Raw genomic sequence first — 55,245 nt, forward strand, 5'->3', positions numbered from 1 at the left:
CGATCACCAGGGGGCTGACGACGCCTGACAGATTGCCGAAGACGTTGAGAAAGCCGCCCACCGTGCCGATGAGATGGCGCGGTATCACATCGCTGCATACCACCCAGCCCAAATTGGAAAAGGCATTGGCGAAAAACGCCAACGAGAGGATGGCGATGGCGATGACGGGTTGGTCTTCAAAGAAGTTGACCAGGCAGATGCTGGTGGTCACCGCAAGTCCGAGCATGACGGGCAGCTTGCGCGCCAGGGTGCGGGAATGGCCACGCTTGAGCAGGAAATCGCTGAGCACTCCGCCGCAGAGCACGCCACACATGGCCATGAGGTAGGGAAACATGGCGCCTATGCCGGCCTTGGCGATGGTCAGGCCCAGGCCTTTCTCCAGGTAGACGATGAACCAGGTCAGAAAGAAGTACAGCGTCGAGGACGCGGCGAACTGGGCGATGAAAAGGCCCCACAGTGTCCGCTGCCGCAGGAGGTAGCCGATGTCACGCCAACTCACCTTGGTCTTGCGGTTGCCCGGCACCTGGGCGTCGCCGCCACCGGCGCGGATGTGCTCCAGTTCAGCCGCGTTGACCCGGGTGCTCTCGCGCGGATCGCGGTAGGCCATCAGCCAGTAGATCCCGAAGACGATGCCCACTGCCCCTGAAATATAGAACGACGCCTCCCAGCCCCAGGTCAGCACGATCCAGGAGAGCACCGGCGTCAGCACGGCCAGGCCGATGTACTGGGCGCTGGAGTAGGTGGCCGTGGCCCGTGCGCGTTCGTGATCGGGAAACCAGGTGGCGATGATCTTGGTGTTCGACGGAAAGGACGGCGCTTCGGCCACCCCAACCAGCGCGCGGCACACCAGCAGCATGGCAAAGGAGGCGGCAGCGCTGGCGAACAGATGATGGGAGGCAAAGCCCATCAGCAGGGTGAACAGACTCCAGAGGATGATGGCGTAGCCGTAGAGCAGTCGTGGCCCGACGCGATCGAGCAGGTAGCCCACCGGAATCTGGCTCATGGCATAGAACCAGGTAAAGGTGGAAAACAGCAGGCCGAGTTGAGTGGCGGTCAGACCGAATTCGTCCTGGATGGCCGAGCCGGCCACCGCCAAGTTGGCCCGATCCATGTAGTTGATGGCAGTGACCACAAACAACATGGCCAAGATCCACAGACGCGCGCGAGTCGGTTTCATGAATCGCCCTTTCTTGTGCATTGTCGGGTTAGACGAGAGGGTGCGAGGCGGCGGTGGGGCTAGAGCGTGGCCAGCCAGCCACCGTCCACGTACACCATCTGCCCGTTGACATAGCGCGAGGCGGGCGCGGCCAGGAACACCGCGGTTCCCACCAACTCTTCCGGTTTGCCCCATCGATGGGTCGGATTGCTGGCCTTGACCCAGCGATCGAATTCCAGATTCTCGACCAGCGCGGCATTCATGTCGGTCAGGATGTAGCCGGGGCCGATGCCGTTGCACTGGATATCGAATTCGGCCCATTCAGCGGCCATCGCCTTGGTCAGCATTTTCACGCCGCCCTTGGCGGCGGTATAGGGCGCCACGGTTGCCCGAGCCGCTTCGCTGGTGAGCGAACCGATGTTGATGATTTTGCCGCCGCGCCCGCGTGCGATCATGCGCCGCGCGGCGGCGCGGCCAACCAGAAAAGCGCTATTGAGGTTGACGTCTAGTACCCGCTGCCAGTCGGCCAGGGACACCTCAAGCAGCGGTTCCCGATGCTGGATACCGGCATTGTTGATCACGACGTCTATCTCGACGCCTTGCTCGTCCCAGGCAGCGAATGCGGCTTCGACCGCGTTTTCGTCGGCGACGTCGAAGCAGGCGCCCAGGGCATCGTGACCGCTCGCACTCAGGCGGCCCAAGGCCGCTTGCAGGCGTTGCGGCTGAGTGCCGTTGAGAATGACGCGCGCGCCCGCTTCGGCCAGGCCTTGGGCGTAGGCAAAACCCAACCCGCGGCTCGAGCCGGTGACGAGGGCGGTGGATCCGCTGAGATCGAACAGGGAAGCCATAGGAATACCTCTCGGGTGTCTATTGTTTTTCTATTGACCCTCACTATCTCAGCTTATCATATAAGTATCAAGATGCCTCGCCTGCCTTGGGTGCCCATATTTTTCTCGAATATCGATCCGATAAGCCCTAGAGGGCTGGTTATCCAAAATACTTATATGATAAGTTTTTGGAAGGCTAGCTGATGGGACAGCCTTTTTTCAGCCTATAATATAAGTCCAAATTACCGCTTCGAGCCCAGTCATCCATGACGACCGAGAACACTGTCGACGCCATCTATGAGCGCATGAAGCGCACGATTCAGGAGGGCACCTGGCCACCGGGCGGCAAGTTGCCGTCGGAAAGCGAGCTGATTCAGGCCTTCGGCGTGAGCCGGGTTACCGTACGCAGTGCGGTGCAACGCCTGCGCGGGCTGGGCATCGTGGTCAGCCACCAGGGCAAGGGGACCTTCGTCATCGAGGATCTCGCTCGCCACGGCTTGCCTAGCGACAATCGGCCGATCATGCATCTGTCGCGCGACGAATTCGACGACATGAGGGTGTTTCGCGAAACCGTCGAGTTCCGCTGCATGGCGCTGGCGGTGACCCATGCTACCGAAGCGGATCTGCTGCGCCTGGAAGAGGCGCTCAATCGGATGCTGGTGAGCAAGGACGACTATGCGCGTTACTCCCAGGCCGATTTCGAGTTCCACTACGCCATCGCGCTGGCGTCGCACAACAAGATCTTCATCCGCGCGATGGATGCGATCCGTCCGCTGTATCTCTACTACCTCGAAGAGCTCAATCGCGTTTTGGGCATCACCCTGGAAAGCGTCAATGCCCACATCCAGGTCTATCTCGCCCTAAAGCATCGCGATGCCGAGGCCGCGGCGCGCACCCTCAACGACGCCATGAGCAGCAATCTTGACGCCCTGCAAGCGCAGGACGCTCCACGACGCCCTTAGGAGGTCCCTTGGAAGCCCTAACGATCACCAACGTAAAGACCATTCTGACCGCCCCGGGCGGCATCGACCTGGTAGTGGTCAAGATCGAGACGAATCAGCCGGGTCTCTATGGCCTGGGTTGCGCGACCTTTACCCAGCGCATCTTTGCCGTCGAGGCCGCTGTCGAGCAGTACCTCAAGCCCTTTCTGATTGGTAAGGACGCGCGGCGTATCGAAGACATCTGGCAATCCGCGGCGGTGAGCGGCTACTGGCGCAACGGTCCGGTCATGAACAATGCCCTCTCCGGGATCGACATGGCGCTCTGGGACATCAAGGGCAAGGTGGCGGGTCTACCGGTGTACGAATTATTCGGTGGCCGTTGCCGCGATGGCATTCCACTGTACCGCCACTGCGACGGCGAGGATGAAATCGCCGTCGAAGACAATGTACGCGCGGCAATGGAGCAAGGTTATCAGCACGTGCGCTGCCAGATGGGCATGTACGGCGGTTCCGGTACCGAAGACCTCAAGCTGATCGCCGGCAAGCTGGCCAAGGCCCGCAACATTCAGCCCAAGCGCTCGCCACGTGAAAAGACGCCTGGCATCTACTTCGATCCCGACGCCTATGTGCGCGCCGTGCCAAAATTGTTCGATCACCTGCGCAGCAGCCTGGGCTTTGGCGTGGAGTTCATCCATGACGTCCATGAACGCATCGCCCCCATCGCCGCCGTACAACTGGCGAAGAATCTGGAGGCTCACCAGCTGTTCTTCCTGGAGGATCCGGTGGCGCCGGAGCAGCTGGAATGGCTGAAGTTGATTCGCGGCCAGAGTTCGACGCCGCTAGCCATGGGCGAACTCTTCACCAACGTCAACGAATTCAAGCCGCTGATCGAAAACAACCTGATCGACTTCATTCGCTGCCACGTCAGTAGCGTCGGCGGTCTCACACCCGCCCGCAAGATTGCCATCTTCGCCGACTTCCATGGCGTGCGTACCGCCTGGCATGGTCCGGGCGACATCTCGCCGGTCGGCATCGCCGCCAACCTGCATCTGGATCTGGCCTCGACCAATTTCGGCATTCAGGAATGGACGCCGCTCAACGAAGCGCTCTACGAAGTCTTTCCCGGTAGCCCGGTCTTCGAGCACGGCTATGTCTATCTCAATGAACGTCCCGGTATCGGTGTGGACCTGGACGAAGAAAAGGCCAAGCGCTACCCGGTCGAGGGCGGTATTCCCAGTTGGACCAATGCCCGCCTGCCTGATGGTACCGCTGCGCGGCCTTGAACGCTGCGCTCAGGGCGCCGCCGTCAGCCGGTCGCGCAGATAGTCCGAGAACAGCTGGACGATGCGCGCCGACTGGCGGTGCTGGGGATAGACCGCATAGACGGCTGCGCTGGGCAGGGCGAAGTCTTCCAGCACCTGCACCAGCGCCCCTGAGGCCAGCGCCGCGCCGATGATGAAGGTCGGCAGCACCGCAATCCCCTGACCGGCGATGGCCGCATCTCGTACCACCTCTCCATTGTTGGCCCTGAGCTGACCCTGCATGGACAGCGCCAGCGGCTTGCCCCCACGCTGGAAACGCCATTCCACCTGCCGGCCATGACCATAGAGCAGGCAGCTGTGTCCGGCCAGATCCTCCGGCTCCATCAGCGGCGGCGCCTGGCGCAGATAGTCCGGGCTGGCACAGGTCACCAGCTGCATCTCGGTCAGCCGCTTGGCGATCAGGCTGGAATCGGCCAGGGTGCCGATGCGGATCGACATGTCGTAGCCCTCGGCGAGCAGATCCACCGCCCGGTCATTGAGATCCAGTTCGAGGCGGATCTGCGGATAGGCCGAGAAGAAGTCCGGCAGCAGGGGGCTCAGGTGCAGGGTGCCGAAGGTCATGGGCGCGCTGACCCTCAGCACGCCCTGGGGCACGGTCCGCCGGCTGGACAACAGCTCCTCGGTGTCGTTGACGTCCTCGAGGATCTTCACCGCCCGCTCATAGAGCAGCATGCCCAGTTCGGTCGCCTGCAGGCGTCGTGTGGTGCGATTGAGCAGCCGCACCCCCAGACTTTCCTCCAGTGCCATGGTCCGCCGACTGACGAACTGCTTGGACAGCCCCAGCTTGTCGGCGGCGGCGGTGAAGCTGCCCTCGTTCAGGGTAGTGACGAACAGGCGCAGGTCTTCGAAGTTCATGGCGGCATCCAGGCAGCGGGCGGGCTTTCGCGAGCGATCGAGTGGCCGTCATTGTGCCAAATCCGTAAGCCCATGACCGTGGCATCGCGGCCCTGCCATCAAAGCGATCGCCCAAAAGAAAACCCCCTCACCACCTTGCGGTGAGGAGGGGGCCTTGGCGGTAGCCGTGACTCAGACGTTGAAGCGGAAGTGCATGACGTCACCGTCCTTGACGATGTACTCCTTGCCTTCCAGGCGCCACTTGCCGGCTTCCTTGGCGCCGTTCTCGCCCTTGAAGGCGATGAAGTCGTCATAGGCCACCACTTCGGCGCGGATGAAGCCCTTCTCGAAATCGGTGTGGATGGCCGCGGCCGACTGGGGCGCGGTGGCGCCGACGCGGACGGTCCAGGCGCGGACTTCCTTCACCCCTGCGGTGAAGTAGGTCTGCAGGTTGAGTAGTTCGTAGCCGGCGCGGATCACCCGGTTCAGGCCTGGCTCTTCCATGCCCATGGATTCGAGGAACATCTGCTTTTCCTCGTCGTCGTCCAGTTCGGCGATCTCCGCCTCGATCTTGTTGCAGACCGGTACCACCACGGCGCCTTCTTCCTCGGCGATGGCGCGGACCACGTCCAGGTGCGGGTTGTTCTCGAAGCCGTCTTCAGCGACGTTGGCGATGTACATCACCGGCTTGCTGGTCAGCAGGTGGAAGCTGCGCACCAGGCGCTTCTGCTCGTCATCCAGGCCCTTCAGCAGGCTGCGGGCGGGCTTGCCGGCCTCGAAGTGGGGGATCAGCTTTTCCAGCAGGGCCTTTTGCGCCAGGGCTTCCTTGTCGCCGCCCTTGGCGTTGCGGGTGACGCGCTGCAGCTGCTTCTCGCAGCTGTCGAGGTCAGCGAAGATCAATTCCAGGTCGATCACCTCGATGTCCCGCTTGGGGTCGACCGAGTTTGACACGTGGATGACGTTCTCGTCTTCGAAGCAGCGCACCACGTGGGCGATGGCATCGGTCTCGCGGATGTTGGCGAGAAACTTGTTGCCCAGGCCTTCACCCTTGGAGGCGCCCGCCACCAGACCGGCGATGTCGACGAATTCCATGGTGGTGGGGATCACCCGCTCGGGCTTGACGATTTCCGCCAGGGCGTTCAGCCGCGCATCGGGCATGGGCACGATGCCGCTGTTGGGCTCGATGGTGCAGAAAGGGAAGTTTTCCGCCGCGATACCAGATTGGGTCAGGGCATTGAACAGGGTGGACTTGCCGACGTTGGGCAGGCCGACGATGCCGCAATTGAATCCCATGGTGTGTGTCCTCGCGGAAGAAAAGGAAGAGGGTAGGGTAGGTCAGGCCTTGCGGCTGTGCAGGCGTTGCATGGCGCGGGTCAGGTCACCGGCCAGCAGCTCCGGAACGACATCCAGGGCAGCGTCGATGCTGTTGTCGAGCAGCTCCTGCTCGCTGCGCGGCGCGCGGCCCAGCACGAAATTGGAGACCAGGCTGGCGTGGCCCGGATGGCCGATGCCCAGGCGCAGGCGCTGGAAACCGTTCTGATTGCCAAGCTGGGCGATGATGTCGCGCAGCCCGTTGTGGCCGCCATGGCCGCCGCCGGTCTTGAGGCGCGCGGTGCCGGGTGGCAGGTCGAGTTCGTCATGGGCCACCAGGATGGCCGCCAGCGGAATACGGAAAAAGCCGGCGAGCGCCGCCACGGCCTGGCCGCTACGGTTCATGTAGGTAGTGGGGATGAGCAGACGAACGTCGTTGCCCGCGTGGCGAAAGCGCCCCACGAGGCCGTGATACTTGCGCTCGACAGCCAGGCTCGCGCCTTGGGCGGCTGCCAGTCGCTCAACGAAAAGGGCCCCTGCATTGTGCCGGGTCTGGTCGTATTCAGGGCCTGGATTACCCAGGCCGACGATCAGTTGGACGGCAGTCATGTCAGGAGCCCTTCTCTTTCAGGCGTGCGAGAACTTACTCGGCAGCGCCTTCTTCGGCACCGTCAGCAGCTTCTTCACGGATGCGCGGCAGGTGGATGCTGGCAACCGGCAGATCGCTGCCGTGGGCCAGGGATACCAGCTCGACGCCAGCCGGGACATTCAGATCGCTCAGGTGAATGATCTGGTCCAGCTCGACCTTGGCCATGTCGACTTCGATGAATTCCGGCAGGTCTTTCGGCAGGCAGGAAACTTCGACTTCGTTGATGGTGTGCAGGATCTCGCCACCCTGTTGCTTCACGCCCACGGAGGATTCCTGGTTCATGAAGTGCAGCGGGACGTGAGCGGTCAGCTTCTGGTCAGCGATGACGCGCAGGAAGTCGGCGTGCATGACGTAGCCCTTGGAGGGGTGACGCTGCAGAGCCTTGACCAGTACGCTTTCGTTGCTGCCACCAACCTTCAGGGTGATGACGCTGGCGAAGGCAGCTTCGCTTTCCAGCATCTTGGCCAGGTCTTTGCCGACCAGGGTGATGGAAGTCGGGGCCTTGTCGCCACCGTAGATCACGGCAGGAACGTTACCGGCGTTACGACGCAGGCGGCGGCTCGCACCTTTCCCCAGGTCGGAACGCACTTCGGCATTCAGAGTGAAATCAACCATTGTGAATCTCCAGGATAAGGAATCGGCAGACCGAGACTTGCGACCAGTTCTACGGCCCTACCGACTAAAAAGCCCCGGTAGGCCATCACGGCCTTCCGGGGCGCTTCCAGAGCGGCTGTTCCTTAACGGAACATCGCGCTGATGGATTCTTCGTTACTGATCCGGCGTACCGCCTCGGCCACCACCGGCGCGATGTCCAGCTGGCGGATACGGCTGCAGGCCTGAGCCGCGGCGGACAACGGGATGGTGTTGGTCACCACCAGTTCGTCCAGCACGGAGTTGTCGATGTTCTCGATGGCGCGACCCGACAGCACCGGATGGGTGCAGTAGGCCAGGACCTTGGCGGCACCGTGTTCCTTCAGGGCCTTGGCCGCGTGGCACAGGGTGCCGGCGGTATCGACCATGTCGTCGACCAGCACGCAGGTGCGGTCCTGGATGTCACCGATGATGTGCATCACTTCCGACTGGTTGGCCTTGGGGCGACGCTTGTCGATGATCGCCAGGTCCACACCCAGGCTCTTGGCCACGGCACGCGCACGCACCACGCCGCCGATGTCCGGGGAGACGATCATCAGGTTTTCGAAACGCTGGTCTTCGATGTCATCCACCAGGGCGGGGGAGCCGTAGATGTTGTCCACGGGAATATCGAAGAAGCCTTGGATCTGGTCGGCGTGCAGGTCGACGGTGAGCACTCGATTGATGCCCACCACGGTCAGCATGTCGGCCACGACCTTGGCGCTGATGGCGACCCGCGCGGAACGCGGACGGCGATCCTGGCGCGCATAGCCGAAATAGGGGATGACTGCGGTGATACGAGTCGCCGAGGAGCGGCGGAAGGCATCGGCCATCACCACCAGTTCCATCAGGTTGTCGTTGGTCGGCTCGCAGGTGGGCTGGATGATGAAGACATCCTTGCCCCGTACGTTCTCGTTGATTTCGACGCTGATCTCGCCATCGGAAAATTTTCCGACGGAGACGTCACCGAGAGGGATGTGCAGCTGGCGCACGATGCGCCGTGCCAGATCGGGGTTGGCGTTCCCCGTGAAGACCATCATCTTGGACACGCTGCAGTTCCTGCGGCTTGAGGTGGGTCTTGGAAGGAAAATGGCAGGGGCGGCTGGATTCGAACCAACGCATGGCAGGATCAAAACCTGCTGCCTTACCGCTTGGCGACGCCCCTGTATCTTGCAGAGTACTAGCTGTACTCATTCTCTGGTCAGGCTTGCCAGCGCCCGGTGCAACATTGACGTGTTGCTGCCTTTGGCTACGAAGCCTGGAAGTGATGCTGGTAGCTGGCTAGCTACTGTATCAGCTTCGGTCTTATTTGGAAAGCTTCCAAATATGCAACCTCCAGTGCCGGTTAATCTAGCTGAAACAAATTTGTTTAGCAAGATCAAAGCGTTACGAATTTCTGGGTAACGCCTTTCGACCGTACTCTGGCAGTCGTTTCGACCTGACCACTTGAGAACGGCGCAAACTTTAATGGCGGGAGTGTCCCGTGTCAACAGCGGATCTGAAAAAATTTCTGCTGTACTTACAGAGACTTGCGGTACCGCCACGAGATACCAGGGTTCCGGCGGCGCGACGGGGGTGAGCTTTTCACCCACGCCCTCGGCGAAGGCGGCCTGGCCACGGACGAATACCGGCACGTCGGCGCCCAGGCGCAGCCCCAGAGCGGCCAGGTCATCGAGACTGGCGTCCAGGCCCCAGAGGTGATTCAGGCCAAGCAGGGTAGTGGCGGCATCCGAGCTGCCGCCACCGATGCCGCCGCCCATGGGCAGGCGCTTGGTCAGCCAGAGGTCGGCGCCCTGGCGGGTACCGCTTTCTTCCTGCAGCAGGCGAGCCGCGCGCAGGATGAGATTCTGTTCCAGGGCGACACCCGGCAGGCCGTCATGCAACTGCAATTCGCCGTCATCGCGTCCGGCAAAGCCCAGGTCGTCGCCCCAGTCGAGAAACTGAAACAGCGTCTGCAGTTCGTGATAACCATCCGGACGGCGGCCGAGGATATGCAGGAACAGATTGAGCTTGGCGGGCGCCGGCAGGGTGAAGGCGGGTGCCACGGTCATTTGCCCAGCTCGCGCGGCTGCCAGTTCTTCACCACCAGGATGACTTCCAGGTCCTTGCCGGTGAGCTTGAGGCGCTCGGGCAGGGTGTAGCCGTTCTGCTCGGTGTAACGGGTGTATTCGACGGTCCAGCCGTCCTGCACCAGGCGCGCCAGGTGGCTGTCGGCGTCCAGGGTCAGCTGGCTGCGGCTGTCCGGGGCCGGCAGGCCACGCACCCACCAGAGCAGGTGCGAGACCGGCAGGCGCCAGCCGAGCTGCTGTTCCAGCAGGGCCTCGGGGGAGTCGGCCTGATAGCTGCCCTGACCCGAGACGTCGAGCGTGACGGCGCCCGGACGACCGGTGAGGCGGGTGGCGCCGCGACCCAGGGGGCCGGCCAGGCGGATGTCGTAGTAGTCCTGGCGCTGCAGCCAGAACAGGGTGCCGCTGCCGGAGTCGCGCGGGGCGCGGATGCCGACCTTGCCGTCGATCTGCCAGCCATCGAGGGCGGAGATACGTTTTTTATGAGCCTGCCATTGGGCGGCGTTGCCCTGGCCTTCCACGGCCTCCTGGTGGGAGGTGCTGGCGCAACCGGCCAGCAGGGCGAGCAGGAGCAGGGTGAAGAGGGTACGCGCGCGGATCATCGGAGGGTTTCGCTTCCAGTCAGGCGTTTGAGGGTGTTGCGCAGGATGGCGTCATCGGCGTCGGCGTCGAGGCCCACGCGCCAGACCTTGCGCGCTTCGCTGTGCTTGCCTTGGGTCCAGAGCACCTCGCCCAGATGGGCGGCCACTTCCGCGTCGGGGAAGCGTTCGTAGGCCTGGCGCAGATAGCGTTCGGCATCGGCCAGCTGGCCCTGGCGATAGCGGATCCAGCCCATGCTGTCGAGGATGGCCGGGTCGTCCGGGCTCAATTGATGCGCCTTGTCGATCAGCTGGCGCGCTTCAGCCAACCGGGGCGTGCGATCGGCCAGGGTGTAGCCGAGGGCATTGAGGGCCATGGCGTTGTCGGGGTCGTGGGCGATGATGTAGCGCAGGTCGCTTTCCAGCTGCCCGAGATCACCCCGCTTTTCCGCCAGCATGGAACGGACATAGAGCAGGTTGAGGTCGTTGGGATACTGCTGCAGGGCCTGCTGCACGGTCTGGTCGGCGAGGGCGGTCTGGTCGGCACTGGCCAGGCCTTCGACTTCCAGCAGATAGAGCGGCACGGCGTATTCGCTCTGGCGCTTGCGGGCTTCGGCCAGGCGCTGGCGGGCCTCGGCGATGCGGCCGCTACCGAGCAGGATTTCCGTCTGGCGCTGCTGGGCGGCCAGATAATCGGTGCCTGGACCGACCTGGGTGTATTCGGCCAGCGCCTGCTCGGGCTGGTCGAGTTCCTCGTAGCTGCGCCCCAGATTGAGGTGCGCGGCGTCCACATGGCTGCCGCGGTCGATCAGTTCCTTGAGGTAGATCTGGGCTTCGCGCCAGGCCTGGGCTTCCAGGCAGACCAGCGCCAGGGAGAATCTCAGGTCGTCATCGTCCGGAAACTGGGCGACCAGTTCGGCGAATTCGCGCTTGGCCTGGTCCAGGCGATCCAGCTCCACCAGCAGCCGGGCATGGGCCAGGCGCAGGCGGCGATCTTCCGGATGCTGGCGGATGCCGGCTTCGAGCAGCGGCAGGGCCTCGGCGCTGCGGTCCTGGCTTTGCAGCAGGCGCGCGCGCAGGAGCAAAGGGGCCACTTCCCGCTTGGCCGCCGGATTGCGCTCCAGCAATTTCAGCGCCTCGTCAGCGCGGCCGTCCTGCTGCAGCAGCAGGGCCTTGCCGAACAGCAGCTGGCCGTTATGCGGATATTTGGACAGCAGCCGATCGAAGCTCTTGAGCAGGCCGGCGCGGGTGGTCTCGTCGGTTTCCGCCGCGGACAGGGCAAGGAAATCGAAGTGGGTGTCACCCTGGCCCCGGAGCACGCGCTCCATGTAGGCCATGGACTCGTCATAGCGACCGGCGCGGGCCAACATGATGGCGGCGGCACGCTGGGCGTCCAGGTTGTCCGGAGCATTGCGGGCCCAGATCTGCGCGGTTTCCAGTGCCGGGGTATCGGCACCCAGGTACTCAGCGATGCGGAAGGCGCGCTCGGCGACGCCCGGATCCTGGGTCGACTTGGCCTGCTCGACATAGTTGGTCAGGGCGATGTCGAACCGGTTGCGCTGCCCCGCCAGCTCGCCGACCAGCAGGTCATAGAGGGTGTCTTCGCGAAAGGAGCCGGCCGGTTGCGGCGTGCTCGTCTTGGCGGTGGGCGGCGGGATGGCGGCGGCGGGCGTCGGCTGACGGCCGAGGTTCTGGCAGCCGGCGAGCAGCAGGGCGGTCGTCAGCAGCGCAAGGTATCTGGTCATAGGGTCGGGGCGGCCTTTTTACAGTCGGTCCATCATGCCACAAGAGTCGCCGTAGCCGCGTCGCGCATGCGCAGCGGCCGGCCGAGAAGTGCGGTGGTCGAGGCTGTTGACGCCTTTTGTCCGGCAAGATTCATTTGCCCAGGCTATGACACCCATTGTCCGACGTCTCGTCGCTGCTGGTTGTCGCCACCGCGCGCCCATAGGACAATGTCCGGCTTTCCTATCCGTTCGACTGCTTGCGTCCATGGCCTTTCTCGCGCTCGGCATCAATCACAAGACCGCCTCGGTTGAGGTGCGCGAACGTGTGGCTTTCACTCCGGAGCAGACGGTCGAAGCCCTGCGCCAGCTGGAGCAGGCCACCCACAGTCGCGAAGCGGCGATTCTCTCCACCTGCAATCGCAGCGAACTCTATCTGGAGCTGGAGCCCAGTCTGGCGGAGGCCGTGCTGGCCTGGCTCGCCCAGTACCACCGGGTCCCCCTGGAAGATTTGCGCGCCAGCATCTATCTGCACCAGGACGAGGCCGCGGTACGGCACATGATGCGCGTGGCCGCGGGGCTGGACTCCATGGTACTGGGCGAACCGCAGATCCTTGGTCAGCTCAAGTCGGCCTATGCCGTGGCCCGCGAGGCCGGTACCGTCGGTCCGCTGCTGGGGCGCCTGTTCCAGGCCACCTTCAACACCGCCAAGGCGGTACGTACCGACACCGCGATCGGTGAGAACCCGGTGTCGGTGGCCTTTGCCGCGGTCAGCCTGGCCAAGCAGATCTTCAGCGACCTCAGCCGCAGCCAGGCCCTGCTGATCGGCGCCGGCGAGACCATCACCCTGGTCGCCCGTCACCTCCATGAACAGGGCGTGCGGCGTATCGTCGTTGCCAACCGAACCCTGGAGCGCGCCAGCCACCTGGCGGAAGAGTTCGGCGCCCATACCGTGCTCTTGGCCGACATTCCCGACGAACTGGTCAACAGCGACATCGTCATCAGCTCCACTGCTAGCCAGTTGCCGATCCTCGGCAAGGGCGCGGTGGAGCGGGCGCTCAAGCAGCGTCGCCACAAGCCCATTTTCATGGTCGATATCGCCGTGCCGCGCGACATCGAGCCGGAGGTGAGCGAGCTGGAAGACGTCTACCTCTATACGGTGGACGATCTCCACGAGGTGGTGGCGGAAAATCTCAAGAGTCGCCAGGGCGCCGCCCAGGCGGCCGAGAAGCTGGTGCTGGCCGGGGTCGAGGACTTCATGCAGCGGCTGCGCGAGCGCGCCGCGGTGGACGTGGTCCGCGCCTATCGCCAGCAGGGCGAGCAGATCCGTGATGACGAGCTGGCCCGCGCCCAGCGCCAGCTGGCCAATGGCGCCGATCCCCAGGAAGCCCTGGCGGCCCTGGCACGCAGTCTCACCAACAAGCTGATGCACGCACCGAGCGTGCAGCTCAAGAAATTATCCGCCGAGGGGCGCGTCGACGCGCTGACCCTGGCTCAGGAACTCTTCGCCCTCGACGAGGGTTTGGACAAGACATGAAGACCTCTCTGTTGCACAAGCTCGACGGTCTGCAGGACCGCTTCGAGGAGCTGACCGCGCTGTTGGGCGACGCCGAAGTCATCAGCGACCAGACCCAGTTCCGTGCCTATTCCAAGGAATACGCCGAACTCGAGCCGGTCAGCCAGGCGTTCATCGAATACCGCAAGGTGCAGGCCGACCTGGAGGGTGCCCAGGCGCTGCTCAAGGACAGCGATCCGGATCTGCGCGAGATGGCCGAAGAAGAGGTGACCAGCGCCAAGGCGCGGTTGCAGGAACTGGAAGACGAGCTGCAGCGCATGATGCTGCCGCGGGATCCCAACGACGGCCGCAACGTCTTCCTGGAAATCCGTGCCGGTACCGGTGGCGACGAGGCGGCGATCTTTGCCGGTGATCTGTTCCGCATGTATTCGCGCTATGCCGAACGCCAGGGCTGGCGCCTCGAAGTGCTCTCGGAGAACGAGGGCGAGCACGGCGGCTTCAAGGAAGTCATCGCCCGGGTCGAAGGCGACAGCGTCTACGCCAAGCTCAAGTTCGAGTCCGGTGCGCACCGGGTGCAGCGGGTCCCAGAAACCGAGTCCCAGGGCCGCATCCACACCTCGGCCTGCACCGTGGCGGTGCTGCCCGAGCCCGACGAGCAGCAGGCCATCGAGATCAATCCGGCCGATCTGCGGGTCGACACCTATCGCTCCTCCGGCGCAGGCGGCCAGCACGTCAACAAGACCGACTCGGCCGTGCGCATCACCCACCTGCCCACCGGCATCGTGGTGGAATGCCAGGAAGAGCGCTCGCAGCACAAGAACCGCGCCAAGGCCATGGCCTGGCTGTCGGCCAAGCTCAACGACCAGCAGGATGCGGCGGCGCACAAGGAAATGTCCGACACCCGCCGGCTGCTGGTGGGATCGGGTGACAGATCCGAGCGCATTCGCACCTACAACTTCCCCCAGGGCCGGGTGACCGATCACCGCATCAACCTGACCCTCTATTCCCTGGGCGAGGTGGTCAATGGCGATGTCCAGCAGGTCATAGATCCGCTGTTGCAGGAATACCAGGCCGACCAGCTGGCCGCACTGGGGGACTGACCCATGGCTACCATCGGCGCCCTGTTGCGCGAAAGCCAGCTACCGGACTCCCCTAGCGCCCGCCTCGACGTGGAGCTGCTGCTGGCCGCCGCCCTGGACAAGCCGCGCAGCTACCTGCGCACCTGGCCGGAAAAGCTGGTGCCGCGCGAGGCCCTGGCGCGCTTTCGGACCGACCTCGAGCGGCGCCAGCAGGGTGAGCCGGTGGCCTACATCCTTGGCCAGCAGGGCTTCTGGTCGCTGGATCTGGAAGTGAGCGCCGACACCCTGATTCCCCGGCCCGACACCGAGGTGCTGGTGGAGACTGCCCTGGCACTGCCACTGGCCGACGAGATGCGGGTGCTGGATCTGGGCACCGGTACCGGCGCCATCGCCCTGGCCCTGGCCCATGAGCGGCCGCGCTGGCAGATCAGCGGCGTGGATCGCATCCCGGCGGCGGTGGCCCTGGCCCAGCGCAATGCCGAGCGCCTGCGCCTGGGCAATGTCACCTTTCAGCAGAGTCACTGGTTCGCCGCCCTGAACGGGCAGCGCTTCGAGCTGATCGTCAGCAACCCCCCCTATATCGCCGGCAGTGATCGCCATCTGGAGGAGGGCGATGTGCGCTTCGAGCCGCGCAGCGCCCTGGTCGCCGGCGCCGATGGCCTGGACGATATTCGCGAGCTGATTGCGGCAGCGCCCGATCACCTGCATCCCGGTGGCTGGCTGTGGCTGGAACACGGTTTCGAGCAGGCCGGCGCGGTGCGGGAATTGCTGGCCCGCCAGGGCTTCACCGAGGTCGAGAGCCGCCATGATCTGGGCGGCCACGAGCGTATCAGCGGAGGCCGCTGGCCATGCTGAGCGATGGCGAACTGCTGCGTTACAGCCGGCAGATCCTGCTGGCCCAGGTCGATATCGCCGGACAATTGCGGCTGAAAGAAGCCAAGGTGCTCATCGTCGGCCTTGGCGGCCTGGGATCGCCGGTGGCGCTCTATCTGGCGGCAGCCGGCGTTGGTGAATTGCATCTGGCCGACTTCGATCGGGTCGACCTGAGCAATCTGCAACGCCAGGTACTGCACGATGAAACCCTGATCGGCCAGACCAAGGTGGATTCCGCGCTGCAACGGCTGACGGCGCTCAATCCCGAGGTGCGCCTGGTGCCGCTGCGCGAGGCGCTGGACGCCGACAGCCTGGCGGCTCGAATCGCGGCGGTGGATCTGGTGCTGGACTGCTCGGACAACTTCACCACCCGAGCGGCGGTGAATGCCGCCTGCGTGGCCACGGGGCGTCCGCTGGTCAGCGGCGCGGCCATTCGCCTGGAAGGCCAGCTCAGTGTCTTCGATCCGCGCCGCGCTGACAGTCCCTGCTACCACTGCCTCTATGGCGAGGGCAGCGAGGCCGAACTCAGTTGCAGCGAGGCCGGGGTGCTCGGGCCCGTGGTAGGGCTGGTCGGCAGTCTGCAGGCGCTCGAAGCGCTCAAGCTACTGGCCGGCTTCGGCGAGCCCCTGATCGGTCGCCTGCTGCTGGTGGACGCGGCGGGCAGTCGCTTCCGTGAATTGCGGGTCAAGCGCGATCCGGGTTGCCCGGTGTGCGGCGCCCGTCATGGCTGACGAGGCACCGGTCGGGGTCTTCGACTCGGGCGTCGGCGGCCTGTCGGTGCTGGCGGAGATCAGGCGGCTATTGCCGGCGGAAACCCTGCATTACGTCGCCGATTGCGGCCATATCCCCTATGGCGAAAAGACTCCGGCCTTTATCCGTGAGCGCTGCCAGCTGATCGCGGCGCGACTGTATGAACAAGGGGCCAAGGCGCTGGTGGTGGCCTGCAATACCGCTACCGTGGCGGCGGTCGCCGATCTGCGCGAGCGCTATCCCCGGTGGCCCATCGTCGGCATGGAGCCGGCGGTAAAGCCCGCCGCGGCGGCCACCCGCAATGGTCGGGTCGGCGTCCTGGCGACCACGGGAACGTTGCAGAGCGCCAAGTTCGCCGCCTTGCTGGACAGATTCGCCCTGGGCATTCAGGTCCTGACCCAGCCCTGTCCGGGGCTGGTGGAGCAAGTCGAGCGTGGCGATCTGCTGGGCCCCGAGACCCGAAGGTTGCTGCAGGGTTTTCTCGAACCGCTGCTGGCGGCGGAGTGCGACACCCTGATCCTGGGCTGCACCCACTATCCCTTCCTGCGGCCCCTGCTGGCCGAGCTGGTGCCGCCAGAGGTCATCCTGGTGGACACCGGTGCCGCCGTGGCGCGCCGTCTGCAAAGTCTCCTTCTGCTGGAGGGGCGTCTGGCAAGCGGGCCGGCCGGGCCGACGCGCCTCTGGACTTCGGGCAGCCCCGCCGAGCTGAGGGCGGTGCTACCGCCGCTGTGGCCGGAAGGGGCCGTGGTACAGGCGTTCGTCTGACGTTTCCACATCCTTTTCACTCGCCAAAGCCCTGTTCAGCGACTAGCATTCAGCCCTGTAGGTAAAAAGTCGAAGCCTGTGAACCCCTTCACGACTTCGGGGTCAATGCTGGCGGTTAGAAAAAACTAGAAACATTCACAAGGGCACTCTCATGAACAAATTGCTTTCCTTCGCAGTAGCCACCGCGCTTTCGCTGGGTGGAGTGGCGTCGGTGCAGGCCGTGGAGCTCACTGGTGCGGTCGGGGCAACCAGCCAGAACGGCATGACCTATCGCATCGGGGCCGGCTGGAACTGGGACAAGAGCTGGTGGGAAAGCTCCACTGGCCGCCTGACCGGTTATTGGGACGCCGGTTACACCTACTGGGAAGGCGACAATGGCCGTTCTTCAGATCAGCATTCGCTGTCCTTCGCCCCGGTATTCGTCTACGAATTCGGCCAGGGTCATGTGAAGCCCTTCGTCGAGGCCGGTATCGGCGTCGCCGTATTCTCCAGCACCAAGGTCGGCGAGCAGGACCTGGGGTCGGCCTTCAACTTCGAAGACCGCATCGGCCTGGGTCTGAAGATCGGCGATACCCAGCGCGTCGGTATCCGTGCGACTCACTATTCCAACGCCGGCATCAAGCAGCCTAACGATGGCATCGAGTCCTATGCGCTGTTCTACAGCCACACGCTCTGATTCCGAGCTGGTATGAAAAAAGCCGGACCTAGTCCGGCTTTTTTGTTTCCGCCTTGCGCGCCATGCCGCGGTAGGTGGCTAGCGCCCGTTGGCGGCTTTCGCCCAGGTCCACCAGCGGTGGCAGATAGCGCTCCCCCGGGGTGTGCACGGCCTTGCCCCTCAGCCCGGCCAGCTCCGGCACCCAGGTGCGCACATAATCACCGCGTGCATCGATCTTCATGGCCTGGGTATGGGGATTGAACACCCGGAAGTAGGGCACCGAATCGGTACCCGTCGAGGCGCTCCACTGCCAGCCGCCATTGTTGGAGGCCAGGTCGCCATCGATGAGATGACGCATGAACCAGCGCTCGCCCTCGCGCCAGTCGATCAGCAGATTCTTGCAGAGGAACATGGCGGTCAGCATGCGCATGCGATTGTGCATCCAGCCCGTCTGCAGCAGCTGACGCATGGCCGCATCGATGAGGGGAATGCCGGTGCGCCCCTGTTGCCAGGCGGCGAGGCCTTCAGGGTCATCACGCCAGGGCAGGGCGGCAAGGTCCCGATTGAAGGGTTGGTTGCGCGAAACCCAGGGATAGCCCACCAGGACATGGCGATAGAATTCGCGCCACAACAATTCAGTGATCCAGGTAGCCGCACCCTGGCGACCGCCACTGAGCAGGCCGTCGTTGGCGTTGACCGCGGCCTGCAGGCACTGCCGTGGTGTCAGCACTCCTGCATTCAGATAGGCCGACAGCTGACTGGTACCCGGTTCGAACGGGATGTCCCGGGCCTGGTGATAGTCTTCCAGATCGTCCCGGATGAAGGCCTCCAGCCGCTGGAGCGCCGCCTCTTCACCCGCCGGCCACAGCTGTCGCACCTCGGGCGATGTCTCGGCGAAGCCGTCGACCCCGGTGGGCAGCTCATCCGCCTGAATGGTGGCGGCCTGCTGCCGGTCCGGCGCCGGCAGGGGCATCGGCAAGCCCGTTTCCAGGCGCGCAAGGCACGTCTTCCTGAATTGCCCGAAGACCTTGAAATAGCCACCGCTCTTGGTCAATACCGTACCGGGGGCGAACAGGGTCTGGTCCAGATAGCGGTGGGCAGTAAGGCCCGCCTGCTCGAACGCCTCAGCCACGGCGTCATCCCGGGCGGCTTCGTTCACCCCGTATTCGTCGTTGAAATGCAGATGTTCGAGACCCTGTTCCCTGGCCAGGTCGAGCAGCACCTGGGGCGCTTGCTCCCAGCGCTCCGCACGCCGGATCAGCAGAGGGATGCCCAGTGTCTTGAGCGTCTCGCGCAGCTTGGCGAGGTTGCGCAACCAGAAGTCGACCTTGACCGCGGCCTCGTCATGTTCCCGCCACTGGGCAGGACTCAGCAGAAAGACGGCGACGACCTGTCCCTGTTCAGCGGCAGCATGCAGGGCGGGATGGTCATGGGTACGCAAGTCGGTACGGAACCAGACGAGCTGGCTCATGCATAGCGTTCCTGACGCAGCAAGCCGGCGCTCTGCAGGCGATCGAAGGCCTCACCCGGACCGCGTGCCGGTGCGGCATCGGCGGTAAGGGATTCACCCAGCGCGCCCAGCGTCAGGCAGGGACGGGCGTGGCGATTGGCAAAGGCCTGCAGCTGACGACGCAGCTCACTGTCGGGGCGACTGTCGCGGCAAAGCACCAGTGCCCTGGGATCGAGCCGTTCGACCAGGCGATCTAGGTTGCTGACGGGAAGCGACCACTCGATGAGTTCGACGGGGCAGTCCGCTGCGCTGATCAGCCAGGCACAGAGCCAGAGCGAGACGTTCATTGGCGTATCGTCGAGATTGAGCAACACCAGCGGCGCCCCTCGCAGGTTGTGCTGGCTGTGATAGATCCGCGCGCCCAGCTTGCTGCGCAGCCAGGATTGGAAGAACACCTGCTGCAGACGGCCATCGTCGGTGGCCTGGCTGAGTCGCTCCAGCTCGCGCAGCAGGGGCGATAGCAACTGATCCAGCAGTACCCGAGGTGGATAGAGGGAAGCCGCGCGATTGTAGGCTTCGTCCAGGGCGCGTGAGGCGAGTCGGCCAGTGGCGTCCATCATCTCCTGGTGGATGCCCTGCCAGGGCGTGTCGCTGGGCACCACCGCCGGCCGCTGCTCATCGAGCAGGCCCTTGACCTGGCTGACCGCCACGCCTCGGGCGATCCAGGCCAGGATCTGCTGCACCCGGACCACGTGGGCCTCGCTGTACAGCCGGTGCCCCTTGGGTGTGCGCTTGGGGACCAGCAGGCCGTAACGCCGCTCCCAGGCTCTCAGGGTCACGGCGTTGACCCCGGTCCGCCGGGCAATTTCCCGGATGGGCAGCCAGCCCTCGTGCAGGGCCGATTGATAGTCCTGCTCTTCATCGCGTGGCGGTGAAGGCAAGGGGGTGGCGCTAGATGGCATTTCGCAGACTCAGACGTTCAGGGTGCGGTTGTAGATAGGCCTGCTCGTTCACATAACGATCCGGATGCTGGCGGAAGTGGTGCTTGAGCAAGGTCAGGGGCACCACCAGGGGGACGATGCCCTCATGGTATTGCTCGATCAGCTGCTGCATCTCCTGCTTCTCGCTGTCACTCAGTGCGCGGCGCAGGTAACCGAAGAGATGGTAGAGCACATTGCAGTGGGTACCGCGGGTGGCGCACTTCTTCAGTGCAGCCATCAGGCCGCTGAAATACTCCTGGCCCAGCTCATCGAGATTACGCTGGCCGATGCTGCCTACCAGTTGCCCAAGGGCTCGAGCGCGATGAGCATCATGGGCCATGAGCTGGTACTTGTAGCGCGAATGATAGGACAGCAGGGCCCGTGCCGTCAGACCCTGTTGCACCAGCTGCAGCCAGTGGGCATGGGCGAAGACGCGCGTGACGAAGTTTTCCCGCAGGACCGGATCGTTCAGGCGACCCGCCTCTTCGACCGGCAGGTCCGGTCGTAGACGCATGATGGCGGCGGCGAACAGGCCACGGCCGTCGGTTTCGCTGCCCTGGCCGTTGGCGTGATAGACCTTGACCCGCTCCATGCCGCAAGAGGGTGACTTTTGCATGAAGATGAAGCCGGACAGGTCAGCGAGTTCGCCCGCCATCTTTTCGCCATAGGCAGTAAGGGCGGCGGTCACGTCCAGGCTCGGATCGAGCGTGCCAACGGCGCGTGGCGCCTGGGAGTCGCCGACCAGACGGATGGGTTCGCGCGGGGTGCCGAGGCCGATGGCCATCTCCGGGCAGACCCGGACGAAATCGAAGTGCTCGGCGAAGGTCTGGCTACAGAGCCGGGATTCCTTGTGTCCACCGTTGTAGCGGACTTCGTCACCCAGCAGGCAGGCACTGATACCCAGGCGCGGACGGGACAGGCTGGAGGGAGAGGTATAAGGCATGGAGATCCCCTGTCGTGTATTTTCTTGTACAAGGTTTTTCTATTTGTACAAGTTTCGTGCAACTTTCGACAGGGGCCTACGCCAAAAGATTCGCCGCAGGTTACAAACGGCGTGCGCTTCGTCGCTTAATCCAAACTGCCCAGGAGTTGCTGCGCTGCCTCATGACCACTCAACCAGGCTCCTTCCACTCGACCGCTGGAGCACCAGTCGCCACAGACGAAGACGCCCATGTCGGGATCGGCCAGGGCGCCCCACTGGTGCGGCTGCGCCGGTCGGGCATAGAGCCAGCGATGCGCCAGGGTAAAGCTGGGGGCCGGCAGCGGGCAGCCGATCAGCTCGGCGAAGGCGCCATGCAGGCGTTCGATCACCTCCTCCTTGGAGGCATCGAGGTGCGCCTTGCTCCAGGCGCTGGTGGCGTGCAGCACCCAGGTGTCCAGGGTGGTGTCGCGCTCTGGCTTGCAGCGATTGCGTGCCAGCCAGTCCAGTTCGCTACCCTGCACGAAGCAGCCTTCCACCGGCGTCTGCAACGGCGTGGCGAAGGCCAGGGCCACCGACCAGGTCGGCTCCATGCTCACCCCCGCCACGGTCGCCGCCAGCTTGGGCACGCTGGACAGCAGGGCAGTGGCCTGGGGCGCCGGCATGGCGATGACGACCTGGGCGAAGGGACCGTGGGTCTCGCCGCTGGCATCCAGCAGGTGCCAGTGCTGGGCACCGCGAAAGACCTCGGTGATGCGGCAGTCGAAGCTGACTGGCAGATCGGCCAGCAGGTGACGGGTGATGGCGCTCATGCGCGGTACCCCGACCCAGCGGGGTTGTTCGTCCTGGGACGGACTCAGACGCCCTTCGCGGTACTGGTAGAGCACCGGATTCCATTCGGCCGCGCAGCCGGCCCGCCGCCACTCGTTGAGGGCGTCGATGAAGCGGCGGTCGCGTGCGGTGAAATACTGGGCACCCAGGTCGAGGGCGCCGGCCTCGCTTCTCTTGCTGGCCATGCGGCCGCCGCTGCCGCGGCTCTTGTCGAAGATCTGGACCTGCTGCCCGGCGCGAATCAGCGTTTGAGCAGCGGCAAGTCCGGCTATTCCTGCGCCAACGATGGCGATAGGGGCAGTCATGATGGACCTCGCTTGTCTGACGATGCGCCCTTGTCGAACGTTTACGCGTGCAAGGGCTCTACGGCTACGACTGGCAACCGTTCTGGATCTTTCGACCCACGACCATACCAAACAATCCTCTTCCCTTCGTTCAGATGCATACGGGCGGCAGGGCAATACGAGAAGGAAGTGACGACATGCATATCCTGCTGACAGGTGGCACCGGACTGATCGGCCGCGCGCTGTGCCGCCAATGGGCCGCCGCCGGCCACCAGCTGACCGTCCTTAGCCGCGACCCCACCCGCGTGGCGCGCGAATGCGGGCCAGAGGTACGCGGCATCGCTCAACTGGAGGTGCTGGACGGCGAACACCTGGATGCGGTGGTCAACCTGGCCGGAGCGCCCATCGCCGACAAGCCCTGGACCCGTAGCCGCAAGGCCGAACTCTGGCGGAGTCGGATCGACACCACCGAGCGCCTGATCGAATGGCTGCGCGGGCGCAGCCAGAAGCCCAAGGTACTGCTGTCGGGCTCGGCCATCGGCTTCTATGGTGACAGTGGCGAGAAGCCGGTAAGTGAAGCCGACAGCGTGGCCGGCCCCGATTTCGCCGGTGAACTGTGCCTGGCCTGGGAGCAGGTGGCCAACGAGGCCGAGAAGCTGGGTATCCGCGTGGTCAATCTGCGCACCGGGCTGGTACTGGCGGCCGACGACGGCTTCCTGCTGCGGCTGTTGCCGCCCTTTCGCTTCGGGCTCGGCGCACGCCTGGGCAGCGGACGCCAATGGATGCCCTGGATTCATTTACAGGATCAAATCGGGGCCATCGATTTTCTTCTCAACCGAAGCGATGCCCAAGGTCCTTATAATCTCTGTGCCCCCGAGCCAGTGCGCAACCGGGACTTCACCGAGGCGCTGGGACGGGCCTTGCGGCGCCCGGCGCGATTGCTGATTCCCGCCTTCGCCCTGCGCCTGATGGGAGAGCTGTCCATCCTGCTGCTGGGTGGTCAGCGCGCCCGTCCCGAGCGTCTGCTCGCGGACGGATACGTCTTTCGCTATCCCGAGCTGGACACGGCCCTGGCCGACCTGCTCGCTGCCAAGGATTCACGATGACTGCCAACGCTCTGCTGCTCGCCAACCTGGGTTCGCCCGACTCGCCCCACGTCCCCGACGTGAAGCGCTATCTGAACCAGTTCCTGATGGATCCCTACGTGGTCGATCTGCCCTGGCCACTGCGCCGGCTGCTGGTGTCACTGGTGCTGATCAAGCGGCCAGCGGCCTCGGCCGAGGCCTATGAGTCGATCTGGTGGGACGACGGCTCGCCATTGATCGTGCTCAGCCGCCGCCTGCAGGAAGCCGTACGACCCCTCTGGCGCCATGGCCCGGTCGAGCTGTGCATGAGATACGGCGAGCCTTCGGTGGAGTCGGTGCTCAAGCGCCTGGCCAGCCAGGGCATCCGCGAGGTGACCTATGCGCCGCTCTATCCGCAATTCGCCGACAGCACCACCACCACCGCCATCGTCGAGGCACGGCGGGTGATCGAAGCCCACCAGCTGCCATTGACACTGAAGATCCTGCCGCCTTTCTACGATCGCCCGGAATACCAGGCAGCGTTGGCGGCCAGTGTCGAGCCCTATCTCGAGGAGCCCTACGACCACCTGCTGCTGTCCTTCCATGGCCTGCCCGAGCGGCACATCCGCAAGCTGGTCAAGGATCGCACCCATGACCTGCGCGCACCCGACAGCAGCAAGGTCAGCACCAAGGCTCTGGCCGTCTGCTACCGCAGCCAGTGCCAGCGCACCGCCGAATTGGTGGCTAAGCGCCTGGGCATTCCCGATGGCAAGTGGTCGGTGTCCTTCCAGTCGCGGCTGGGCAAGGACAAGTGGATCGAGCCCTATACCGAGGCGCGGCTGGACGAGCTCGCCAAGGCGGGGGTCAAGCGGCTATTGGTGATGTGCCCGGCCTTCGTCGCCGACTGCATCGAAACGCTGGAGGAGATCGGCGATCGCGGCCGCGAACAGTTCATCGAAGCCGGCGGTCGGGAGCTGGTGCTGATTCCCTGCGTCAACGATGACCCGGCCTGGGCGCAGGCGCTGGTGGAACTGTGCGAGGAGGTGGCGGAGCTGCCGCCGCAGCGCCTGGAGCAACCGCGGATGCCGGCCTAGACCGGCATCCGCCGCAGGGCCGTCAGAGCAGCGGGCGCTCTGGCGGTTCGGCGTCCTTCTTCCAGGCGTTGTGCCCTGGCAGGACCAGGTTGAGGCCGATGGCGATCAGGCCGCACAGGGAGATGCCCTTGAGGCCGATCTCGCCGTTGCCGAAGACGATGCCGCCGATGCCGAACACCAGGGTCACGGACACGATCACGAGGTTACGCGCCTCGGACAGATCCACTTGGTGGCGGATCAGGATGTTCAGGCCCACCACCGCGATGGAGCCAAACAGCAGGCAGAGAATGCCGCCCATGACCGGCACCGGAATGGTCTGCAGCGCCGCGCCGAACTTGCCGACGAACGCCAGCACCATGGCAAAGCCCGCCGCCCACAGCATGACCCGCGGATTATGGTTCTTGGTCAGCATCACCGCGCCGGTCACCTCGGCATAGGTGGTGTTGGGCGGACCGCCGAACAGGCCGGCGGAGGAGGTGGCCAGGCCGTCACCCAGCAGGGTGCGGTGCAGGCCGGGCTGCTTGAGGTAGTTCTGACCGGTTACCCCGCCTACCGCGATCACCCCGCCGACGTGCTCGATGGCCGGCGCCAGGGCGACCGGGACCATGAACAGGATGGCACCCCAGTGGAATTCCGGCGCGACGAAGGCCGGGATCGCCAGCCAGGGCGCGGCGCCTATGCCCTCTGTATGGACGATGCCGAAGACGAAGGCCAGCGCATAGCCGACAAAGACGCCGGCGAGGATGGGCACCAGGCGGAACATGCCCTTGCCGTAGATGGCCACCAGCAGCGTGGTGACCAGCGCCGGCATGGAGATCATCATCGCCGTGGCATAGGGCACCAGCTGGGCACTGCCGTCACCGGCCTTGCCCATGGCCATGTTGGCTGCCACCGGCGACAGGCCCAGGCCGATGGAGATGATCACCGGGGCGATCACCACCGGCGGCAGCAGGCGATCGATGAAGCCCACGCCACGCACCTTCACCGCCAGGCCCAGGAAGGTGTAGACGAAGCCCGCCGCCACTACCCCACCCAGCACCGCCGGCAAGCCGAATTCAGCCTTGGCGGCGATGATCGGGGCGATGAAGGCGAAGCTCGACGCCAGGAACACCGGCACCTGGCGACCGGTGACCAGATGGAACAGCAGGGTGCCGAAGCCTGCGGTGAAGAGGGCGACGTTGGGGTCCATGCCGGTGATCAGCGGCATCAGCACCAGGGCGCCAAAGGCCACGAAGAGCATCTGGGCGCCCACCACGATCTCCCGCCAGAGCGGTTCCCGCGCAGTCACGCTCAGGCGTCCTTCTGCTTGGTGCCGAAGATCTTGTCACCGGCATCGCCCAGGCCCGGGAGGATGTAGCCATGCTCGTTGAGGCGCTCATCGATGGAGGCGGTGTAGAGGCGTACGTCCGGGTGAGCTTCCTCGACCGCGGTGATGCCTTCGGGCGCGGCCACCAGGACCAGGGCGCGAATTTCCTTGGCCCCCGCCTTCTTCAGCAGGTCGATGGTAGCGATCATGGAGCCGCCGGTGGCCAGCATGGGGTCGATGATCATGGCCATCCGCTGGTCCAGTTCACCCACCAGCTTTTCCAGGTAGGTATGGGCTTGCAGGGTGGATTCGTTGCGGGCAAGGCCCACCACGCTGACGCGGGCGCTGGGGATCAGGCTGAGCACGCCGTCGAGCATGCCGATGCCGGCGCGCAGGATGGGCACCACGGTGACCTTCTTGCCAGAGATCTTTTCCACCTGCACGGTGCCGCACCAGCCTTCGATGTCCACCGTTTCCACCGGCAGATCCTTGGTCGCTTCATAGGTGAGCAGGGCGCCGACTTCCTGGGCCAACTCGCGGAAGTTCTTGGTGCTGATGTCGGCACGCCGCATCAAGCCGAGCTTGTGACGGATGAGCGGGTGGCGGATTTCGTGGACGGACATGGGATTCTCCAGAGACGGTAGGGCAGCGGATCGCCGTGAAAAGGGATGGCTTCGGTACGATCGGCAGCCCAAAGGCCTGCCGCAGGATAGGGCAGGCGATCGAAAAACCGCGGTACATTAAAGCATCCGGCCCGAGGTGGGCAGTACCCTGCGACAATAGTAGCCGCCTGGCGGCGCTTGAGATCGGTCCGCGGTGTCTGTACCTTTGCCGCCTTTTATCCGCGCCGTTGGTAAAGCAGGCGCCCCGTCCCCCGGAGAAGCCCCATGCCCGCCGATCTCGCTCACATCCGTCAGGTCATGCAGGAAGCCGATTGCCTCTATGACGAAGCCCAGGTCGAGGCAGCCATCGATCGGATCGCCGCGGCGATCACCACCGATCTCGCCGAGCGCAATCCGGTGGTCTTCTGCGTGATGAATGGCGGCCTGATCCTGACCGGCAAGCTGGCCACCCGGCTGAATTTCCCGCTGGAGATGTCCTACCTGCACGCCACCCGCTATCGCAACGAGACCACCGGCGGCGAGCTGTTCTGGAAGGCCAAGCCCGAGGTCTCCTTCATCGATCGCGATGTGCTGATCGTCGACGACATCTTCGACGAGGGCCATACCCTCAAGGCCATCATCGACTTCTGCCGCCACGCCGGTGCTCGCGAGGTCCATACCGCCGTGCTGATCGACAAGACCCACGACCGCAAGGTCAAGGGCCTGGAAGCGACCTATGTCGGCCTGCCCTGCATCGATCGCTACATCTTCGGCTACGGCATGGATTACAAGGGCTACTGGCGCAACGCCCCCGGCATCTATGCCGTGAAGGGGCTGTGACCGCCCGGCTGTTCGATCAGGACCTGTTCGCCGACCTGCTCCGGCAGGCGGCGAACAGTCCGCGCAGGCGCGCCCATCACAGCCTGCATAGCATGGACGAGCCCTGCCACCGGCTGGTCGTCGGCATGTGCGAGGACAGCTACATCCCGCCCCATCGGCACCTGGATCCGCGCAAGGCCGAGAGTCTCCTGGTGCTGCAAGGTCGGTTGGGACTGCTGACCTTCAGTGAGGACGGGCAGGTACTGCTGCGCCGTGAACTGTCCCAGGCCGCCGGTTGTCCAGGCGTCGATCTCGCCCCTGGGCACTACCATGCGCTGGTCGCCCTGGACGGCGACTGCCTGTTTTTCGAATGCAAGGCCGGACCCTTCCTGCCCCTGGGCGAAGGCGAGCGCCCTGCCTGGGCGCCGCTGGAAGGCGCGGCGGAAGCCGAGCGCTATCGCACCTGGATGCGCGCGCAATTCGATTGAACCTTTGACCGGTTTCGCGGTATTGCCTTGGTTTTGTCACTGGCGGGCGGGCGAAGGGCAGGGTTAGAATCGGCCCTCCTTTTCTCCAAAGAATCCCCCAGCACAGGTAGCCAAAGGATGCGTAAGGATAAAAAGCAGGTCATCGGTGAAGAGATCAGCGACGAGCAGATCAAGCTGTTCCTTGAGGTCGAGCCGGCGGACGATACCCCCGCGTCTCTGCACAAGCTGGTCAAGGCCTACCGAGGTCTGCGTCCGGACGACTTCGAGCGCTTCGTCGGCTTCTTCGTCGATGCCGGCTACGATCTCGATGCCCGCACGGCCCAGGGCGAAGACTTCATCGAACTGATTCGTAGCCATCGCCAGGCCGAACCCTATATCGACGCCTTGCGCGCCGCTCATGCCTGAGTAGCATCCTAAAAAACAAACCCCGCCAAGGCGGGGTTTGTTTTATCTGGTAGCAGGGCCGTCTGAGCGGCCTTGAGCCGATCAGGCTTCGCGGTTGCGTGTCAGCAATGCGGGCTTCTCGCTACGCGGGCGGCTTGGCAGGTCTTCCAGCTGCTCCAGGGTCGGCAGGCGGTCGGCACGCGACGGCTTGTGCACGATCTTCGGCTGCGGCTTGTTCGACGTCCGCTCTTCCGAGGCATAGGCACGCGGCTCGCTCGGCGCGGCGTCATAAGGCCGGGCAGCTCGGGGCTGACCATTCTGACCACGACGCTTGCCGGGCTGCTGTTGTTGCTGGCTGCGAGGACCGCGTGCGGCGCCTTGACCCTGGCCTTGGCGGGGCTGACCTTGGGTACCGGTCGCGGTGGCGGGGCGCGGAGCACCGCCGCCGTTGCCACTGCGCGGGCCCTTGCGGCCCTTACCCTGGTAGGGGCTCACGTAGTCGACGCTATTGCCGAAGTTATCGTAGGCATCGTCCAGGAATTCTTCCGGATCACGATTGCGTGGCTGCTGGGCGACGGCCTGGCCGGGCTGAGCAGCAGCCTTGTCCTGGCCCGCGTCATCGCGATCACGGCGGTTGCGACGATTACGCGTGCGATTCTTGCGTTCGCCCTGGGGTTGGGCACCGGCCTGCTCACCAGTGGCGGGCTTGCCTTGCCCTTGATTCTGGCCCTGGCCTTCGCTGCGCGCCGGCTTGTCGGCCTTCTTCTGGCGATTTTGCTGCGGCTTGCCGCGAGGTTCGCGCGGGGCGCGCACTTCCGGCTGCTCCGGCGGAACGGACTGGGGATCGAAGCCCTGCATGTCACCGTCCGGGATGCTCTGCTTGGTCAGGCGCTCGATGGCCTTGAGCAGCTTCTCCTCGTCCGGCGCCACCAGCGAGATGGCCTCGCCATTGCGTCCGGCCCGGCCGGTACGGCCGATGCGGTGTACATAGTCTTCCTCGACATTGGGCAGCTCGAAGTTGACCACGTGGGGCAACTGATCGATGTCCAGGCCGCGGGCGGCGATGTCGGTGGCGACCAGCACGCGAATGTCGTTGCTCTTGAAGTCGGCCAGGGCCTTGGTGCGGGCGTTCTGGCTCTTGTTGCCATGGATCGGCGCGGCCGGCAGGCCATGCTTGTTCAGGTACTCGGCCAGGCGATTGGCGCCGTGCTTGGTACGGGTGAACACCAGGACCTGTTCCCAGGCGCCGAGGGTGATCAGGTGGGCGAGCAAGGCGCGCTTCTGATTGGCCGGAATGCGGAACAGTCGCTGCTCGATACGCTCGACGGTGGTGTTCGGCGGGGTGACCTCGATCCGCTCGGGATCCTGCAGCAGCTTGCCGGCGAGGTCGGTGATGTCCTTGGAGAAGGTGGCCGAGAACAGCAGGTTCTGGCGCTTCGCTGGCAGGCGGGCCAGGACCTTCTTCACGTCATGGATAAAGCCCATGTCGAGCATGCGGTCAGCTTCGTCCAGCACCAGGACTTCGACGGCGGACAGGTCGACGCTCTGCTGACCGGCGAGGTCCAGCAGGCGACCCGGGCAGGCCACGAGAACGTCCACACCCTTGGCCAGGGCGGTAACCTGCGGCTTGAGGCCGACGCCACCGAAGACGCAGGCACTGCGCATGGGCAGGTCGCGGGCATAGACCCTGAAGCTTTCGTGGACCTGAGCCGCCAGTTCGCGAGTGGGGGTCAGGACCAGCACCCGCGGCTGCTTGGCGACATAGCCACGGCCATCGGGATGACCATTGGGAAACAGGCGCTCGAGCACCGGCAGCGCGAAGCCGCCGGTCTTGCCGGTACCGGTCTGGGCAGCCACCATCAGATCGCGACCCTGCAGGACGGCCGGGATGGCGCGTTGCTGAACAGGCGTGGGATTCGTATAGCCAGCGTCTTCCACGGCGCGGGCAAGGGCCTCGGAGAGACCGAGGGAAATGAAGGACATGCGGGGTTCCTGTCTCTGTCGGCGTCCCGCCGACGTGGGGGCGCGGTTGCGCTTCCGGTTGACGTCCGAAAGGTTTCAGACGTCTCGCCCACCCTCGTCATCCTGCGCTGGATGAAGAGTCGGGCGATGACCGGTAGCGGTAATCACGATTGGGTGAAGTCGCCGCCAGTTCGCGTGGCCGACTTCAAAAGCCGAGATTTCGCCAGATGGCGATGCAAGGCTCCGCTTGGTTCAGGGTATAGAAGTGCACACCGGGTGCCCCGCCTTCGAGCAGTCGCTCGCAGAGGGCGGTCATGACTTCTTCGCCAAAGGCCTGGATGCTCTGGGTGTCGTCACCGTAGGCTTCCAGTTGCTTCCGCAGCCAGCGAGGCAGTTCAGCGCCACAGGCATCGGAGAAGCGTGCCAACTTGCTGTAGTTGGTGATCGGCATGATGCCAGGGATCACTGGGGATTCGACTCCCAGTTTGCGGACACGTTCCACAAAATGGAAGTAGCAGTCGGCGTTGAAGAAGTACTGGGTGACCGCACGGTCAGCACCAGCCTCCATCTTGTACACGAAATTGCGCACGTCGTCCGTAAAGCTGCGTGCCTGCGGATGGGTTTCCGGATAGGCGGCGACTTCGATATGGAAGTGATCGCCGGTTTCCTCACGGATGAAGGCGACCAGGTCACTGGCATAGCGCAGCTCGCCACCCCCGGACAGGCCCATGCCGGAGGGCAGGTCACCACGCAGGGCGACGATACGGTTGATGCCGGCTTCACGGTATTGCTGCAGCAGTTCGCGCAGCTTGGCCTTGCTGTCGCCGACGCAAGACAGGTGCGGCGCGGTCGGCACGCCGACCTCGTCGTTGAGCTGGCGCACGGTGCGATAGGTGCCGTCACGGGTGGACCCGCCGGCGCCATAGGTGCAGGAGAAGAACTCCGGCCCGTAGCCTGCCAGCTGTCGCGCCGTGGCGATCAGCTTCTCATGGCCCGCTTCGGTCTTGCAGGGAAAGAATTCGAAACTCAGACTGGGTTTCACGGCGTCTCTCTCGTGAGCGGCCCCGCCCTTGCGGGCGGGGCTGGCCATCAGTAGCGGTAGCTGTCGGGCTTGAAGGGGCCTTCCTGGGTCACGCCGATGTACTTGGCCTGGGACTCGGTCAGACGGGTGACGACGCCACCGAAGCCCTTCACCATTTCCAGCGCAACCTCTTCGTCCAGCTTCTTGGGCAGGACCATGACGGTGACGTTGGCGGTCTTCTCTGCGACCGGCAGGTCGGCGAACTTCTCTTGGTACAGGTGAATCTGTGCCAGCACCTGGTTGGCGAAGGAGCCATCCATGATGCGGCTGGGGTGGCCGGTGGCATTACCCAGGTTCACCAGACGGCCTTCGGCCAGCAGGATCAGGTAGTCGTCGTTGGCGGGATCGACGGTCAGGCCGGTGCGGTGGATCTTGTGCACCTGCGGCTTCACCTCTTCCCAGCCCCAGTGCTGGCGCATGAAGGCGGTGTCGATCTCGTTGTCGAAGTGGCCGATGTTGCATACCAGGGCGCGCTTCTTCAGGGCCTTGAGCATGTTGGCGTCACAGACGTTGACGTTGCCGGTGGTGGTGACGATCAGGTCGATCTTGCCCAGCAGGGCGCGATCCACGGAGGCTTCGGTGCCGTCGTTCAGGCCGTCGACATAGGGCGAGACCAGCTCGTAGCCGTCCATGCAGGCCTGCATGGCGCAGATCGGGTCGACTTCCGAGACCTTGACGATCATGCCTTCCTGACGCAGCGAGGCCGCCGAGCCCTTGCCCACGTCACCGTAACCGATCACCAGTGCCTGCTTGCCGGACAGCAGGTGGTCGGTGGCGCGCTTGATGGCGTCGTTGAGGCTGTGGCGGCAGCCGTACTTGTTGTCGTTCTTGCTCTTGGTGACCGAGTCGTTGACGTTGATCGCCGGGACCTTGAGGGTACCGTCCTTGAGCATGTCCAGCAGGCGGTGCACGCCGGTGGTGGTCTCTTCGGTGATGCCGTGCACGCGCTCCAGCACCTGCGGGTACTTGTCGTGCAGGATCTGGGTCAGGTCACCGCCGTCGTCCAGCACCATGTTGGCGTCCCAGGGCTGGCCGTCCTTGAGGATGGTCTGCTCGATGCACCATTCGTATTCGGCTTCGGTCTCGCCCTTCCAGGCGAATACCGGGATGCCGGCCGCGGCGATGGCGGCAGCGGCCTGATCCTGGGTGGAGAAGATGTTGCAGCTGGACCAGCGCACTTCGGCGCCCAGGGCCACCAGGGTCTCGATGAGCACGGCGGTCTGGATGGTCATGTGGATGCAGCCGAGGATCTTGGCGCCAGCCAGGGGTTGTTCACCGGCGTACTTGCGGCGCAGGCCCATCAGGGCAGGCATCTCGGATTCGGCGATGATGACTTCGCGACGACCCCAGTCGGCCAGGGAGATGTCGGCGACCTTGAAATCGTTAAAAGCGGCAGGCGTGAGGACAGCGCTCATTGAAGAGTCTCCATTCGTTAGGTGCGAATGGGCGCCGTTGATGCGTTCTGACAACGCTCCGTTCGAGCCTGACAACGTCTGGCGTCATGCCCGCCGAGGGTCCCGCGCCAGGGGCGGGTCGGCTAGGATGGGATAACGCAGCGTGCTGCAGCGCCCCTCGAACGGAAGGCGGAGCGGCCTGTTGGCCGCGATGCGCGGGCAGTATAACGAGGATCGCGATAAACCCAAAGGGTGGCGCTCTGCCTCATGTCCACCGGAATCTCCCGCCCGCCCCCTGATCTGATGTCCCAACCCCCCTAGACCTTCAAGGAGCCCCGATGAACTTCCATACCCGCAAATGGGTGAAACCCGAGGACCTCAACGCCAATGGCACCCTGTTCGGCGGTAGCCTGCTGAAGTGGATCGACGAAGAGGCGGCGATCTACGCCATCGTGCAGCTGGAAAATCCCAAGGTGGTGACCAAGTACATCTCGGAGATCAACTTCATCAGCGCCTCGCGCCAGGGCGACATCATCGAGCTGGGCATTACCGCCACCGAGTTCGGCCGTACTTCCATCACCCTGAGATGCGAGGTGCGCAACAAGATCACCCGCAAGAGCATCCTCACCATCGACAAGATCGTCTTCGTCAACCTGGACGAGGACGGCAATCCGGCCCCGCACGGCAAGACCGAGATCACCTACGTCAAGGACAGGTTCAAGGATTCGCCTTGAGGCCCGTGCGAGTCACGTCCAGGCGACGACGCTCGGCCCAGTAGAGCAGCAGCTCGCGCAGCTGGGAGAGTTCGATGGGCTTGCCCATGTGCCCGTCCATGCCGGCCTCCTGGGCGCGATCCTTGTGCTCGGCGAGGATATGGGCGGTCAGGGCCACCACCGGGGTACGGGAGCGGTGATTCTGCTGTTCCCAGGCTCGTAGCCGGCGCGTGGCGCCGAAGCCGTCCAGCAGCGGCATCTCGCAATCCATCAGGATCAGGTCGTAGGTGTTCTGCTGGAGCTTTTCGAAGGCCTCCAGGCCGTTGCCCACGGTGTCGGGTTCCACCCCGAGCTTCTTGAGCATGCCGCGGATCACCTTGACCGAAATGCTGTTGTCCTCGGCCACCAGGACCCGGAAGTCGCCTGGTATGCCGCTCGGCTGCTCCTGAGGCTCGGGCTCGCTCACCCGCTGGCCGCGGCGCGACAGTTCGTCGGCCAGGGTGGCCCTGAGGGTATAGCCGGCCACGGGCTTGGCCAGCACCCGCTTGATGCCGGCGTTGCGGGCGATGACCTTGCTCGGTGCATTGCTCAGGCCGGTCAGCATGATCAGCAGCAGATCATGGTTGAGGTTCTCGTCTTCGTTGATACGTGCCGCCAGCTGCATGCCGGTCATGCCCGGCATCTGCTGGTCGAGCAGCACTACGTCGAAGTATTCCCGCAGGTGCGACTGGGTACGCAGCAGGGCCAGGGCCTCGCGCCCGGAGGCGGCGGTGACCGCCTGCATGCCCCAGGCGCTGCACTGCTGCTGCAGCACCTTGCGGCAGAGTTCGTTGTCGTCGACCACCAGTACCCGCACGTCCTGCAGCGGGTAGTCGCTGTCGCCGCGCGAGAGCACCAGGGCCTGAGCAGGGACGGGCAGGCTGATCCAGAAGCTGGAGCCGCCCTCGGCGTTGTTCTGGATGCCGAAGTCGCCCTGCATCAGCAGCACCAGCTGGCGGGCGATGATCAAGCCGAAATCCAGGCTCTCGGTGTCGCTGGTGAGGAAGTCGCGGCTGTCGAGGTGGGTGGAGAGCAGCTGCCGGCTCAGGGCTGCATCCAGCGGGGTGCCGCTGTCCTGTACCGAGATGCGCAGCCGCGGCGGCTGGCCGGTGGCCTCCTCCAGGGAGATCACCAGGAGGATTTCTCCCTCTTCGGTGCGCTGGAAGGCGTTTTCCAGGAGGTTGAGCAGGATCTGCCGCAGGCGCGTGGGATCGCCGATGAAGCGTCGCGGCACCTGGGGCTGGATGAAGCTGAGCAGTTCGACCCGGTGCTCTTCAGCGCGCGGCCGGAAGATGTCCAGGCAGTCGTCGAGCAGGGCATTGAGGTCGAAGGTGACCTCTTCCAGCTCGATCTGGCCGCTTTCCAGGCGAGTGATGTCGATGATCTCGTTGATCAGGTTGAGTAGTTCGGCACCGGCGCTGTGGATGGTCTGCACATAGTCGCGTTGCTTGGCCGACAGCGCCGTGCCCTGCAACAGCTCGGTCATGCCCAGCACCCCGTTCATGGGCGTGCGAATTTCATGGCTGATGCGCGAGAGGAATTCGGCCTTGCCCTTGAGCTCCGCGTGGTTGGCAGCGCGATCGCGAGTCCGGGTGAAATGCTCCTCGCGCAGGTAGCGGCGGCGTTCTTCCAGGGCCAGGGTGAGCAGGATGCCACTGAACATGCAGCTGCTGATCAAGGCGCGGCCCAGCCAGATGGGCGCGTTGGCATAGCCGGCCAGGACCGGTAGCGCGAGCATGCCGGCGACCGCCAACAGGGCGCAGCTCACCACTAGCAGGCGTGCATAGCGGGCGCCCTGGTGCCAGCGTTCCAGGGCGATGCCCAGGCAAACGAGCAGAGCCAGCCCATTGATCGCCATCAGCCAGTCGCCAATGTAGACATCGCCGGCCACGAAGCGGACCGCGGCGCCAAGGCCCACCAGCACCAGCAGGGTACCAATCAGGCGGCGGCTCCAGAGCGGCAGGCGGCGCCAGCCAAAGAAGGCACCGATCAGGTTCAGGCCGGCGGCGCTGCAGCCCAGGACCGACAGATCGGTCAGCAGCGGCGCCTGGCTCTTGAAGGCGCCGAGCAGGAATTTGCTTAAGCCGAACAGGTTCAGCGCCACGCAGACCAGCATCACCAGCAGCAGGGTCAAGGCACTGGTGGCACGACTGCGGTGGTAGAGCAGTTGCACACCGTTGTACAGCGCCAGCATGGCCAGGCAGCCGAGTAGCACGCCGAACAGCACCAGGCGGTGCGTCACCTCGGCTTCGGCGCTGCTGCTGAGGTTCAGGGAGATGCGCATCGGCTGAGGCGATTCGAATCTCAGGAACAGGTCCAGCGGCTGATCGCTCGCCGGGATCGGAAAGACGAAGTCGCGGCTGACTTGCAATGGATTGAGCAGGGGGCGCGACAAACCATCGCGAATCTCGCTGAGCAGCTGATCGTCGCGGTAAGCGAAGAAGTCCAGGTAGCCCACATTGGGCGAGACGATGCGCAGCAGGCGTTGCTGGGTGTCGGGCTGGATGCGGGTATGCAACCAGAGCGCGCCCGGGCCAGCCGGGCGATGGGTCTTGGCCGCGGTCAGCGGCTTGAAGGCGGAGAGCCGGTCGCGGACCTCGTCGAGGGTGTATTCACCCGTGACGTCTTCGTATTGAGCCCAGCCGGCGTCCGGCGAATTCTCGGCCTGCACGGAGTTGGCCACCAGCAGCAACAGCAGCCAGCCGATCACAAAGCCTATGGCGATCCAGAGCCGGTGCACGAGAGTTCCCTTCGCGGATGCGGACGTCGAGTATAGATCAGCCCGTCACGTCTGTTGACGTAACAGTGTAACAGGCTGATCCCAGGGTGAGCTTCACTGTCGCTCGCGGGCGATGGCGCGGTAGCCGATGTCGCTACGGTAGAAGCAGCCATTCCAGGAGACTTCCTGGGCCAGGGCATAGGCATTCTGCTGGGCGGCGGAGACCGTTTCGCCCAGCGCCGTGGCGCAAAGTACCCGACCGCCGGCTGTCACCACCTGACCATCGCGCAGCGCGGTACCGGCCTGGAACACCTTGCCCGGCAGGGTCGCGGCAGCATCGAGACCGGCGATGACATCACCCTTGGCGTAGTCACCCGGGTACCCGCCCGCGGCGAGGACGATGCCCAGGCTCGGTCGTGGATCCCAGCAGGCCTCGATCTTGTCGAGGGCCTCGGCCAGGGCGGCCTCCACCAGCAGCACCAGGCTGGACTGCAGGCGCAGCATCACCGGCTGGGTCTCGGGATCACCGAAACGGCAGTTGAATTCGATGACCTTGGGTGCACCGCTCTGATCGATCATCAGGCCGGCATAGAGGAAGCCGGTATAGACGTTGCCTTCACTGGCCATGCCGGCCACGGTGGGCTCGATGATCTCGCGCATGACCCGGGCATGGACCTCGGGGGTGACGACCGGCGCGGGGGAGTAGGCGCCCATGCCGCCGGTGTTGGGACCGCTGTCGCCGTCGCCGACGCGCTTGTGGTCCTGGCTGGTTGCCATGGGCAGCACGTTCTTGCCGTCGACCATGACGATGAAGCTGGCTTCCTCGCCGTCGAGGAACTCCTCGATCACCACCCGCGCACCGGCATCGCCGAAGGCATTGCCGGAAAGCATGTCCCGCACGGCTTCCTCGGCTTCGGCCAGGGTCATGGCGACGATCACGCCCTTGCCGGCAGCCAGGCCGTCGGCCTTGATCACGATGGGCGCACCCTGCTCGCGCAGATAGGCCAGGGCCGGCTCCACCTCGGTGAAGTTGGCATAGGCGGCGGTGGGGATCTGGTGCCGGGCCAGGAAATCCTTGGTGAAGGCCTTGGAGCCTTCCAGCTGGGCAGCGCCGGCGGTGGGGCCGAAGCAGGGCAGGCCGCGGCTGCGGAACAGGTCGACCACCCCGGCCACCAGCGGCGCCTCGGGGCCGACGATGGTCAGCTCGACATTCGCGGCGGCGAAGTCGGCCAGTTGCTCCAGGGCCAGGACGTCGAGAGCGACGTTCTCGCACTTGGCCTCGGTGGCGGTGCCGGCGTTGCCGGGGGCGACGTAGACCTTGGTGACCCGCGTGTCCTGGGCGACTTTCCAGGCCAGGGCGTGTTCGCGGCCACCGCTACCGATGATGAGTACGTTCATGAAGCTTTCCTCTGGGCGGACCGCACGCAGCCGTCCACCCTTGACAGTGGGATCGACGGCCAGGGCGCAGGGCCCGGCCGTGGCGGACCTTAGTGGCGGAAGTGGCGCATGCCGGTGAAGACCATGGCGATGCCCGCTTCGTCCGCGGCGGCGATGACTTCGGCGTCGCGCATGGAGCCGCCCGGCTGGATCACCGCGGTGATGCCATTGGCCGCGGCGTTGTCGATGCCGTCACGGAAGGGGAAGAAGGCGTCCGACGCCATGACCGCACCCGCCACCGCCAAGCCGGCGTGCTCGGCCTTGATGGCGGCGATGCGCGCCGAGTTGACGCGGCTCATCTGGCCGGCGCCGATACCGACGGTCTGCTGGTCCTTGGCGTAGACGATGGCATTGGATTTGACGAACTTGGCCACCTTCCAGGCGAAGATCAGGTCCTGCAGTTCCTGCTCGCTGGGCGCGCGCTGGGTCACCACCTTGAGGTCGTCGGCGGTGATAATGGCGATGTCGCGGCTCTGCACCAGCAGACCACCATTGACGCGCTTGAGGTCCAGGCCGGGCTTGCGCTCGGCGGGCCACTCGCCGCACTCCAGCAGGCGGACGTTGGCCTTGGCCGCCACCACGTCGCGGGCTTCGGCGCTGACGCGCGGTGCGATGATCACCTCGACGAACTGGCGCTCGACGATGGCACGGGCGGTGTCGGCGTCCAGCTCGCGGTTGAAGGCGATGATGCCGCCAAAGGCCGACTCGCTGTCGGTGGCATAGGCCAGTTCATAGGCCTGGCGCAGGTCACCGGCCACGGCCACGCCGCAGGGGTTGGCGTGCTTGACGATGACGCAGGCCGGCTGGTCGTAGCTCTTCACGGTTTCCAGGGCGGCATCGGTGTCGGCGACATTGTTGAAGGACAGTTCCTTGCCCTGCAGCTGGGTGGCGGTCGCCACGCAAGCTTCGCTGGCGTGCTCGACATAGAAGGCCGCCTGCTGGTGCGGGTTCTCGCCGTATCTCATGTCCTGCGCCTTGATGAACTGGGCGCTGAAGGTGCGCGGGAAGGCGGCACGGCCTTCGGTGGACAGGGTCTCGGCCTGCTGGTCGATGCTGCCCAGGTAGTTGGCGATCATGCCGTCGTAGGCGGCGGTGTGTTCGAAGGCCTTGAGCGCGAGGTCGAAGCGCTGGGCGTAGGTCAGGCCGCCGGCCTTGAGGTCGTCGAGGATCGCCGCGTAGTCGCTGGCGTTGACCACGATGGCGACGTCCTTGTGGTTCTTGGCCGCGCTGCGGACCATGGTCGGACCGCCGATGTCGATGTTCTCGATGGCATCGGTCAGGCTGCAGCCGGGTTTGGCCACGGTGGCGGCGAAGGGATAGAGGTTGACCGCGACCAGGTCGATCGGGCGAATACCGTGTTCGCTCATGACCTCGTGGTCGACGCCGCGACGACCGAGGATGCCACCGTGGATCTTCGGGTGCAGGGTCTTGACGCGGCCGTCCATCATTTCCGGGAAGCCGGTGTAGTCGGCGACTTCCAGCGCCGGGATGCCCTCGTCGCGCAAGAGCTTGTAGGTACCGCCGGTGGACAGGATTTCCACACCGATGGCCGCGAGTTCACGGGCGAAGTCGACGACGCCCGTCTTGTCGGACACGCTGATCAGCGCACGGCGGACGGGGAGGCGAGAGGTCTGGTCGGTCATGGTCATGTCCATCAGGAGGGGAAAGACCGCCGGTCAAGCCCTCTGGGCCGCCGGCGAGGAGGCGGATCAGAGCAGGTCGTACTGCTTGAGCTTCTTGCGCAGGGTGCCGCGATTGAGCCCGAGCATCTCCGACGCCTTGGTCTGGTTGCCCTTGACGTAATTCATCACGCTTTCGAGCAGGGGTGCTTCCACTTCGCAGAGCACCATGTTGTAGACGTCGGTCACCGGCTGCCCATCGAGATGGGCGAAGTAGCTGCGCAGCGCCTTTTCCACGCTGTCGCGCAGCGTCTGGCCCTCTTGCAGGGGGGCGGTCAGGTGCTGCTTGAGGTCGCCGTTGTCACTCACGGGCGCTGTTCCAGTCAAAGTCTCGGTCATCGAATTCATGCCACCTGCTTCCCGATCGGGGGCTGCGCGAAAAACGCGCGAATGCTGGCGTGCTGGGCTTGAGTGTCTTGTAGTCGGTTGAACTGGGCGCGCGATTCCGCTGCGCCCGGACGGTCGGCCAGGTACCAGCCGACGTGCTTGCGGGCGATGCGCACGCCCATTTCCGGGCCATAGAAGGCATGCAGGGCGTCCAGATGCTCCAGCAGGATGGCTGCCACCTCGGCATCGCTGGGCGCTGCCAGGTGTTCACCGGTCGCCAGGTAATGGGCGATCTCGCGAAAGATCCAGGGCCGGCCCTGGGCCGCGCGGCCGATCAGCAGGCCGTCGCAGCGGGTATGCTCGAGCACCGCCCGAGCCTTTTCCGGGCTGTCGATGTCGCCGTTGGCGAACACCGGGATGCCTACCGCCTGCTTGATGGCCGCGATGGTGTCGTACTCGGCGGCGCCGAGGAACCTATCGTCCCGGGTGCGGCCATGTACGGCCAGTGCCTGGATGCCGGCCGCCTCGGCCAGCTGCGCGATGCGCAGGCCGTTGCGATTCTCGGGATCCCAGCCGGTGCGGATCTTCAGGGTCACGGGTACATCCACCGCGGCCACCACGGCGGCGAGGATTTCGGCCACCAGGGCCTCGTCCTTCATCAGTGCGGAGCCGGCGGCCTTGTTGCAGACCTTTTTCGCCGGGCAGCCCATGTTGATGTCGATGATCTGGGCGCCCAGTTCGACATTGCGCTGCGCCGCCTCGGCCAGCATCGCCGGGTCGCCGCCGGCGATCTGCACCGAACGTGGCTCCTGCTCGCTGGCATGGATCAGGCGCAGCCGCGACTTGCGGCTGTCATAGAGACGCACGTCACTGGTCACCATTTCCGACACGGCCATGCCGGCGCCGAGCGCGAGGCACAGGCGGCGGAAGGGCAGGTCGGTGACCCCGGCCATGGGCGCGAGAATCAGCGAGTTGGGCAAGGTATAAGGGCCGATGCGTACCATCGACATATCTTTTTCCCTGGCGAATAGGCGCCTGTTCCGCCTGCGCCGGAAACCGGCCGCGGACAGGGGCTGCTGTGCTTGAAAAGGGTTGGGAATGATACCCGCTCGACGCCTCCGGATAAAGCGCGAGTTGGCTAGTTTATGAGCAATTCACCCCGGGCCTACTCTGGCGAGAAGAAGCTCAGACTATAGTTCACCGCCCGCGGACCAGGGTCGAGAATGTCCAGGGCGATATGGATCGGCGTCTGCGGCGGCATCTCGTCCTGGCCCTTGAGTTCGCCGTTCAGGTACTCGCCCGGCTTGAAACGACGGCTCGCGAGCAGCTGGCCGTTGAGGTCGGCGAAGCGCAATTCGAGCAGCGGGAACGGCTGGGAGAAGGGCGCGCGGTTGTAGAGGATGGCATCGACGCGCAGGGCGCCGGAAAACTGCGGATGGCTGCGTACCACCAGGTTGCTGCTGCGGATCTGCTGGACATCGACCTTGGACGGCACCTTGCAGCCCAGGCTGGCGCAGGCCTGGACGAACAGCGGTCGATAGCTGTCCTGCCGCGCCAGTTCGTCGAAGTGGTAGTAGACATACTGACCAGCCAGCCCGAGCAGTGCCAGCAGGCAGAGCAGCGCCCACAGCAGGCGCCGGCCCCAGTGGGGGCGCTCCTGGCGACTGTCCAGCTGCAGCGGCTCGTCGTGCAGGTCGACCAGGGGGTCGTCCTGCCACTCCGGCTCGCTGCGAAGAGCGGTCGCCGACTTGGCCGGTAACGTCTCGTCTTCGATATCGCGGTCGGCGCTGAGCGGCTCGGGCGTGGGCTCCTGCCAATCGTCCAGGCGGCCCAGGCCGGGCTCGGCCCGCTCGTCCTCGTCAGCCTCGACCGCGCCGAGTGCCGGCTCCTGGCGTTCGCGAGCGGGTGCGGTCAGGGGAGCGGGCGGCGGCGCCGGTGCGGGTTTCAGCGGCGCCGCCAAAGCCGCGGCAGGCCGTGGGCTGATGACGGGCTCAACGGGTTCGGGCTCCGGTGCCAGCTCCGGTTCTGGTTCTGGCTCGAAGGTCGATGCGGGCACCGACTCGGGTTCCGCGTCGAGCGAGAGATCGGATTCGGCCTGCAGCCTCAAGGGTTCCGGCTCCGGGTCGCGTGCGGTGGACAGCGCGCCGATCGACGGCAGTTCGAAGGCGTCCTCGTCTTCCTGGGAGCGACGAGCGGCCAGCCCTTGTGCCGGGGCGGGCTCTTCCCGCGGGGCGATCACGGCCGGTGGTGCTGCCGGCGCGACGGGCGTGCGGCGCTGCTCTTCCAGGGCGCTCAGGCGAGCGACCTCGGCATCCAGCTCCAGGTGGCTCAGGTCCAGTTCGTCGTGCGGCCAGGCGGCTTCGCTCGACGTCCGCGTGGGCTCGGCCATCGGGGCGGGTGCCACCGGGGCGGCTTCCGGCGCCGTCAGCGGCGCGGCCTGGTTGCTGGCATTGAACACTTCCAGGCAGACGCCACAGCGTACGTCGCCGTCAGCGGCGGCCAGGTGTTCCTGGGTGACGCGGAAGCGGGTATGGCAATGCGGGCACTGGGCGACGAGGGATTCGGTCATGGCGAGGCGACAGCCAGGGAATTTAAGCGCGCTAGTGTACCCGAAGGCCCTGGCGAAAGAAGGGCCTCTACCGGGCCGCCGGTTGAGCGGACCGCTAGAGGCGCAGGCGGTCAGCGGCGACGAGTGCCGCTGATGCGGACCCAGCCATCCAGGGTGGCGGTAGGTTCCAGGTCGAAGCAGCCGGCGTAGGCGGTACGCACGTCCTCGGCTTGCTCGGCGAGGATGCCGGAGAGGGCCAGGCGGCCACCGATGCGGGTCAGGCGGGTGATCTGCTCGGCCAGGCCGACCAGCGGACCGGCGAGGATGTTGGCCACCACTACGTCGGCCTGCTCGCCTGGCAGGTCGGCGGGGAGATACAGAGGAAAACGCGCCGGGTCGATGCCATTGCGGTTGGCATTCTCCCGCGAGGCTTCCAGGGCCTGGACATCAATGTCGGTGCCCACCGCGCGCTCGGCGCCCAGCAGCAGGGCGGCAATGGCGAGGATGCCCGAGCCGCAGCCGAAATCCAGCACCTGGCGCCCCTCGACCGGCTCGCCGTCCAGCCATTGCAGGCACAGCGAGGTGGTGGGGTGGGTACCGGTGCCGAAGGCCAGGCCCGGGTCGAGCAGCAGGTTGACCGCCGCCGGCTCCGGCGCCTCGTGCCAGCTGGGCACGATCCACAGCCGCTGGCCGAAGCGCATGGGCTGGAAGTTGTCCATCCAGCTGCGCTCCCATTCCTGGTCTTCCAGGCGCTCCACCTCGTAGACGAGGCCGTTGGCCAGGAGCTGCACGCGCTGTTCCAGCGTCTCGGCATCGGTATCGCCTTCGAACAGCGCCAGCAGATGGGTCTGGGACCACAGCGGGGTGGTGCCGAGGTCAGGCTCGAAGATCGGCTGGTCCTCGGCGTCCATGAAGGTCACCGAGACGGCACCCAATTCGAGCATGAGGTCTTCATAGGTTTCCGCCTGGGCGGGGGTGAGGGCGAGGCGGACTTGCAGCCAGGACATGGTGGGCTACCTGAATCGGGTCAAAGCGGGGAGGGTAAATGAAAACGGGCTGCCCGAGGGCAGCCCGTTCGCTGAATCAAAGGTCGTCATGCACTCAGTGGCGCATGCCGAGCTTCTTCTCCAGATAGTGGATGTTCACCGCGCCCTGGCCGAAGGCCTGGTCGCGGGTCAGCATCCGGTGCAGATCGGCGTTGGTCTTGATGCCGTCGACGATCAGCTCGTCCAGGGCGTTGCGCATCCGGGCCATGGCCTCTTCGCGCGTCTTGCCCCAGGTGATCAGCTTGGCGATCAGCGAATCGTAGTTCGGCGGAACCTTGTAGCCGCTGTACAGGTGCGAATCCACCCGTACGCCGTTGCCGCCCGGCGCATGGAAATGCTTGACCAGGCCCGGGGAGGGCATGAAGGTCTTGGGGTCTTCGGCGTTGATCCGGCACTCGATGGCGTGGCCGGTGATCTTGATGTCTTCCTGCTTGATCGACAGCGGGTTGCCAGCGGCGATGCTGAGCATCTCCTTGACGATGTCGACGCCAGTGATCATCTCGGTCACCGGATGTTCCACCTGTACGCGGGTGTTCATCTCGATGAAGTAGAAGCGACCGTCTTCGTAGAGGAACTCGAAGGTACCCGCGCCACGGTAGCCGATGTCGATGCAGGCCTTGACGCAGCGCGCCAGGACTTCCTCGCGGGCCTTCTCGTCGATCTGGGGCGCAGGCGCCTCCTCGATCACCTTCTGGTGACGACGCTGCAGCGAGCAGTCGCGATCGTAGAGGTGCACGGCGTTGCCCTGGCCGTCGGATAGGACCTGGACTTCCACGTGACGCGGATTGCCGAGGAACTTCTCCATGTAGACCATGGAGTTGCCAAAGGCGGCGCCGGCTTCGGTCTGGGTCAGCTTGATCGACTTGATCAGCTCGGCCTCGTCCTCGACCACGCGCATGCCACGACCACCACCGCCACCGGCGGCCTTGATGATCACCGGATAGCCGACTTCGCGGCCGATGCGCAGGCACTCGGCCTCGTCATCCGGCAGGGCGCCGTCGGAGCCCGGTACGGTGGGCACGCCGGCCTGCTTCATGGCGTTCTTGGCGGATACCTTGTCGCCCATCAGGCGAATCACGTCGGCGGTGGGGCCGACGAAGGCGAAACCGGACTGCTCCACCTGCTCGGCGAAATCGGCGTTCTCGGCGAGAAAGCCGTAGCCGGGGTGGATGGCGGTGGCACCGGTGACTTCCGCGGCACTGATGATGGCCGGGATGTTCAGGTAGGACAGGGGCGAGGGGGCCGGGCCGATGCACACCGATTCGTCGGCGAGGGACAGATGCATCAGTTCGCGGTCGGCGGTGGAGTGAACCGCCACCGTCTTGATGCCCAGCTCCTTGCAGGCACGCACCACGCGCAGGGCGATTTCCCCGCGGTTGGCGATCAGGACTTTTTCCAGCATCGTGGGCTCCACGGGCTTAGACAATGGTGAACAGCGGCTGGTCGAATTCGACGGGCTGACCGTTCTCGACCAGCACCTGGCCGATGGTGCCGCTGGCTTCGGCTTCGATGTGGTTCATCATCTTCATGGCTTCGACGATGCACAGGATGTCGCCTTTCTTCACCTGCTGGCCGACTTCGACGAAGGCCGGGGTGGTGGGCGAGGACGCGCGGTAGAAGGTGCCGACCATGGGCGAGCGAGCCACGTTACCAGTCAGTTGCGGAGCGGCGGCTTCGGTAGCCGGCGCAGCAGCGGCCGGAGCGGCAGCCGCAGCCGGCGCGGCGACCGGCGCGGGGGCGGCGGCGTAGACGGTCTGCATGCCCTGGTTGCGGCCGGTGTTGCGGCTGATGCGGACGGACTCTTCGCCTTCGCGGATTTCCAGCTCGTCGATACCGGACTCTTCCAGCAATTCGATCAGTTTCTTGACTTTACGGATGTCCATTGGCGTTGGCTCTCCCCTCGGGTTCAGGTGATGTTCTGGATATTGGGTCGCGCTCAGCCGCGGGCGGCGAGCTGTTCGCAGGCGGCTTCCAGCGCCAGGCGATAGCCACTGGCGCCGAGTCCGCAGATGACACCGACCGCCACATCGGAAAAATAGGAGTGGTGGCGGAAGGCTTCGCGCTTGTGCACGTTCGACAGGTGCACTTCGATGAATGGGATGCTCACCGCGAGCAAGGCGTCACGTAGGGCGACACTGGTATGGGTGAAGGCAGCCGGATTGATCAGGATGAAATCCACCCCTTCGTCGCGCGCGGCGTGGATGCGCTCGATCAGCAGGTGCTCGGCGTTGCTTTGCAGGTGGTCCAGGCGATGCCCTGCCGCGCTGGCGCGGGCTTCGAGATCGGCGTTGATCTGCGCCAGGGTGGTAGCCCCGTAGACGCCCGGCTCGCGGGTTCCCAGCAGATTCAGGTTGGGCCCGTGCAGTACCAGCAGATGCGCCATAGCCACTTGCCTCGCGATTTCGCAACCAGATTGGCCGCGGACTATGCCGCAACCTGAGGTGACTGTCCAGTCGCTAGACGTTTGCCGGAAATGCCAGCACGTTGGGCGAAATTCTTTTAATCGCTGGCGATAAGCCTTTTCACCTCGCCCAGTCGGGCAAGAAAGCCCGCGGCGTCGATTTCGCCGACGATGCGACCCTTTGCCTGTTCGTGGCCGTTGGCAGCATAGAACAGGATCGCGGGTGGGCCGAACAGGCCTCGCTGTTGCAGCCACTGCCGCTGTTCCCGGGTGCTTTGCGTCATATCGAAGCGGATCAGCTCGAAGTCCCTGAGTTGCGCCTGGATCTCGGGGTTGCCAAATACCTCGCGCTCAATGACCTTGCAGCTGATGCACCAGTCGGCGTAGACGTCCACCAGCACTGGGCGGCCTTGTCCAACGCTGGCAGCCAGGGCCGCCGGATCGCTCAGGCTACGTAGGCCATCCTCGCGTGCGACCACCGCCGGCCGGGCGGACTCGCCCAGGGGGCGCAGCGGATCGCTGGCACCACGCAGGGCCCCGATACCCGCCGCCACGCCGTATACAACCAGTGCCAGGCCGGCCAGTTGCAACAGGCGTTGGCGAGGGGGCTTGGGTACGAATTCCAGCGCACCAAGAAACAGTCCGACCCCGGCGGCCAGCAGGCCCCAGGCCGCCAGCGCCAGCGGCCCGGGCAGCAGCCGTTCGAGCAGCCATAGCGCCACGGCCAGCAGGAGCACTCCGAAGGCATTGCGCATACCCACCAGCCAGCCCCCGCTCCGCGGCAACAGGGCCCCGCCGCCGGCAGCGATCAGAATCAGCGGGGTGCCCATGCCCAGGCCTAGGGCGAAGAGGGCCAGTCCGCCGCCGAGCCAGTCGGCGGTGCTGCTGATATAGAGCAGCAGTCCCGCCAGGGGCGCCGAGACGCAGGGCGAGACGATCAGGCTGGACAGCACGCCGAGGGTAGCCGCGCCGCCGAGGGAGCCGCCCCGGGTACCACTGGCCAGGTGCTCCAGGCGATCGCGCAGGACCGCCGGCAGGCGCAGCTCGAAAAGGCCGAACATGGCCAGGGCGAACAGCAGGAACAACAGGGCGAAGGGGACCAGCACCCAGGCCGACTGCAGTTGCGCCTGCAGGTTGAGGCTGGCGCCGAAGACTCCCATGAGCGCGCCCAGGGCGGCGAAACTCAGCGCCATGGGTATCACATAGGCCAGCGCCAGCAACAGGCCACGACCCGGGCGCGCCTTGCCGGCCAGGACCACGGCCGAGACGATGGGCAGCATCGGCAGTACGCAGGGGGTGAAGGTCAGGCCGAGGCCAGCCAGGAAGGCCAGCAGGATTCTTTTCCACCACCCCTGGTCGAGAACGGGGGTCTCACCCGCTGGGCTCGCGGCGGGCGAGGCCACGGGGCCGGTAATCTCGAGGGTACGGGTTTCCGGTGGATAGCAAAGACCGCGATCGGCGCAGCCCTGGTAGGTGACCCTTATCCGACCGCCTCGGTCGGGCGCCAGGGACAGGGGGATGTCGACGCCCGCGTGATAGACCTGGACGTCGCCGAACCATTCGTCGTGCTTGGGCTCACCGGGCGGTAGGACCACCGGCGCGGTCAGCAGGCCGGGGTCGGCGTCGAAGGCGAAGCGCTGACGATAGAGGTAGTAGCCCTCGGCGATGGTGAAGCGCAGCACGCTACGACCGTTGGCGTCGCGCCGCTGCTCCAGGCGAAAGGCCTGATCCACCGGCAGGAATTGCTGGCTGGGGCGCTGGCCGCCGAGGCCCAGGTCCGCCGCCGGTCGTGGCGCGTCGAACAGGCCGGCGGTGGCGGGCAGGGTCAGCAGCAGGGTGAGCAGGAACAGCAGGGCACGCATGGTCATCTCGATGATCGGCAGCGGCCGATCATAGCAGAGGCATCCGGCCCGCCAGACTAGCTCTGGCCGTACTGGCGCACGCAGTTGCGTCCGGCATGCTTGGCGGCGTAGAGGGCTTCGTCCGCCTGCTTGGCCAGCAGCGACATCTCCTGATCGGGCTGCAGCTGCGCCACGCCAGCGCTGAAGGTGCAGCTGAGTTCCTTGGGCGGCGCCGGGTAGTGGATCTCGGCGAAGCGCTGGCGGATCTCGTCGATCAGGCGGGTGGCGGTGGCCAGGTCGGTGTCGGGCAGGACGATGGCGAATTCCTCGCCGCCATAACGGCCGATGTGGTCGGACTTGCGCAGCCGCTGCTTGAGAAACAGCGCCAGACTCTTGATCACCCGATCGCCCATGGGGTGACCATAGTGGTCGTTGACCTGCTTGAAATGGTCGATATCCAGCATGGCGAAGGTGATCGGCCGCTGGCTGCGCCGGGCGCGGAAGCAGGCGTCCTCCAGCAGCTGCAGGGTGTGGGTGTGGTTGTACAGGCCGGTAAGGCTGTCCTGGACGATGCGCGCTTGCAAGCTGCGCGCCCGAGCGGCGCGGGTGCGCACCGTGGCGATCAGGTGGCGCGGCTTGATCGGCTTGGTGAGGAAGTCGTCGCCCCCTTCGCTCATGGCGTCCAGCTGCTTGTCGAGGTCGTCCTCGGCCGACAGGTAGATGATGGGCACGCTGACGTAGCGCTCGTGCTGGCGGATGACCTTGGCCAGTTCGGTGCCGGTGCACTCGGGCATGTACATGTCGAGGATGATCAGATCAGGTACGAATTCGGCCAGGTGGGCCATCACCGCGCCGGGCTGCATGAGGGTGCGGGTGACGATGCCGGCGCTGTTGAGCGCCATCTCCGTGGCCATGGCCTGGGCGCGGGAGTCGTCCACCACCAGGGCGCGGATCGGATCGTAGTAGACGGTGCGGGTGAGGGTCTCGATCTTTTCCAGCAGGCGCGCCGAATCCAGGGTGCCGGTGTAGAACTCCTGGCCACCGGCGCGCACCGCCGCCAGGCGAAAGGGGGTATCGGCCTCCTGGTGGCTGTAGAACAGCACCGGCAGCTTGCGCTCGAGACCGTTCTGGGCCTCCAGGGCCAACCGGATGCCGACGCCCGGGCCACCGAAGTCCACGTCCATGACGATGACCGCCGGGTGGCGGCTGTCCATCATCGACCGGAAGTCGTCGGCGTTGTGGATGATCTGGATGGTGACGCCGAAGTATTCCATCTGCGGCGCCAGGCGCTCGGCGCGTTCGGTGTCGAGCAGAGCGATGTAGATCGGCTTGCGCAGCGGTGGCAGGTTGGTGGTTTCGAGCTGATCGCCCTGGCGCAGGCCGGTGCGCGACAGGCTCTGCATGGCCTGGCTGAGTTCGGTGATGGCCTGGCTGTTGAGACGCCCGCGATTGGCGGCGACCTGGGCCAGGGTCCCGCCAATGGTCTCGGCGAGATCGGCATGCCCCTGCTGTTCGAAGCGCTTCGCGTATTGCAGGAGGCGGGCATTGGCGTCGCTCAGCTCGGCAAGGCTGCCATTCGTCCATTCGTCCCGTTGCAACCGCTGCCAGATCTCCAGCACCTGGCGCGACTGATGGATGACCCGCTGGGCGAAGTGCAGCTTGAGGCGGTCCCGGTTCGGATCATCTGGTTCGCTCACGAATTGTTCCGTCATTCTTGAGGTGGTGGCCCTATGCTACCAATTGAAACCTGGCAGGGTAGAGGCGATACCCTGGTTAGCGGCGGCTATGCCGCTTGCACGGACACTGTCTGTCGCTTCTGGAGTAGCGTCTGTCGCCTGTTACCCTAGTCTCGGAAGCGGCTGTGCACGCGCATCGTGTCCGCCTTGCCAGCGAGGGCCGCGCAACCGGCGCCGGCGGCAGGGGTCCAAGCGCCAACACCTTTGAAATCATTGCAAGGAATTGCCCATGCGGGAGTGGAACTTGAGATCGGGATGGCTCCGGCTGGTGGCAGTGCTGGTAGCGCTCTACCTGCTGGTCACCCTGGCGATAGGCTGGTACTGGAGTCGCGAGCCGGACTTCTTCCCGGTTCAGCAGCATGCCCAAGAGGCAGCTGCGGCCAGCGGTCGCAAACTGGTGCTCGGCTACACCACGGTCGAGACGCTCAAGCAGGTCGCTGGAACCCTGCTGGACAAGCCGGGCGGTTATCTCTCCAACGACATCTTCCCGCCCGGCCTGTGGCTGGACGACATGCCGTCCTGGGAATACGGCGTACTGGTGCAGACCCGCGACCTGGCCCGCGCCCTGCGCAAGGACTTCGCCCGCTCCCAGTCGCAGTCCACCGAAGACGTCGACCTGGCCCAGGCCGAGCCGCGCTTCAATTTCGACAACCACAGCTGGGCCATGCCCTCGTCGGAATCGGAATACCGTGCCGGCATCGCCTCCCTGGACCGCTACCTGGCGCGCCTGGGCGGCCAGAACACCCAGGGCCAGCAGGCTGCCTACTTCTATTCGCGCTCGGACAACCTGCGCAACTGGCTGGGTGACGTCGAGACCCGTCTGGGCTCGCTGTCCCAGCGGCTTTCCGCCAGCGTCGGTCGCGTACGCCTCGACGCCGAAGTGCGGCCGAACCAGGACATCCCCGCCGGCCAGGTGCCGGAGGTGCACGAACAGCGCGTCGAGACGCCTTGGCTGCAGATCGACAACGTCTTCTACGAGGCCCGCGGTCAGGCCTGGGCGCTGTCGCATATCCTGCGCGCCATCGAAGTGGACTTCGCCGATACCCTGGCCAAGAAGAACGCCACGGTGAACGTGCGCGAGATCATTCGTGAGCTGGAAGCGGCGCAGCAACCGGTCTGGAGTCCGATGATCCTCAACGGCAGCGGCTTCGGCATCCTGGCCAATCACTCGCTGGTGATCGCCAACTACATCTCCCGCGCCAACGCCGCCATCATCGACCTGCGCCAGCTGCTGGAACAGGGCTGATGACGATAGGGGCGCGCGAGGCGGCGCATCGTGCTGCCTCCGACCGGGAGATGGTGCTCTGGGTCGATCGCGACGATCGGATCCAGGGCCAGTTGCCGCGCGCCGAGTTGCGCGCCCGAGGTTTGATCGGGCGCTGCACCTTCATCCTGCTGTTCAACGCCGCTGGTGAGCTGTGCGTGCACCGGCGGACCCTGAGCAAGGCGCTCTATCCGGGCTACTGGGACGTCGCTGCTGGCGGCATGGTGGCGCCGGGCGAGAGCTATGCGGAGTCGGCGGCGCGGGAGCTGGCCGAGGAGCTGGGCGTCAGCGGTATAGCGCTGCGCGAGCACGGCACCTTCTACTTTGAAGAGCCGGGCAATCGACTCTGGGGCGGAGTGTTCAGCGCCTGCTGGAAGGGTCCGCTGCGCTTGCAGCCGGAAGAGGTGCTGGAAGCGCGCTTTCTCCTGCCTGCGATGATTCTCGACGAGGCACGGCGCCTGCCGTACTGTCCGGATTCCCTCGAAGCCCTGCGGCTGGTCCTCGGCCAAACGGATGTCGCATCCCTGCCTTAATTTCTCGCATTCGCGCCTTAGCATCCGGGGTCGATACTGCTACATTGCGCGGCCCCGGAATAGCGCGGCCCGTACTGGCTGGCGCTGCATCCAAGGTTTCCTCCAGGCGCCTGGCGCCTGAACCCGAACTGGGAGGACCACCCCTTGAGCAAGAAAGCCTCGTCCCTGTCGGACCTCAGCCGCCTGGTGTATTCCACCGACGTCGGCCGCATCCGTCCGGAAGAACCCCAGGCGCCGGTGCCGGCCGGTGACGGCATCGCCCGGGTCCGGCGTGAAACCAAGGGGCGTGGCGGCAAGACGGTCACCACGGTCAGTGGCGTACCCCTGGGCGAGGAAGAGCTCAAGGACCTGGCCAGTGCGCTCAAGCGCCGCTGTGGGACGGGTGGGGCGCTCAAGGATGGCGTCATCGAGATCCAGGGTGACCATGTCGACCTGCTGCTCGGCGAACTCGAAAAGCGCGGCTTCAAGACCAAGCGCTCCGGCGGCTAGGCCAGGCCTTCCCGCCTCCGCGTACAACTTACCGCCCCTGGCGGCGGTCCATCCAAAGCAAGATTCCCTACAGGAGATTCCCGCGAATGTCCCCACGACGCACGCGCAAAGATGACGGCAGCCAGTGGACCGTGGCGGACAGCCGCAGCGTCTATGGTATTCGCCACTGGGGTGCCGGCTACTTCGCCATCAGCGATGCCGGCAACGTCGAGGTCCGGCCCCACGGCCCGGACGGCCAACCGATCGACCTGCACGTATTGGTCGGCCAGCTACGCGAAGCGGGTCTGTCGCTGCCGCTGCTGGTGCGTTTCCCCGACATTCTCCAGGGCCAGGTGCGTCACCTGACGGGCGCCTTCGATCGCAACATCGAGCGCCTCGACTACCAGGGCCGCTACACCGCCCTCTATCCGATCAAGGTCAACCAGCAGGAGGCGGTGGTGGAAAACATCATCGCCACCCGCGACGTCTCCATCGGCCTGGAAGCCGGCTCCAAGCCGGAGCTGATGGCGGTGCTGGCGCTGGCGCCCAAGGGCGGCACCATCGTCTGCAACGGCTACAAGGACCGCGAATTCATCCGTCTGGCGCTGATGGGGCAGAAGCTCGGTCATAGCGTCTTCATCGTCATCGAGAAGGAATCCGAGGTCCCGTTGGTGATCGAGGAGGCGGCCGAGCTCAAGGTCACGCCCCAGGTTGGCCTGCGGGTGCGACTGTCGTCCCTGGCGTCGAGCAAATGGGCCGATACGGGTGGCGAGAAGTCCAAGTTCGGCCTCTCCGCCGCTCAGCTGCTGTCGGTGATCGAGCGCTTCCGCGCCGCCGGCCTGGAGCAGGGTGTGCGCCTGCTGCACTTCCACATGGGATCGCAGATCGCCAACCTGGCCGACTATCGCCAGGGCTTCCGCGAGGCCATCCGCTATTACGCCGAGCTGCGCGCCCTGGGCCTGCCGCTGGATCACATCGACGTCGGCGGCGGCCTGGGCGTGGACTACGACGGCACCCATTCGCGCAACGCCAGCTCCATCAACTACGACATGGATGACTACGCCGGTACCGTGGTCGGCATGCTCAAGGAATTCTGCGATCAGCAGGAATTGCCGCATCCGAACATCTTCTCGGAAAGCGGCCGTGCCATGACCGCCCACCACGCCATGCTGGTGATGCAGGTCACCGACGTCGAGCGCCACAACGACAGCGTGCCGGCCAGCGAGCGCTTCGAAGGCAAGGCCGAGGTCGTGCAGTGGCTGGCCGAGCTGCTGGGCGATACCGATCCGGAAATGGTGACCGAGACCTACTGGCGCGCCACCCAGTACGTCAGCGAAGCCGCTGCCCAGTACGCCGCGGGCAGCCTCAGCCTGGGCGACAAGGCCCTGGCCGAACAGTGCTACTTCGCCATCTGCCGTCGCCTGTACAACCAGCTCAAGGCACGTCAGCGTTCCCATCGCCAGGTGCTCGACGAGCTCAACGACAAGCTGGCCGACAAGTACATCTGCAACTTCTCCGTGTTCCAGAGCCTGCCGGACACCTGGGCCATCGACCAGATCCTGCCCATCGTGCCCCTGACCCGGCTCGACGAGGAGCCGGTGCGGCGCGCCGTGCTGCAGGACCTGACCTGTGACTCCGACGGCAAGATCAAGCAGTACGTGGACGAGCAGAGCATCGAGACCAGCCTGCCGGTGCACGAGGTGCGCGAGGGCGAGGACTACCTGCTGGCAGTGTTCCTGGTAGGTGCCTACCAGGAGATCCTCGGCGACATGCACAACCTGTTCGGCGACACCGACTCGGTGAACGTCTACCAGGATGCCGATGGCAGCGTGCGCCACGGTGGTATCGAGACTCACGACACCATCGAGGACATGCTCAGGTACGTGCACCTCTCGCCGGAAGAGCTGATGACCTACTACCGCGACAAGGTCGCCAGTGCCCGCCTCACCGCGCGCGAGCGCACCCAGTTCCTCGACGCCATGCGCCTGGGGTTGACCCGTTCCTCCTATCTCGCCAGCTGAGAAAGCGAACCCTGACGGCCGGGCGGGCTCTATAGCCTTGCCGTCAGGATGGAGGAGGCAGGTATGAAGTGGCGCATGGCGCTGTTGCTGGTGGGCAGCCTGATACTGGCCGGGTGCGGCAAGGTGACCCAGGAAAACTATTCCCGGCTCAAGGCCGGACAGACCAAGGCCGAGGTGGAGCAGATCCTGGGTGCGCCCACGGAATGCGCGGGAGCCCTGGGCGTCACCACCTGTACCTGGGGTGATCGCGGCTCCTTCATCAGCGTGCAGTATCTCAACGATAAGGTGGCGATGTTCGCCGGGCAGGGTCTGCGATGAAAACCTCTACCAAACTGTTGCTGTTGGCGGGTGCCGCCGGACTGCTCGCGGCCTGCGCCAGCGGTCCGCGTGAAGTCCCGCCGCTCACCGCCGGCAATGTCGATCTGCAGCGTTATCAGGGACACTGGTACGAACTGGCGCGGCTGCCGATGTTCTTTCAGCGCAAGTGCGCCCAGTCCGAAGCCAATTACCACGTCATGTCCGATGGCTCGGTGGCGGTGTTCAATCGCTGCCGCACCCTGAACGGCAAGGTCCAGGAGGCTACCGGTACCGCCACCCCGATCAAGCCGGGTGTGACCGACCGCCTGGAAGTGCGCTTCGACACCTGGTTCAGTGGCGTCCTGCCCAATGTGGCCAAGGGGCCCTACTGGATCCTCTACGTCGACGACGACTACAAGACTGCCCTGGTCGGCAGTCCGGATCGCAAGTACCTCTGGTTGCTGGCCCGCAAGCCTGAGATCTCCGCGGCGCAGAGCGAGAAGCTGCTGCGCATCGCCCGCGAGAAGGGCTACAACCTCAATCGTCTCGTCTGGCGCGAGACCGACGCCCACATGCCCTAACCAGGAGGATCCGCTCGTGAAACTCTGGACCGACGCCTTTGCCGACAATGGTTTCATGCCCAAGCGCCACGAGTTCGACGTGGCCGACTTTGGCGCCCACGGCGAGAACATCTCGCCCGCCTTGCAGTGGTCCGATCTACCAGCCGATACCAAGAGCCTCGCGCTGACCGTCTATGATCCCGATGCCCCTACCGGTAGCGGTTTCTGGCACTGGGTCGTGGTCAACATCCCGGTCGGCACCCAGGGGCTGGCGGAAGACGCCGGTCGCGCCGATGGTTCGGGCCTGCCCGCAGGTGCGCTGCAACTGGTCAACGACTATGGCACCCGCGGCTTTGGTGGCGCCGCGCCGCCCAAGGGCGACAAGCCGCACCGCTACATCTTCCAGCTGCATGCGCTCAAGGTCGAGCAGCTACCGGTGCCGGCCGAGGCGACCAATGCCGTCGGGCGCTTCATGCTCCACCTCAACCAGTTGGCCTCGGCGACCTATACCGGTCTCTACGAGATCAAATAGGCCAGGCGACGGGCGAGCTACAGCTCGTCCGTCGACGCTGCCAGCCGAACACCGGCGGCGCGCATCTCGGCCAGGAAGGCCTTGCCCTGCGCCTCGAAACCGGGCACCGAATGGCTACAATCGGTCAGCAGCACGAGGTCCTGGCGCCGGTTCGTCGGCCAGAATTCCAGCAGGTCACGCAGGGTGCTGGCCACGCAGTGCGACAGGGCTTCGCCCGCCACCAGCAGCGTGCCAGCCGCCTGTAGTCGGGCGATCAGCCTGGCGTCCACGGCGGTACCCGGGTCGCTCGGATCCATCACCTCGGCGCGTAGCGCTGAATAGTGCTCGGTGTGCGGGTTGCCACCCTTGGCGATGAAATCCACCAGGCGACCCTGTGCTCGGCCCCAGGCATTGAGCGCCTGGTGAACATCCTCCTGCACCCCATGGCCCCAGCCGCCTACTAGGCAGTGTTCCGGCCAGATCACCAGTCGATAACGGCCCCCCGCTTCCAGCGCCCGCACATATGCCAGCCCGCGGGCGCGCTCGGCCGGATTCCGGGTCTGCCAGCGACCGCTGGCCACCTCGTCCGCGTCGATCTGGGTAAAGGGTGCCGGTGGTTGCCCGTTGGCATCCTGCCACCCATGCGGATGAGCGATGTGCAGCGGCTGGTGGGAATCCAGGGTCACATGCACCCCGGTGAGCCGGGGTCCAAGACGCTCGATCAGGGCGGCGACGCGTTGCAGTCCGGTCACGGCGCCAGGCACCGGCAGGGCG

53 protein-coding genes, 1 tRNA gene and 1 riboswitch (2 of these 55 cut by a window edge) are annotated in these 55,245 nt (G+C 65.2%); of the genes, 21 read left to right on the top strand and 33 right to left on the bottom strand.

The genetic code is table 11. The annotated features are described in order from the left end of the window. Both APT59_RS02730 and APT59_RS02735 read right to left on the bottom strand, forming a co-directional pair. Positions 1–1,141: the 5' portion of an MFS transporter gene (locus tag APT59_RS02730; RefSeq protein WP_237140563.1), read on the bottom strand. The gene continues 194 nt to the left of window position 1, outside the view; the window shows 1,141 of its 1,335 coding nt (coding positions 1–1,141); the start codon lies at positions 1,139–1,141; its stop codon lies off the left edge, out of view. A gap of 95 nt (positions 1,142–1,236) precedes the next feature. Then, positions 1,237–2,004 carry an SDR family oxidoreductase gene (locus APT59_RS02735; protein ID WP_059313440.1) on the bottom strand — a complete coding sequence of 256 codons (768 nt, stop codon included), beginning with the start codon at positions 2,002–2,004 and terminating at the stop codon, positions 1,237–1,239. A gap of 245 nt (positions 2,005–2,249) precedes the next feature. On the opposite strand from APT59_RS02735, the gene APT59_RS02740 reads away from it, so the two are divergent. Both APT59_RS02740 and APT59_RS02745 read left to right on the top strand, forming a co-directional pair. Further along, complete coding sequence (locus tag APT59_RS02740; RefSeq protein WP_059313441.1) at positions 2,250–2,945, top strand: FadR/GntR family transcriptional regulator; 696 nt, start codon at positions 2,250–2,252, stop codon at positions 2,943–2,945. An 8-nt stretch (positions 2,946–2,953) separates the two neighbouring features. Then, positions 2,954–4,207, top strand: a complete 1,254-nt coding sequence (locus APT59_RS02745) for an enolase C-terminal domain-like protein (protein WP_059313442.1) — start codon at positions 2,954–2,956, stop codon at positions 4,205–4,207. 9 nt (positions 4,208–4,216) lie between these two features. Here APT59_RS02745 and APT59_RS02750 read toward each other — a convergent pair whose 3' ends face one another. The 9 genes from APT59_RS02750 to APT59_RS02790 all read right to left on the bottom strand — a co-directional run bounded on the left by APT59_RS02750 (position 4,217) and on the right by APT59_RS02790 (position 12,059). After that, on the bottom strand, positions 4,217–5,101 hold the full coding sequence (locus APT59_RS02750) for a LysR family transcriptional regulator (RefSeq protein ID WP_059313443.1): 885 nt from the start codon (positions 5,099–5,101) through the stop codon (positions 4,217–4,219). A 171-nt stretch (positions 5,102–5,272) separates the two neighbouring features. Next, positions 5,273–6,373, bottom strand: coding sequence for a redox-regulated ATPase YchF (ychF, locus tag APT59_RS02755; protein ID WP_059313444.1), 1,101 nt, complete (start codon positions 6,371–6,373; stop codon positions 5,273–5,275). A 42-nt stretch (positions 6,374–6,415) separates the two neighbouring features. Continuing rightward, entirely contained in the window at positions 6,416–7,000 is a 585-nt protein-coding gene (gene pth, locus APT59_RS02760) for an aminoacyl-tRNA hydrolase (RefSeq protein ID WP_059313445.1), read from the bottom strand. Between the two features lie 34 nt (positions 7,001–7,034). Continuing rightward, entirely contained in the window at positions 7,035–7,655 is a 621-nt protein-coding gene (locus tag APT59_RS02765) for a 50S ribosomal protein L25/general stress protein Ctc (protein WP_059313446.1), read from the bottom strand. A gap of 122 nt (positions 7,656–7,777) precedes the next feature. Beyond that, positions 7,778–8,719 (bottom strand): ribose-phosphate pyrophosphokinase, encoded by a 942-nt coding sequence (locus APT59_RS02770; protein WP_017641089.1) that lies wholly within the window; start codon positions 8,717–8,719, stop codon positions 7,778–7,780. 41 nt (positions 8,720–8,760) lie between these two features. Next, a tRNA-Gln gene (locus APT59_RS02775) sits at positions 8,761–8,835 on the bottom strand. Between the two features lie 25 nt (positions 8,836–8,860). After that, positions 8,861–9,721: a 4-(cytidine 5'-diphospho)-2-C-methyl-D-erythritol kinase gene (gene ispE / locus APT59_RS02780; RefSeq protein WP_420480497.1), complete on the bottom strand. Its 861-nt coding sequence runs from the start codon at positions 9,719–9,721 to the stop codon at positions 8,861–8,863. Continuing rightward, on the bottom strand, positions 9,718–10,338 hold the full coding sequence (lolB, locus tag APT59_RS02785; protein WP_059313447.1) for a lipoprotein insertase outer membrane protein LolB: 621 nt from the start codon (positions 10,336–10,338) through the stop codon (positions 9,718–9,720). The genes ispE and lolB overlap by 4 nt, the downstream gene beginning before the upstream one ends. Then, a complete protein-coding gene (locus APT59_RS02790) occupies positions 10,335–12,059 on the bottom strand; it encodes a tetratricopeptide repeat protein (RefSeq protein WP_059313448.1) in 1,725 nt (574 codons plus the stop codon). Before APT59_RS02790 ends, lolB begins: the two co-directional genes overlap by 4 nt. 244 nt (positions 12,060–12,303) lie before the next feature. On the opposite strand from APT59_RS02790, the gene hemA reads away from it, so the two are divergent. The 6 genes from hemA (at position 12,304) to APT59_RS02820 (ending at position 17,694) form a co-directional block, all read left to right on the top strand. Continuing rightward, positions 12,304–13,572: a glutamyl-tRNA reductase gene (hemA, locus tag APT59_RS02795; RefSeq protein ID WP_059313449.1), complete on the top strand. Its 1,269-nt coding sequence runs from the start codon at positions 12,304–12,306 to the stop codon at positions 13,570–13,572. Then, positions 13,569–14,651, top strand: coding sequence for a peptide chain release factor 1 (gene prfA / locus APT59_RS02800; RefSeq protein ID WP_059313450.1), 1,083 nt, complete (start codon positions 13,569–13,571; stop codon positions 14,649–14,651). Before hemA ends, prfA begins: the two co-directional genes overlap by 4 nt. A gap of 3 nt (positions 14,652–14,654) precedes the next feature. Continuing rightward, a complete protein-coding gene (gene prmC, locus APT59_RS02805) occupies positions 14,655–15,485 on the top strand; it encodes a peptide chain release factor N(5)-glutamine methyltransferase (protein ID WP_059313451.1) in 831 nt (276 codons plus the stop codon). Beyond that, on the top strand, positions 15,479–16,234 hold the full coding sequence (locus APT59_RS02810) for a molybdopterin-synthase adenylyltransferase MoeB (protein WP_059313452.1): 756 nt from the start codon (positions 15,479–15,481) through the stop codon (positions 16,232–16,234). Before prmC ends, APT59_RS02810 begins: the two co-directional genes overlap by 7 nt. After that, positions 16,227–17,018 carry a glutamate racemase gene (murI, locus tag APT59_RS02815; RefSeq protein ID WP_059313453.1) on the top strand — a complete coding sequence of 264 codons (792 nt, stop codon included), beginning with the start codon at positions 16,227–16,229 and terminating at the stop codon, positions 17,016–17,018. The genes APT59_RS02810 and murI overlap by 8 nt, the downstream gene beginning before the upstream one ends. Before the next feature lie 151 nt (positions 17,019–17,169). After that, positions 17,170–17,694: an acyloxyacyl hydrolase gene (locus APT59_RS02820; protein ID WP_059313454.1), complete on the top strand. Its 525-nt coding sequence runs from the start codon at positions 17,170–17,172 to the stop codon at positions 17,692–17,694. Between the two features lie 28 nt (positions 17,695–17,722). On the opposite strand, the gene APT59_RS02825 is transcribed toward APT59_RS02820, so the two are convergent. The 4 genes from APT59_RS02825 to APT59_RS02840 all read right to left on the bottom strand — a co-directional run bounded on the left by APT59_RS02825 (position 17,723) and on the right by APT59_RS02840 (position 22,158). Further along, positions 17,723–19,144 (bottom strand): cryptochrome/photolyase family protein, encoded by a 1,422-nt coding sequence (locus APT59_RS02825; protein WP_059313455.1) that lies wholly within the window; start codon positions 19,142–19,144, stop codon positions 17,723–17,725. Further along, a complete protein-coding gene (locus APT59_RS02830) occupies positions 19,141–20,085 on the bottom strand; it encodes a MerR family transcriptional regulator (protein WP_237140564.1) in 945 nt (314 codons plus the stop codon). Before APT59_RS02830 ends, APT59_RS02825 begins: the two co-directional genes overlap by 4 nt. Then, positions 20,075–21,046 (bottom strand): YbgA family protein, encoded by a 972-nt coding sequence (locus APT59_RS02835; protein WP_059313457.1) that lies wholly within the window; start codon positions 21,044–21,046, stop codon positions 20,075–20,077. Before APT59_RS02835 ends, APT59_RS02830 begins: the two co-directional genes overlap by 11 nt. A gap of 125 nt (positions 21,047–21,171) precedes the next feature. Beyond that, positions 21,172–22,158 carry an NAD(P)/FAD-dependent oxidoreductase gene (locus APT59_RS02840; RefSeq protein ID WP_059313458.1) on the bottom strand — a complete coding sequence of 329 codons (987 nt, stop codon included), beginning with the start codon at positions 22,156–22,158 and terminating at the stop codon, positions 21,172–21,174. 176 nt (positions 22,159–22,334) lie between these two features. Between APT59_RS02840 and APT59_RS02845 the strand changes: the two genes are divergently transcribed. Next, positions 22,335–23,243, top strand: coding sequence for a TIGR01777 family oxidoreductase (locus tag APT59_RS02845; RefSeq protein WP_059313459.1), 909 nt, complete (start codon positions 22,335–22,337; stop codon positions 23,241–23,243). Then, positions 23,240–24,295, top strand: a complete 1,056-nt coding sequence (locus tag APT59_RS02850) for a ferrochelatase (protein WP_059313460.1) — start codon at positions 23,240–23,242, stop codon at positions 24,293–24,295. Before APT59_RS02845 ends, APT59_RS02850 begins: the two co-directional genes overlap by 4 nt. Positions 24,296–24,317: 22 nt before the next feature. Here the strand turns inward: APT59_RS02850 and APT59_RS02855 are convergent, their stop codons facing one another. Both APT59_RS02855 and upp read right to left on the bottom strand, forming a co-directional pair. Then, a complete protein-coding gene (locus tag APT59_RS02855; protein WP_059316812.1) occupies positions 24,318–25,535 on the bottom strand; it encodes a uracil-xanthine permease family protein in 1,218 nt (405 codons plus the stop codon). A gap of 50 nt (positions 25,536–25,585) precedes the next feature. Next, positions 25,586–26,224: a uracil phosphoribosyltransferase gene (gene upp / locus APT59_RS02860; protein ID WP_059313461.1), complete on the bottom strand. Its 639-nt coding sequence runs from the start codon at positions 26,222–26,224 to the stop codon at positions 25,586–25,588. Between the two features lie 264 nt (positions 26,225–26,488). Between upp and APT59_RS02865 the strand changes: the two genes are divergently transcribed. The 3 genes from APT59_RS02865 to APT59_RS02875 all read left to right on the top strand — a co-directional run bounded on the left by APT59_RS02865 (position 26,489) and on the right by APT59_RS02875 (position 27,915). Beyond that, positions 26,489–27,043, top strand: coding sequence for a hypoxanthine-guanine phosphoribosyltransferase (locus APT59_RS02865; RefSeq protein WP_059313462.1), 555 nt, complete (start codon positions 26,489–26,491; stop codon positions 27,041–27,043). Further along, entirely contained in the window at positions 27,040–27,510 is a 471-nt protein-coding gene (locus APT59_RS02870; RefSeq protein WP_059313463.1) for a WbuC family cupin fold metalloprotein, read from the top strand. Before APT59_RS02865 ends, APT59_RS02870 begins: the two co-directional genes overlap by 4 nt. Positions 27,511–27,627: 117 nt before the next feature. Then, a complete protein-coding gene (locus APT59_RS02875) occupies positions 27,628–27,915 on the top strand; it encodes a PA4642 family protein (RefSeq protein WP_059313464.1) in 288 nt (95 codons plus the stop codon). A gap of 81 nt (positions 27,916–27,996) precedes the next feature. On the opposite strand, the gene APT59_RS02880 is transcribed toward APT59_RS02875, so the two are convergent. The 3 genes from APT59_RS02880 to ahcY form a co-directional block, all read right to left on the bottom strand. Beyond that, positions 27,997–29,877 (bottom strand): DEAD/DEAH box helicase, encoded by a 1,881-nt coding sequence (locus tag APT59_RS02880; protein WP_059313465.1) that lies wholly within the window; start codon positions 29,875–29,877, stop codon positions 27,997–27,999. Positions 29,878–30,061: 184 nt separating this feature from the next. Next, positions 30,062–30,898, bottom strand: coding sequence for a methylenetetrahydrofolate reductase [NAD(P)H] (metF, locus tag APT59_RS02885; RefSeq protein ID WP_059316813.1), 837 nt, complete (start codon positions 30,896–30,898; stop codon positions 30,062–30,064). A 47-nt stretch (positions 30,899–30,945) separates the two neighbouring features. Then, positions 30,946–32,352 carry an adenosylhomocysteinase gene (gene ahcY / locus APT59_RS02890; RefSeq protein ID WP_059313466.1) on the bottom strand — a complete coding sequence of 469 codons (1,407 nt, stop codon included), beginning with the start codon at positions 32,350–32,352 and terminating at the stop codon, positions 30,946–30,948. 22 nt (positions 32,353–32,374) lie between these two features. Next, positions 32,375–32,517, bottom strand: a riboswitch (S-adenosyl-L-homocysteine riboswitch). Between the two features lie 152 nt (positions 32,518–32,669). Between ahcY and APT59_RS02895 the strand changes: the two genes are divergently transcribed. Further along, on the top strand, positions 32,670–33,065 hold the full coding sequence (locus tag APT59_RS02895; protein ID WP_059313467.1) for an acyl-CoA thioesterase: 396 nt from the start codon (positions 32,670–32,672) through the stop codon (positions 33,063–33,065). Here the strand turns inward: APT59_RS02895 and APT59_RS02900 are convergent. The 12 genes from APT59_RS02900 to APT59_RS02955 all read right to left on the bottom strand — a co-directional run bounded on the left by APT59_RS02900 (position 33,049) and on the right by APT59_RS02955 (position 48,778). Next, the gene (locus APT59_RS02900) at positions 33,049–35,823 is read right to left on the bottom strand and encodes a hybrid sensor histidine kinase/response regulator (RefSeq protein ID WP_059313468.1); all 2,775 of its coding nucleotides are present in this window, start codon (positions 35,821–35,823) and stop codon (positions 33,049–33,051) included. The two genes, APT59_RS02895 and APT59_RS02900, sit on opposite strands and share 17 nt — an antisense overlap. 93 nt (positions 35,824–35,916) lie before the next feature. After that, positions 35,917–37,200 (bottom strand): phosphoribosylamine--glycine ligase, encoded by a 1,284-nt coding sequence (gene purD / locus APT59_RS02905; RefSeq protein WP_059313469.1) that lies wholly within the window; start codon positions 37,198–37,200, stop codon positions 35,917–35,919. A gap of 89 nt (positions 37,201–37,289) precedes the next feature. Continuing rightward, entirely contained in the window at positions 37,290–38,882 is a 1,593-nt protein-coding gene (gene purH / locus APT59_RS02910; protein ID WP_059316814.1) for a bifunctional phosphoribosylaminoimidazolecarboxamide formyltransferase/IMP cyclohydrolase, read from the bottom strand. Between the two features lie 66 nt (positions 38,883–38,948). Continuing rightward, on the bottom strand, positions 38,949–39,266 hold the full coding sequence (gene fis, locus APT59_RS02915) for a DNA-binding transcriptional regulator Fis (RefSeq protein WP_059313470.1): 318 nt from the start codon (positions 39,264–39,266) through the stop codon (positions 38,949–38,951). After that, positions 39,263–40,255 carry a tRNA dihydrouridine synthase DusB gene (gene dusB, locus APT59_RS02920; RefSeq protein WP_059313471.1) on the bottom strand — a complete coding sequence of 331 codons (993 nt, stop codon included), beginning with the start codon at positions 40,253–40,255 and terminating at the stop codon, positions 39,263–39,265. Before dusB ends, fis begins: the two co-directional genes overlap by 4 nt. 155 nt (positions 40,256–40,410) lie before the next feature. Continuing rightward, a complete protein-coding gene (locus tag APT59_RS02925) occupies positions 40,411–41,814 on the bottom strand; it encodes a DUF3426 domain-containing protein (RefSeq protein ID WP_059313472.1) in 1,404 nt (467 codons plus the stop codon). Between the two features lie 110 nt (positions 41,815–41,924). Next, complete coding sequence (prmA, locus tag APT59_RS02930) at positions 41,925–42,800, bottom strand: 50S ribosomal protein L11 methyltransferase (protein ID WP_059313473.1); 876 nt, start codon at positions 42,798–42,800, stop codon at positions 41,925–41,927. 94 nt (positions 42,801–42,894) lie between these two features. Next, positions 42,895–44,241, bottom strand: coding sequence for an acetyl-CoA carboxylase biotin carboxylase subunit (gene accC, locus APT59_RS02935; RefSeq protein ID WP_059313474.1), 1,347 nt, complete (start codon positions 44,239–44,241; stop codon positions 42,895–42,897). 16 nt (positions 44,242–44,257) lie between these two features. Beyond that, positions 44,258–44,722 carry an acetyl-CoA carboxylase biotin carboxyl carrier protein gene (gene accB, locus APT59_RS02940; protein ID WP_059313475.1) on the bottom strand — a complete coding sequence of 155 codons (465 nt, stop codon included), beginning with the start codon at positions 44,720–44,722 and terminating at the stop codon, positions 44,258–44,260. Between the two features lie 53 nt (positions 44,723–44,775). After that, entirely contained in the window at positions 44,776–45,222 is a 447-nt protein-coding gene (gene aroQ, locus APT59_RS02945) for a type II 3-dehydroquinate dehydratase (RefSeq protein ID WP_059313476.1), read from the bottom strand. 116 nt (positions 45,223–45,338) lie between these two features. After that, the gene (gene dsbD, locus APT59_RS02950) at positions 45,339–47,102 is read right to left on the bottom strand and encodes a protein-disulfide reductase DsbD (protein WP_059313477.1); all 1,764 of its coding nucleotides are present in this window, start codon (positions 47,100–47,102) and stop codon (positions 45,339–45,341) included. A gap of 56 nt (positions 47,103–47,158) precedes the next feature. Further along, entirely contained in the window at positions 47,159–48,778 is a 1,620-nt protein-coding gene (locus tag APT59_RS02955; RefSeq protein WP_059316815.1) for a response regulator, read from the bottom strand. Between the two features lie 268 nt (positions 48,779–49,046). Between APT59_RS02955 and APT59_RS02960 the strand changes: the two genes are divergently transcribed. The 7 genes from APT59_RS02960 to APT59_RS02990 all read left to right on the top strand — a co-directional run bounded on the left by APT59_RS02960 (position 49,047) and on the right by APT59_RS02990 (position 54,492). Further along, positions 49,047–50,063: a DUF2333 family protein gene (locus APT59_RS02960; protein ID WP_059313478.1), complete on the top strand. Its 1,017-nt coding sequence runs from the start codon at positions 49,047–49,049 to the stop codon at positions 50,061–50,063. Continuing rightward, positions 50,063–50,614, top strand: coding sequence for an NUDIX hydrolase (locus APT59_RS02965; RefSeq protein WP_059313479.1), 552 nt, complete (start codon positions 50,063–50,065; stop codon positions 50,612–50,614). The genes APT59_RS02960 and APT59_RS02965 overlap by 1 nt, the downstream gene beginning before the upstream one ends. Positions 50,615–50,758: 144 nt before the next feature. Continuing rightward, positions 50,759–51,103 carry a translation initiation factor Sui1 gene (locus tag APT59_RS02970; RefSeq protein ID WP_059313480.1) on the top strand — a complete coding sequence of 115 codons (345 nt, stop codon included), beginning with the start codon at positions 50,759–50,761 and terminating at the stop codon, positions 51,101–51,103. Positions 51,104–51,189: 86 nt separating this feature from the next. Next, complete coding sequence (speA, locus tag APT59_RS02975; protein WP_059313481.1) at positions 51,190–53,103, top strand: arginine decarboxylase; 1,914 nt, start codon at positions 51,190–51,192, stop codon at positions 53,101–53,103. 63 nt (positions 53,104–53,166) lie between these two features. Further along, positions 53,167–53,421 (top strand): hypothetical protein, encoded by a 255-nt coding sequence (locus APT59_RS02980; RefSeq protein ID WP_059313482.1) that lies wholly within the window; start codon positions 53,167–53,169, stop codon positions 53,419–53,421. Next, on the top strand, positions 53,418–53,981 hold the full coding sequence (locus tag APT59_RS02985) for a lipocalin family protein (protein ID WP_059313483.1): 564 nt from the start codon (positions 53,418–53,420) through the stop codon (positions 53,979–53,981). The genes APT59_RS02980 and APT59_RS02985 overlap by 4 nt, the downstream gene beginning before the upstream one ends. A 16-nt stretch (positions 53,982–53,997) precedes the next feature. Beyond that, positions 53,998–54,492: a YbhB/YbcL family Raf kinase inhibitor-like protein gene (locus APT59_RS02990; RefSeq protein ID WP_082696273.1), complete on the top strand. Its 495-nt coding sequence runs from the start codon at positions 53,998–54,000 to the stop codon at positions 54,490–54,492. Positions 54,493–54,509: 17 nt separating this feature from the next. Here APT59_RS02990 and APT59_RS02995 read toward each other — a convergent pair whose 3' ends face one another. Then, positions 54,510–55,245: the 3' portion of a hypothetical protein gene (locus tag APT59_RS02995; RefSeq protein ID WP_059313484.1), read on the bottom strand. The gene runs 68 nt beyond the window's last position; only the last 736 of its 804 coding nucleotides appear in the window; the start codon falls outside the window, past its right edge — the gene reads right to left on this strand; it ends in the stop codon at positions 54,510–54,512.

The organism is Pseudomonas oryzihabitans, from assembly GCF_001518815.1.
Taxonomy (GTDB): Bacteria; Pseudomonadota; Gammaproteobacteria; order Pseudomonadales; family Pseudomonadaceae; genus Chryseomonas; species Chryseomonas oryzihabitans_E.

What these genes read in the sequence shown, in the direction of transcription:
- purD (WP_059313469.1), bottom strand. Translation starts at nt 37,200, where the DNA reads ATGAACGTACTCATCATCGGTAGCGGTGGCCGCGAACACGCCCTGGCC.
- APT59_RS02790 (WP_059313448.1), bottom strand. Translation starts at nt 12,059, where the DNA reads ATGACCAGATACCTTGCGCTGCTGACGACCGCCCTGCTGCTCGCCGGC.
- APT59_RS02765 (WP_059313446.1), bottom strand. Translation starts at nt 7,655, where the DNA reads ATGGTTGATTTCACTCTGAATGCCGAAGTGCGTTCCGACCTGGGGAAA.
- pth (WP_059313445.1), bottom strand. Translation starts at nt 7,000, where the DNA reads ATGACTGCCGTCCAACTGATCGTCGGCCTGGGTAATCCAGGCCCTGAA.
- aroQ (WP_059313476.1), bottom strand. Translation starts at nt 45,222, where the DNA reads ATGGCGCATCTGCTGGTACTGCACGGGCCCAACCTGAATCTGCTGGGA.
- APT59_RS02810 (WP_059313452.1), top strand. Translation starts at nt 15,479, where the DNA reads ATGCTGAGCGATGGCGAACTGCTGCGTTACAGCCGGCAGATCCTGCTG.
- lolB (WP_059313447.1), bottom strand. Translation starts at nt 10,338, where the DNA reads ATGATCCGCGCGCGTACCCTCTTCACCCTGCTCCTGCTCGCCCTGCTG.
- APT59_RS02875 (WP_059313464.1), top strand. Translation starts at nt 27,628, where the DNA reads ATGCGTAAGGATAAAAAGCAGGTCATCGGTGAAGAGATCAGCGACGAG.
- APT59_RS02750 (WP_059313443.1), bottom strand. Translation starts at nt 5,101, where the DNA reads ATGAACTTCGAAGACCTGCGCCTGTTCGTCACTACCCTGAACGAGGGC.
- APT59_RS02830 (WP_237140564.1), bottom strand. Translation starts at nt 20,085, where the DNA reads ATGCCATCTAGCGCCACCCCCTTGCCTTCACCGCCACGCGATGAAGAG.
- ispE (WP_420480497.1), bottom strand. Translation starts at nt 9,721, where the DNA reads ATGACCGTGGCACCCGCCTTCACCCTGCCGGCGCCCGCCAAGCTCAAT.
- APT59_RS02855 (WP_059316812.1), bottom strand. Translation starts at nt 25,535, where the DNA reads ATGCTCTTCGTGGCCTTTGGCGCCCTGGTGCTGATGCCGCTGATCACC.
- APT59_RS02820 (WP_059313454.1), top strand. Translation starts at nt 17,170, where the DNA reads ATGAACAAATTGCTTTCCTTCGCAGTAGCCACCGCGCTTTCGCTGGGT.
- murI (WP_059313453.1), top strand. Translation starts at nt 16,227, where the DNA reads ATGGCTGACGAGGCACCGGTCGGGGTCTTCGACTCGGGCGTCGGCGGC.
- APT59_RS02925 (WP_059313472.1), bottom strand. Translation starts at nt 41,814, where the DNA reads ATGACCGAATCCCTCGTCGCCCAGTGCCCGCATTGCCATACCCGCTTC.
- APT59_RS02865 (WP_059313462.1), top strand. Translation starts at nt 26,489, where the DNA reads ATGCCCGCCGATCTCGCTCACATCCGTCAGGTCATGCAGGAAGCCGAT.
- speA (WP_059313481.1), top strand. Translation starts at nt 51,190, where the DNA reads ATGTCCCCACGACGCACGCGCAAAGATGACGGCAGCCAGTGGACCGTG.
- ychF (WP_059313444.1), bottom strand. Translation starts at nt 6,373, where the DNA reads ATGGGATTCAATTGCGGCATCGTCGGCCTGCCCAACGTCGGCAAGTCC.
- APT59_RS02895 (WP_059313467.1), top strand. Translation starts at nt 32,670, where the DNA reads ATGAACTTCCATACCCGCAAATGGGTGAAACCCGAGGACCTCAACGCC.
- APT59_RS02960 (WP_059313478.1), top strand. Translation starts at nt 49,047, where the DNA reads ATGCGGGAGTGGAACTTGAGATCGGGATGGCTCCGGCTGGTGGCAGTG.
- hemA (WP_059313449.1), top strand. Translation starts at nt 12,304, where the DNA reads ATGGCCTTTCTCGCGCTCGGCATCAATCACAAGACCGCCTCGGTTGAG.
- accB (WP_059313475.1), bottom strand. Translation starts at nt 44,722, where the DNA reads ATGGACATCCGTAAAGTCAAGAAACTGATCGAATTGCTGGAAGAGTCC.
- APT59_RS02880 (WP_059313465.1), bottom strand. Translation starts at nt 29,877, where the DNA reads ATGTCCTTCATTTCCCTCGGTCTCTCCGAGGCCCTTGCCCGCGCCGTG.
- APT59_RS02735 (WP_059313440.1), bottom strand. Translation starts at nt 2,004, where the DNA reads ATGGCTTCCCTGTTCGATCTCAGCGGATCCACCGCCCTCGTCACCGGC.
- dusB (WP_059313471.1), bottom strand. Translation starts at nt 40,255, where the DNA reads ATGTCGATGGTACGCATCGGCCCTTATACCTTGCCCAACTCGCTGATT.
- APT59_RS02985 (WP_059313483.1), top strand. Translation starts at nt 53,418, where the DNA reads ATGAAAACCTCTACCAAACTGTTGCTGTTGGCGGGTGCCGCCGGACTG.
- APT59_RS02845 (WP_059313459.1), top strand. Translation starts at nt 22,335, where the DNA reads ATGCATATCCTGCTGACAGGTGGCACCGGACTGATCGGCCGCGCGCTG.
- prmA (WP_059313473.1), bottom strand. Translation starts at nt 42,800, where the DNA reads ATGTCCTGGCTGCAAGTCCGCCTCGCCCTCACCCCCGCCCAGGCGGAA.
- prfA (WP_059313450.1), top strand. Translation starts at nt 13,569, where the DNA reads ATGAAGACCTCTCTGTTGCACAAGCTCGACGGTCTGCAGGACCGCTTC.
- dsbD (WP_059313477.1), bottom strand. Translation starts at nt 47,102, where the DNA reads ATGCGTGCCCTGCTGTTCCTGCTCACCCTGCTGCTGACCCTGCCCGCC.
- APT59_RS02965 (WP_059313479.1), top strand. Translation starts at nt 50,063, where the DNA reads ATGACGATAGGGGCGCGCGAGGCGGCGCATCGTGCTGCCTCCGACCGG.
- APT59_RS02840 (WP_059313458.1), bottom strand. Translation starts at nt 22,158, where the DNA reads ATGACTGCCCCTATCGCCATCGTTGGCGCAGGAATAGCCGGACTTGCC.
- fis (WP_059313470.1), bottom strand. Translation starts at nt 39,266, where the DNA reads ATGAATTCGATGACCGAGACTTTGACTGGAACAGCGCCCGTGAGTGAC.
- APT59_RS02825 (WP_059313455.1), bottom strand. Translation starts at nt 19,144, where the DNA reads ATGAGCCAGCTCGTCTGGTTCCGTACCGACTTGCGTACCCATGACCAT.
- accC (WP_059313474.1), bottom strand. Translation starts at nt 44,241, where the DNA reads ATGCTGGAAAAAGTCCTGATCGCCAACCGCGGGGAAATCGCCCTGCGC.
- ahcY (WP_059313466.1), bottom strand. Translation starts at nt 32,352, where the DNA reads ATGAGCGCTGTCCTCACGCCTGCCGCTTTTAACGATTTCAAGGTCGCC.
- APT59_RS02980 (WP_059313482.1), top strand. Translation starts at nt 53,167, where the DNA reads ATGAAGTGGCGCATGGCGCTGTTGCTGGTGGGCAGCCTGATACTGGCC.
- APT59_RS02835 (WP_059313457.1), bottom strand. Translation starts at nt 21,046, where the DNA reads ATGCCTTATACCTCTCCCTCCAGCCTGTCCCGTCCGCGCCTGGGTATC.
- purH (WP_059316814.1), bottom strand. Translation starts at nt 38,882, where the DNA reads ATGACCGACCAGACCTCTCGCCTCCCCGTCCGCCGTGCGCTGATCAGC.
- APT59_RS02740 (WP_059313441.1), top strand. Translation starts at nt 2,250, where the DNA reads ATGACGACCGAGAACACTGTCGACGCCATCTATGAGCGCATGAAGCGC.
- APT59_RS02850 (WP_059313460.1), top strand. Translation starts at nt 23,240, where the DNA reads ATGACTGCCAACGCTCTGCTGCTCGCCAACCTGGGTTCGCCCGACTCG.
- upp (WP_059313461.1), bottom strand. Translation starts at nt 26,224, where the DNA reads ATGTCCGTCCACGAAATCCGCCACCCGCTCATCCGTCACAAGCTCGGC.
- prmC (WP_059313451.1), top strand. Translation starts at nt 14,655, where the DNA reads ATGGCTACCATCGGCGCCCTGTTGCGCGAAAGCCAGCTACCGGACTCC.